Consider the following 57,671-nt stretch of genomic DNA (forward strand, 5'->3'; position numbering starts at 1 on the left):
TCGCGATCACGAGCATTCTTGGACGAATGATATGTAGCACCATCACATTCAATCGCCAAAACATAGTCGGAACTATTGCGCATCTTTAATCCAAGATCAATCCTGAATCCAGAGCATCCTACCTGCGTGTCTACAGAGAACCCATGATTTCTCAAGAATTCACAGACTTCATATTCAAAGTCTGAATCAAACTGATCCGTACTTCCAACACTTTCACTGCGCTGTAAAGCAATCTCACCATTTTCTGCAAAATCAAGATACTCCCTCAGAAGTCTGACACCTTCTGATTCAGTGCGGCTTAGATCTATATCCATCGCATGCATGGAAGAAACAACTTGAATATTATATTTTGCTCTTGTAACAGCAACATTCAAGCGTCTTTCGCCACCTTCTTTATTTAAAGGTCCAAAATTAAGCGAAAGTATACCTTTAGAATCATGACAATAGCCAATGCTGAATATGATAGTGTCGCGCTCATCTCCTTGGACAGTTTCAAGATTCTTTATGAAGAACGCATCCTCTTTGTTCTCATCAAAGAAAAACTCTCTTTCTGGAGTAGATTGACGCCTCCTGAACAACAATTTGTCAATAAGATTTTGCTGACTTTGACTAAATGCAATAACGCCCAAACTTCTATTAGGGTATTTATCAATGTTCTTATAAATCAAATCAACAACATACTCAGCTTCTTTTCTATTGTTATGAGAAGAACGATCAAATTCGCCATTTGCATAGTAATAATCAATACCTAAACCTTCAGAATCAGACTGAGCAGATGGGAAACTTATAAGCTTGTTATCATAAAAATTCTTATTAGAAAAAGCAATAAGTTGTTCACAGCGACTACGATAATGCCAGCTCAATCTGACCTGCGGCAAAACAACAGAAGCTAAATCCAATATAGAATCAAAGCTTCTTACATCATCATCTTCGTCATCATCTTCACCATTATTTATAACAGTAGTAAAGAAATTAGTAGGTGGCATTTGCTTAGAATCGCCAACAATAATAGCTTGCTTCGCGCGACTTATTGCGCAAATAGCATCCCATGGAAACATCTGCGAAGCTTCATCGAATATTACAATATCGAATTGCATAGAATCATAGTCAAGATACGTACTCACACTTAAAGGTGACATCATAAAACATGGCTTAACTTTCTGAACAAGCTCTCCAGCTTCTTTAATAAGTTCGCGTATATTCTTTTTGCTTCTTGATTTCTGATTTTCACGCTGTAGCATGATTAGAGGACTTCCATATGAAGCGCAATTAGACTCAGGGCATGCAGATGAAAGCTTCTCACGTAATTTTATTTGGTTTATTTTAAACTGCTCAATATCTTTTTCTGCAAATTCTTTCACTGCTCTATCTTGAGAAAGCCTACTAAATTGCAACAAAGAACTATTCTGTCTAATAATCAAATCAATCCACTGCAAATAGAACTGCTTCTTAAAGGTTCCAACAATGCTATCTTTATTAACATTATTCTTTATAATATCGTTAATAAACTTAAGCATTCCAAATTTCTTAATTTTATTAAGTAATTCTCTAAATCCACACCATTGACGCAATTGATTAAATGTTGAAAGACAATCGTTCAGTTTAGATTGAGCATCATCGAGCGTAATAGACTGAAAATCAACAATTTGCTTGTCGAAATTATCGAAAATATAATCGAAATTTTGAACATTACTTTCATTTAGTATATTGGCAATTTGATTAGAATATTCAATGAATGCTTTGCTCTCAGATAAAAAGTTAGAATACTTTTCTAACGGTTCAAATGAGTACTCATTAGAAAGAATATCTTTAAGCATATTCATTTGTTCGCTTACATAATCCCAGTTAGTTTCAATGCCGTTATACGCTGATCCAAACATTGATTTAACAGAAGCTTCAATAGAAGAATATTCACTAACTGCTTTCTGATAATTCGATAGAGTTTCCATTAGAAGCACTAGCTCATCGTATTTAGGCTTCTTTCCAACTTTTTTACATAGTCGTACATTAGAAACAATTTTTTTATAATCAGAGTTAAAAATTCTAGATATTGCACTCTTAAAATGTTTCAAATCATTGCAATTTTTTAAACCATCTAACTTATAAATGTCATCATTGTAATCAGACATCTTTTGCAACGAAATATGTATCTCATCACTTAGTGCCTTCAATTTTTGCAAAGAATCGTAGGCAATATTAAAATTCCGCTTATTTAAAAGAGCAGGAGTTATTAATGACGATTGACCGGCGAATTTAAAGAAATAACCCCAAAAAACAGAATCCTTCAAACTTTTACAGCTAATGTTATATCTTTCAGATATAACACCTGTTACAGTAATCAATTCTCGCAGAACGTCAACTGAAGAAGAAAGAGTATTTTTTATTCGCATCTCTTCTTGCAAAGAAATGTTCTGATTTATATATCCGCACCAAGGGTTATCACGATAGTCATACCCTATAGTAGGAAGATAATCCACATATTCTGTTAAAAGATTAGTAGCAGTATCTAAATAATCTGTTCCTAATTGTGATATATCTTGAACATCACATATGATATCAGAATCTTCATCAAATTTTGCAAGACGCTCATATAAATCATACAAGCTCTTATTAATTACAGGATTTACTTTGTGAAGATTGTAGTCATAAGAATCCAATTTCTCTTTTGCTTTTACTTTAACATTTATTTCCTCATCAACTTTTAGTTGATTAATTTCATTCTTTTGAATATCGAAGTTATTACATATATCTTTAATAACATCTTTCTTATTGGCTTTATTTGAATGAAGTTGAAGGCAGAAGTCAGCAATACCTACCTGCTGCATTTTGTTATATACGACTTTTAATGCAGCAAGTTTTTCTGAAACGAATAGTACTTTTTTACCATCATTAAGACATTCAGCGATGATATTTGTTATTGTTTGACTTTTACCAGTTCCTGGAGGGCCTTGCAAAACAAAACTTTTACCAGATTTAGCCATTTCTATAGCATCAATTTGGCTAGAATCAGCGTCAACGACATTGCATAAATCAATTATTGAATCCTTCTCAACCTCAGACCCATCTATATCTTCATCAGATTCATCATAAGAATCTGTAGAACCGCCTAAAAGCTTATTGACAATTAAATTATTAAGAATCTTATCTTTATTATTCTTAAGATCCATATACATATTTATTTTTGCGAAAGAAAAAAGTCCGATTTTACATTCTTTGCTTATTTCCCAACCTAATTTAGAAACTAAATCTTGAACACTTTCAAAATATTCTTCTAAAGTTGTTCCATTTTTATATTCCGGAAGAGTTATGCCATACTCGTTATTGAGTTTGAGCGAAAATGTTTCATTTATGAGAATTTCATCATCAAGTACAGATATTATGTACGGATCAGTAAGAGATTTATTTGTTATCTGTATAGGAATTAAAAGTATAGGAGCATAACGAACGGTATCAGCGTAATTAGTATCTTTCCAATGAATAAATCCAAATGCTATATACGCAACATTTATACCGGTTTCTTTCATAATTTCATTGGAAGTTTTCATAATCTTTCTTGCAGCAGCTACAGGCTTACCGAAAGTGCTATATGCAAGAACTTGTGAGGAATTTATCTTATTAGAAAATATATTAAGAAAATCGTTTTTGTTATAAATACGTTTATTTCTTTTACTATCTAAGCTTGTATTTTGTGCAGAAGAGTCATCATTACTATTATCAGCGTCAAAAATCTGCGGAGGATTAAATATTTCAAAAGGCTCTGGATTAGCTGAAGAGAACTTTTGGAAAATCTCTTTGGCACTTGGCTTCAATATTTCTATAGACAATTTACGATCTTTAAAACTTACAAGATTATTTCGCTTACCAGTATCCAATAATTGTTCTGCCCACTTATCTATACGCTTAGATAACTCAATTAATTGTTCGGCACCCATTACTCTTTACCTCACAAGCGATTCTAATAATAAATTCAATTGGAATAATTCTAACTCTAAATACTTTCTTTTTATCTGTAAAAGCAGAGTCTAAGAAAAAAATAATATATAAATAACCTTGATGGACAGTAGCAACCACTACTGTCCATCAATAGATAATTTAAAAAATAACTTATAAAAACTATCCTCTTCTCCAACGAGGTCTATCACCGTCACGGCTTATACATACCATTGGAGTTCCTTTAGTTGTTACACCAGTAGCACCTTCTTGTGTGCAGAAAGATCCAGGATGCACATAATTTTGAGATACCTGAGCTTGATTAGTCTGAGGCTGCTGAGGCTGCTGCTGCTGAGGCTGTGGATTAACGCTATTTGTAGGCTGCTTCCTTACGGTAGCTGGAAGACGCTTTTTCTGAGATTCTTTACGATCCTCTTCATCTTCCTTGTTTTTTGCCTCAATACTTTCATTAACAGCTTTTACAGCATCAGGAATTGCATCAATATCGTTGTTTCTTATTGCTTCATTAAGATTATCAATAACTTTAGGATCTTTAACTTTATCTACTGCATCATCCGCAATTTTTTTCGCTTCACTGAGAACATGCTTTCTATATGAAACCTGAACATCATCGGAAGCTTGTTGCAATTGTTTTGTTTTATCTTTATAGTTTTCTAAACGATTGTTAAGTTCCTTATTTGAGTTTTTAATATCATTAGCATTATCTGCTAAGCATGAAATTGTAGAAAAATCTTCATTCTTAACTTCATCAAATAGAGAATTTAAGTTATCAAGCACTGAAGAATCTTCTACATCCTCAACGGAAATTTGACTAATTTTATTTTTTGCATCATTTACAGCATCTTTTAGAGACTTACTCGCAGCATTCACTTTAACTTTCAAATTCTCACAAGTTTTCTGCAATGATTGTAATTCTGCATTTGAATCCGCACATCCACTAAAACAAACCATAGAAAAAGAAATTAATATTATGAATGCAAGTGAGCTTAAGCGATGAAACTTTCTATATTTAGAATGAAGAACATTACTGCACTTCCCTAGTGCACAATTATTATCACGAATCATTATAAATCCTAGTAAATATCAATGTATTATATGAATTTGCGCTAACAAATCACAGTGGAATTTTAACACAACCCAAGCATAGACTACCCAAAAACTCAGAAAAGCAAAAAGCGCCACACAGCTAAAAACTGTGCAGCGCTTTGTTTGTGCCTCCGGTGGGACTCGGACCCACAAGCCCGTAAGGGCGTCAGATTTTAAGTCTGATGCGTATGCCAATTCCGCCACAGAGGCAGCAATCACTTATTATGCCATACATTTAAGCAAAGAACAAGCTCAGCGTGTGGCAAGTAATTTCCTTCCCAAATCAAGCGTAATTCCGTCAAGCAAACCATGCTCACTTGCAACAAACGTATCCAAAACCCCACCGTGATCCTCATACGCAGCTTTTGCTAATCTCTCCAACACGCGACTCCAAATAACTGCTCCACCGCCAACAACATCCACACGCCCTGGGTGAATCGTCGCATACGTGCGCTTGCAGTCCTTAGGCATACGCAAAAATCGATTATTAACAGCATAAGCCTGCTCTAATCCAATACGCACACCATCGACAGCAGTATGATCATAATGCTGCAATCCCATAGTCAAAGCAGCCATAGTTGTCACAGTTCCAGAAACGCCAATAATAGTACGAGCTCGCCCTGCAGGGACAACTTTGAAAGCATCATCAATATGCTTGTCAATATCTTCAATCGCAGCTTGAATTTCCTCTTCAGTAGGAGGATCAGTATGCAAATGCCTTTCCGTCATTCTAACGGAACCAACATTCATGGAGTATGCTGCAGAAACCTTGTGCACTGGCAAGCAGTCCCCATCTCCTCCAAGTACTAACTCAGTAGAGCCTCCACCTAAATCAACTACGAGATACGGTGGCAACAACTCATCTCGAGACACAACACTTGTTGCCCCAAGGAAGCTAAGAGCCGCTTCTTCGGTACCACTAATAACTTCAGGACGAACACCAAGCTCATCAATCATCATTTGCTCAAAAATCTCACGATTTTCAGCATCTCGTGTAGCTGAAGTTGCCACAAAACGAATCGCATCAACTGGATGTTCTTTCAAAACTTGCGCAAATTCGTGCGCAGCCTCCTTCACTCGTTCCAAAGCGTCATCTGCGAAACGATGAGTTTCGTCAATTCCCTGACCGAGTCTAACGACGCGAAGCATACGAGGCACAATATCTTTCATTCCATGCTCAGAAACTTGCGCAATTTTTAGTCGAATAGAATTTGTACCGCAGTCAATTGCAGCAACCTGTACTGTTTTTTCTGCGCAAGTGGTCGTTTCACTTTTCACAGCTTCACCCTCTGCAATTTGATCTTTTGCATCCGTTTCGTCTTCCACAACAACTTCCGTTTCAGTAGCATATGCATCATCGCTCCACGGAGTAGTACAGCGGCACACGTCAGGATCAAACTCATCTTTAATGCGCTCTAACACCATGTCACCAATCGGATTTACACCTTTGCCCATTACCAATGTTTGCGCAAGCAAAGCATGCAAGCATTTAACACGTACTGGCATTCCACCAGCGCTCATCTGACTAATATGCTCTTCACTATCCCCCAAAGACACAGCTAATTCATGACGGAATTCCAAATAATACTTATGTGCACGCTCATATTGTTTCTTTAGATCTTCGTCCGATTGTAATAGCTCGTTATATTCTCGCATAATACCGTCTGCTTCGACGTGAGACACCGCTTTTACAGCTTCAGGACTGGTAAGATAGCATGTAGTCGGGAATGGAGTACCATCTTCTAAGCATGGTCTAGTAATAACAGCAAGAGGTCTACCACAAACGCAACGAGCACCAACAGCTACCATTCCTCTAGGGAATCTTCCAAGTTGCTTTTCAACGATTGCACGCTCAGCATCACTTGCAGGTGTAGTAAATAAACGTTTCACAGCTTCTTCTGGAATATAATTCTTATTACTGTTCTGCATTTTATCTGAACTTTCTTGGCTGTTAGCCATTCGTTTCTACTCCTGTTAAAGCTGTTTTACGAATAAATAATTTTTTACTTTATCAGTTTATATATTTTATCAGTTTATATGTTATAAGGATGGCACAGTATCTGGTTTGTCTGCTTTATGTATTGCATACATTAAGTCACTATACCAAGGCAAGACTGAATGAGTTTTAGTTTCGCTATTTTCTTGAGCAAATTCATTCGGAACTTTTCCAGTTACTGCTTCAGGATGCTCTACGCGAACAGCCTGCTCACCGGGAAAAATAAAGCCGAGACGATCTCTAGCTTGAGCAGTAACGTATGCTTTGTCTTTCCATCGGTCAATATTATTATTCAACGTACGCTTTTGTTCACGTAAATCACTTTCTTCACGCTGAAGTGCATGAAGCTCAGATAAGCTTAACGCATAATTTCTAACTGTTGAAATGCACTCAATTGAACCAACAGTAACTACAAAAACCATAAATAAAAACACAAGCGGTCCTGAAAGTAGTCGACGCTGTTGCAATGGTGATACTACATCTTCACCTAATGCCGTTTTACGACGCTTTTTCATAACCATACTCTCTAAATTACTTGATGTATTCGACGTGAAAACATCATGCATTCCGCTAGTATCTTACGCGCTTTTAGATGCAAAATACTGTTGTGCAGCATTTACAGTCACGCTACATTTACAGTAACTCACATTTATTCGTTATTAAAATTAAAAAAACTGACGAACAAAACTGCAAAAAATTATTCAAATTTTCCTACTTAAACCAGTAATTTCTATTAATAACATCAATCATTTCGACTAATTGCTTTGTTTCTGCAATATCATGAGCACGTATTACGCGTCCACCAGCCATAAACATCGCTGTTTCTGCAACTAAAGTAACTGGCAAACGATCTTCTTTATCTAAATTAAAAAGCTTCTTACCAAAACCTTTTCTAGAAATCGCAACCAATATTGGTCGACCAAAACGATGCAATTGATTAATATTGCGCATCATTGCATAATCTTGTTCACCATCAGCAACCTTTGCATAGCCAATTCCTTGATCAAGAATAATCCTATTTAAGTCAACTCCTCCATCAACAAGCATTTTTAAATTATCACTAAAGAATTGACACATAACCTTTGTTAAATTGTCATATTCTGTATCTCTATTACTATGCATTGTTACTAATCCAACGTTAGAATCTGCCATAAGCTTTACTTTTTCTGGAGAATCAAACGCACGAACATCATTTATAATATCTACGCCAGCTTCAATTGCAGCTTCCATTACAGGTAACTTGTAAGTATCTACTGCTACAGCAATTTGAGGATAATTTTTGTGAATATACTTAATAGCAGGTATAACGCGCCTTATTTCCTCTTCTGGAGTAATTTCTAAATAACCGCCAGGTTTTGTAGTTTGACCGCCTACTTCTATAACATCAGCACCAGCTTCAACTATTTCTTTAATATGACTATTTACTTCGTCCTCACTTTGGTACTTGCCGCCATCATAGAATGAGTCAGGAGTAATATTCAAAATCGCGTAAACTATAGGCTTGTCAAGTGTATCAAAGCAGAATCGCCCTGCATTCCACACAATTGCTTTTTGCTTTAATAGCGAGCGCAAACTTGAAAGTAATTCTTGATCTTCGTACCATGCTTTTTCGCACTCTTGCATAAAAGGTTTAAGAGCAATAAGCGGCAAAATGAAGTCAATAGAAGACTCGTAAACTTTGATAGCTGTATCAAAATGATCGAGAAAATCAGCTACTTTGCTTAAATCGTTTTCGCTAATATTTTCCCACGTGCATAAAATTTTTTGATTTACACAAAGATCCTGCAGTAACGCTATATCTGCAATACTTTTAGAAGACGCATTCTCCAAATTGCTTTCAATAATTCGCATTTGTATTCTTTCTTTCTAAAACCTCATATTTAAAAACTAAATTTATATTCCAAACTAATTAAAAACTTCGCTACTTTCAATAATATTAATCCAATTAGTGTCGCTAGTTTTATTAAGCTTATCTTGGATGAGCTCATGATAATTTGCATCGTCTGCGCTTATTTCAAGCAAAGGAACTAATACAAATCTGCGATTATCTCTTTCTTTGTGCGGAATCGTAAGATTTTCACTTTTTATAGTTTGACCACCAAAATCAATAATATCTAAATCGATTGTTCGAGGACCCCAACGAACTATGCGCTTTCTGTGAAGACGCTGTTCAATATCATGAATAAAATCAAGCAGTTCAAAAGCTGTTAAATCAGTGTCCAAACGTAAAGCAATGTTATAAAAACTGTCTTGCACTACGTCACCAACTGGTTCAGTTTCATACACTGAAGAAACGATAATATTGTTTATATGTGAATTTTGCTTCAATAGCGAAACAGCTTGGCGCAAATTAAGTAATCTATCACCTATATTGCTTCCAACACTTATATATGCACTAGAAATCATATTTTCACCCCCCAAAAAAATAATTCAATTTCTAGTTAAAAGTATATATCATAAACAGTTAGGACTAGCCAACTTTATAAATTCAAATAATAAATAAGCTAATATCAAAAATTCTTATAACAAAAATGTCGCTGTAAATTCAACACTCTTTATGAGCAATTAAACCTACAACGACATTTTTCAATACGCTTTTGCCTAAAATCTGTAAAAATATTTTAGATTCAAAAGTAGTATTTTTTTAGTTATTTTATTTTTGACTTATCTATTTTGCTTGAGCTTTACTCAAAATTGTATCTGCAGAATGCTGCAACTTTTGCAACTCTTCTTCAGTCAAGTCAAGTTGGCACTGCTTCACAATACCTTCACGACCAACGATAGCTGGGTAAGAAAGATAAGAATGGTATTCCTCGCGATAGTTCGAAACAGGCATTTGCTCCTTTGAATCCGAAAGAACAGCATGGACCAGACGAACTGCAGCAGCAGCAATACCGTAATTTGTATACTTCTTTCCGTAGAACACAGTGAAGCCGCCTTGACGAGTTTCTTCATCGACAGCATCTAAATCAATGTTCTTTTCTTTTGCAAACTCGACAATCGGCTGCTCAAGAACCTTAACTGTGGACCATGCGACGAACTGTGAATCACCATGTTCACCCAAGCTATAGCCCTTCACGGCTTTTGGATGCACTCCGAAGAATTTACCAACAGCGCGATGAAGACGTGCAGAATCAAGCAATGTTCCAGTGCCGATAACTTTTTCATAAGGGAGACCAGTGGTTTCTTTATAAAGCTGGCAAATAGCGTCGCAAGGATTCGTAATATCAATTAGAACACCATGGAAGCCAGAAGCTTTAATCTTTGCGCCAACTTCTTCAACTTGAACACGATTATGTTTAAGTTCTGCGAAACGATCAGGATTTGGGACGTCTAAAAGCTTAATATTGCCCATAGCGCTTACGATAACTTCAACATCTTTCAAAGCATCGTAATCATTGACAGTAATGTTTACATTAAAAGGCAAATTGTCCATTGAATCCTCAAAATCCAATGCATCAGCCTTAACCTTAGCTTCATTCTTGTCATATAGATACAGCTCGTCGGCGTAACCACCAACAACAAGCTGGTGAGCAACAGCTGCGCCAACATTTCCCATACCAATAACTGCTACTTTTCGCATAATGAAACATCTCCTTCTGTTTCGATTTTCTCACAAAAATATCACCATTATGATGAGAATGAAAGTAAATTTAAGAAAAATTTTTTGCGTGTTGTGATTTTTTCAAAAATATTTAATAAAAAACGGTCAGCCGTAAACACGACTGACCGTTAAAACTCAAAGACTTAAGAAGCCACTAAGTTACTTAAAACTAAAAGTTACTTCATATACTTCTTGCAAGCCTTGAATGCGCTGTAACCAGCATACTGAGCGGTAGAACCAAGCTCTTCCTCAATCTCAAGCAAGCGGTTGTACTTAGCAATACGCTCGCCACGAGCAGGAGCACCAGTCTTGATTTGGCCGGTGTTCTTAGCAACGGCAAGATCAGAAATGGTGGTATCTGGGGTTTCACCAGAACGATGTGAAACCATAGAAGTGAAGCCGTTCTTAGTTGCAAGCTCAATAGCGTCGAGGGTTTCGGTAACGGAACCAATCTGGTTCAACTTCACGAGCAAGGAGTTAGCTGCACCAAGCTCAATACCCTTAGCCAAACGCTTTGGATTGGTGACGAGCAAGTCATCGCCAACGAACTGCAAACGATCACCAAGACGCTTGGTGATTTCTGCCCAATCATCCCAGCCTTCTTCCTGGAATGGATCTTCGATGGAAACGATTGGATACTCGTTGATGAGCTTCTCGTAGTAATCGAGCATGTAAGCAGATTCGCGCTCTTCGCCATCGAAACGATACTTACCAGTTTCCTTGTTGTAGAACTCAGAAGAAGCAACGTCAAGAGAAATACCAATCTGCTTGCCTGGCTCATAGCCTGCAGCTGCGATTGCATCCATGATGTACTTCAAGGAATCCTCGTTGGACTTCATCTTTGGAGCGAAGCCACCTTCGTCACCAAGACCAGTTGCCAAACCTTCCTTCTTCAAAACATTCTTCAAGGTGTGATAAACCTCAACACCAGCGCGCAAAGCATCGCTGTAGGTTGCGAAACCGTAAGGAGAAATCATGTACTCCTGAATATCGGTTGCGAAATCAGCGTGAGCACCACCATTCATGATGTTCATGTTTGGAACTGGAAGAATGTGACCATTGGTGCCGCCAATGTAGCGGTACAACGGAAGCTGAGCAGACTCAGCAGCAGCGTAGAGAGCAGCGAGGGAAACGCCGAGAATTGCGTTAGCACCAAGCTTGCCCTTGTTTGGCGTGCCATCAAGCTCAATCATCGTCTCATCAAGAGCGCGCTGATCAGTGGCATCCATGCCAATAACCTTAGGTGCGATTACCTCGTTGACAGCCTTAACAGCTTCCAACGTGCCCTTGCCTTGATAACGGGACTTGTCGCCATCGCGACGTTCCCAAGCTTCAGCCTCACCAGTAGAAGCACCAGAAGGCACTAAACCAATACCCTGAGCGCCATCTTCGGTCTCCAAATAAACCTGAACAGTAGGATTTCCACGAGAATCCAAAATTTCGCGTGCATATACGCTTTCAATAGCTGCCACAACTACTCCTTTATACCTATGGGTTGTGATGACTCTTCCAAGATTAGTGCGTTTTATGGACGTTATATTGAGTACCAGCGTATTTATGCCGTGAACGTTCACAGCGTAGCGAGTTTGTATTTTATTTGTTACTTTTACAAAAATTAATTAGCTCACCAAGCGATGTCATCAAGAAGCTGACGCACCCAGGAGAGTATTTCATGCTCACTCATTGAACCAGACCCGAGTGAAGATTCAAAAGGAGCTGGAACAATAAGCATATGAGTAAGAGGACGATACTGTAAGCCTCTATAAATACGCTTCAAACGCATCATCACAGACTCTTTTGGATCGACGCCAACAACTCGTACTGATTTTCCTTGAGAGCTAATTTGCGTAATACCAATCTCGCGTGCTTTAAAGCGCAAACGAGCAACATCACACAAAGACTCAAACTCTTCAGGCGGATTACCAAAGCGATCAAGAAGCTCATCGTGAAGTTCTTGCAAATCACTATTATCCTTAGCAGCAGCAAGCTTCCGGTACGCTTCCAAACGAAGCTTGTCAGAAGCAATATAATCAACTGGAAGAGAAGCTTCAACAGGAAGATCAATAGTTACACAAACAGGCTCAACTCTTTCAGGTTCCTTATATTTTTCAACAGCTTCAGAAACCATACGAACATACAAATCAAATCCAACACCCTCAATGTGGCCACTTTGCTCATCCCCAAGCAAATTTCCAGTTCCGCGCAATTCCAAATCTTTCATCGCAACATCAAAACCAGAACCAAGTGCAGTATGCTGAGCAATTGTTGAGAGTCTATCGTGAGATTGTTGCGTCATAGGCTTAGATGGATCATACAAGAAGTAAGCGTAAGCACGCTCATGACCTCTACCTACTCGACCACGCAACTGATGCAACTGGCTTAAGCCGAATCTATCTGCGTGATCGACAATAAGTGTATTCGCATTAGAAATATCAAGACCTGTTTCAATAATCGTTGTACAAACAAGCACATCAATATCTCTATGCCAAAAATCACGAATAACAGCATCGAGCTGCTTCTCGCCCATTTTCCCATGAGCAATAGCAACACGGACATCTGGCACAAGCTCCTGAATCTTACTTGCAACAGAACTAATATCTTCAACACGATTATGGACGTAAAAAACTTGACCCCCACGTAACAATTCACGCTTAATGCACGCAGCAACTTGAGAATTATCATACGCACCAACGTATGTAAGCACTGGAAGCCTATCTTCTGGAGGAGTTGCAAGAGTAGACATTTCACGAATACCAGTTACAGCCATTTCAAGAGTTCTAGGAATTGGTGTTGCTGAAAGACTTAAAACGTCAACGTTTGTGCGCAAAGCTTTGAGAGTTTCCTTATGTTCCACACCAAAACGCTGCTCTTCGTCAATAATAACCAAACCTAAATCTTTGAACTTTATACTAGGATTCAAAAGCTTATGCGTTCCAATAACAACGTCAATGCTTCCATCTTGCAATCCAGCTAAAGTTTCTTCAATTTCTTTAGATGTTTGGAATCTACTCATTGCAGCAACTTTTACTGGGAATCCTTCAAATCGATTTGTAAAAGTCTCGTAATGCTGTTGAACAAGCAAGGTTGTTGGAACTAAAACAACAACTTGCTTAGAATCTTGCACAGCTTTGAAAGCTGCACGTAACGCAATTTCAGTTTTACCAAAACCAACATCTCCACAAATTAAGCGATCCATTGGGATTGGCTTTTCCATATCTGCTTTTACTTCGTCAATAGTTGTAAGCTGATCAGCAGTTTCTTGATAAGGAAATGCGTCTTCCAACTCTTTTTGCCAAGGAGTATCTTTACTAAATGCAAATCCGCGAGATTGCTGCCTTGCTGAATAAAGTTTAATAAGATTTTCAGCAATTTCATGAACATGCTTTTTAGCTTTTTCTTTAGTTTGAGCCCAGTCGGAACCGCCGAGCTTGTTAAGCTTTGGTATTTCGGCACCAATATATTTACTAACTAAATCAAGCTGATCTGTTGGAATAAACAGCTTATCGTTAGGAGCATTACGTTTGCTAGGAGCATATTCAATTACTAAATATTCGCGAGTTGCACTACCACCCGAAACAGCAATATTACGTTGTTTCATCCCAACAAAACGTCCAATACCATGCTGTTCGTGCACCACGAAATCACCAGGCTTTAGTTCCATTAGATCGATTGCTTTGCGCCTGCGTTTTGGAGTTTTTAGTTGAGCTGATGCAGAAGATTTACCTGTCAGATCACGCTCTGTAAGAATCGCAATACGCGCAGCATTATCAATGAAGCCATCCGAAATACTTGAGCGCACTGTAGTAAATTCATGTACACCAGTCGCATATATAGCGCGTCTCAAGCGTGCAAGAGTACCAGAAGCCGCAGCTGTAATAGTTACAGCAAAACCATTGTCGACAAGAGAAGTGATACCACCAGAAACTTTCGATTCATCTCCTCGAAACTCTTGTGGCGCCGATGCTGACAACGCAATATTTCCATAAATTTGATTGTCAACACCAAAAGATGTTAATTTCCATACGTCATGATTAGACAATTCTAACGATGAAATCGTTTCATCAAAATCCAAGAAATTAGCTTGATCGAATGTTATTGGAGCTCCAGAACCGTGTCCAGAAGCAGCAACATGCCAACTAGCTGCTAAGAATTCGTTAGCTGTAGCAGTTACGTCATCTGCAGCTCTACGGCATTTTTCGGGATCAGATAGAATAATGACAGATTCCTTCGGAAGCATATTTTGCACTGATTGCATGTGATCCACTAGTGCAGGCAACAAAGACTCCATACCTTCTACAGGTATAGAATTTGCGATTGATTCAAGCATATCGTCAGCATTTGGAATTGCACCAATAAGAGAACGCGCGCGCTTGCAAATTTTTTCTGTAATCTGAAGCTCACGGCAAGGCGTAGCCCAAATACTTGCAATATTATTGCCATAAGTACGCTGATCAGAAGCATGAAATTGCTTTATAGTATCAATTTCATCACCAAAAAATTCAATTCTCACAGGATGCGTCATTGTTGGCGCAAAAACGTCAATAATTCCACCACGAACAGCAAACTCTCCACGTTCCATCACCAAATCAACACGAGTATATGCGTTTTCTACCAAACGTTTCACAGCATATTCAAGAGTTAATTCTTTTCCGCACTCAAATAACAGAGGATCTATATCACCAATGCCTTCAACTACAGGCTGAATAAGCGATCGCACAGGCATAACCAACACGCGAATCGGACCAAAAAGTGATGTGTTATTTTCAGGATGACAAAGCCTACGAAACACTGCAATCCTGCTAGCAACAGTATCTGCCCTAGGCGAAAGCCTTTCATGAGGTAACGTTTCCCAAGCTTCTAATTTAGCGACGTCTTGAGAATCACCATCGTACCAATCACGCACAGACGCGATAAAATCTTCAGCATCTCTACTCGATGGAACAATAACAACAACTGGCTTTTTCTTAGCTAATGCAGCAACAATAGCAGAACGAATTCCAATAGGAGAAGAAATTGTTAAATCTTCACTTATTGAATCTAAATCTTTACGATTTTTATTTGCACTTTCGCAACAATAATCAGATATCTCATCAAGATCATATTCAGATAAAGCTTTAAAAAGTGAGTCCTTAGTTGATAAATCATTAAGAATATCTCTCAAGCTTATTACTGAAATATCATCAGTCTTATCATTCTTGTTGTTTTTGATATTAGACCTGCTATCAGCGGCCATTAAACTTCTCCTGCGTTGCTGCTAATCCATGGAAAATAATACTCTCTGCAGCATCAGCACCATCTGCTAAAAAGTTTGGAAGATCAGATTTTTGAGCTGCAGCAAAACCTCCAAGAACCCAATTGACTGTATTATCGTGCGCGTGAGCACCACGCTGCGCATGACCAACACCCATTCTCACTCGAGAATATTGAGGAGTACCAAGAGAGCGATCGATAGAACGAATACCGTTATGTCCTCCCGCAGAGCCTCCTGCTTTTACTTTAATACGCCCAAAATCTAAATCCATATCATCGTGAATTATCACAATATGATCTGGTTCTATTTGATAATAGGAACTTATAGAAGATACTGCAGCACCAGAATCATTCATAAAAGTCAACGGTTTAGCAAGGAAAAACTTTGCTACGCGACCATCAAGATTCATAACACCTTTGCCAAGTTTAGCTAAACCTTTGTGATCCGAAAGAGATACTGACCAACGTTGTGCCAAAACGTCTGCAACCATAAAACCCATGTTGTGTCGAGTACCCTCATATTTTGTACCAGGATTTCCCAAGCCAGCAATAAGCCAAAAATCCGATGCCATGGCAGACCACTCCCCATTCAAATATTTAGCAAAACAACAAAACGGGCGCATCGATTGTAGCTGAACGTAAAATTACAACTACTCGATACGCCCTTATATACTTCAGCCTATTCTATCAAGACTCAAGTCATTATGTTATTTATTTCAAAAATTCGTCAGTAGACAATTCTTTTGCTTGCGGAGTTTTATGAGTTACTTTGCCTTTAGAATCAGTGTAAGCACCTTCCTTACTTAAGAAGTTAAAGTAAGCTTGAGCGCCTTTAATATCAGTGGTTCCGAACACAAATTTTCCGCTCTTAATATCCGCGCGATTGCCCCAATATTGACCGTCAACAATCATCTTCATGCTACGCTTAACAAACTTTATGTCGAGATTAGCATCTTTTGCTTCTTTCACAAGAATTTCAGAAGCCTCATCAGGATGTTCATAAGCATATTCATATCCGCGCTTTGCAGCTTTAACGAATGCTCGAACAAGCTTAGGGTCTTTAGCTACAGTACGCTTATTTGCAATTATTCCAATAGTATCTGGCTGACCTGGCACACCGTAGTCGCCCTCCATGAAGCAGCGAAGCTTTGGTCCAAACATTTCAGATTGCACGCCTTCCCAAGTGCCGTAGAAGCCACCAAAATCAGCTTTGCCAGATTCAAGAGTTCTAAAAGTTGAAGTTCCAACAGTAACTTTGTCGAACTTACCTTGACCACCATCGTGTTGAATCATCCTACGAATTACAGCATCACCTTCAGCTGAACCAAAAGTTGCAAAAGTACGACCATCAAAATCTTTTGGAGAATGAATCTTATTGTTCGAAGCAAGTGAACACCAAATAGCACTTGGCTTTTGCTGAACTTGCATAACTTGCTCAAGATTCGCTCCCTTTGTTGAAAAATCAGCAGCATTTGTCAAAGTACTAAGAGCAAAATCAGCAACACCACTATCAACTGCGTGTTCCGAACCAGTCTGAGCAACAGCAAGTATATTGACATCTAATCCGGCATCTTTAAACCATCCCTTATGCTTAGCAACATAAATACCAATATGATTAGTATCCGGTGCCCAAAATAGCATAAACGACACTTTACGAAGATTTGCATTCTTACTACTACTTGCAGACCCACATGCCGAGAAAGAAAATACGCAGCATGCAGAAAGAATAAACGCAAGAGTACGCTTTAAAATACGCATATTCATGAGTTCCCTACTTTGTTTCTTGTACCGTTCTTCTGGGAAAGTGACACGAACTCGGCAGAAAACGGTAACAAAGGGCCTCGCCCGCGCCGTTCAATGCCCCTGAGCAGATTCAATCTGCTACAGTTTGCCACACATTGACTCACGAAACATTTAGATTATGCACGATTAAATAGACAAATAAAAAAATCTCGTACACTATTAAACTCACAGAAGTTGTGCGCTTCTAATAGAATGTACATGCTATTCGTAGTTTTAAATAATTCGATTGGGGCAGCAATCGAAGTCATTTAAAGAAAGGAATCGAGTTTTCATGACGCAATCGCGTTTTAAACGTATGCTAATTAAATATCTGCCAACTGTATTTTCTGTAATAGTTTTACTTGTTTTTTGGCAGTATGCATGCGAATATTATAAAATTTCGGAAAATTTGATTCCAACACCATCTTCAATTGCTCAATCAACAGCTGACGCTTTGCCAACTCTATTACCTGCAGCATTAATTACAACACAAGAAACAGTTATCGGTTTTTCTATTGCAATAGTAGTTGGAATTCTTTTAGGTGTTATTTTCCATGTTTGTAAGCTTGTTAAATCTGCTTTGTTCCCACTTTTATGCGCAGCGCAAACTATGCCATTAATTTCTATTGCGCCAATTTTTTTGATTTGGTTTGGTTTTGAAATATCTGGAAAAATTGTAATAGTAATGGTTTTCAGCATGTTCCCTATTGCTGTGCAAACTATACGAGGTCTTGACGCCGTTCCAAGTTTTTATACAGATGTTGCTTTAACTTGTGGAGCAAGTAGAACTTGGACTTTGTGGCATGTTAAATTAAGGGTTGCAGCTCGCCAAATTTTTGGTGGCATACGCATTAGTGCAGCTTATGTTTTTGGAACTGCTTCAACTGCAGAATATTTGGGAGCTAAAGATGGGCTAGGAATTTGGCTTCAATTCGCTTATAACTCATTTAGAACACCACTTATTTTTTCTGCAACAATAGTAATAATAATTCTTACTGCGCTTCTTATGTGCATTGTTAACGTTTGTGAAAGAATTATGATTGGTTCAGCAGACGAAGATGATGACCCAGATAGCCAATTGTGAAATTGCATTAAAACAGAGCGTGTGAGTTACAAAAGTAACAAAAACAACGTAACATTTGCTACTTTTGTAACTCACAAACTGAGATATTAATGAAAACTTACTACTTACCTGATTCTTCTTTCATTGCTTCATTAATAGCATCGCTAAGCTCTTTTTGTGCCTTTCCGTAAGCTTCCCAGTTTCCGGCTCGCATAGCAGAATCAGAATCTTTTAACGCTTGAGCTGCACGTTTAAGCGCTTCTTTAGCTTTTTTGCTCATAGAATTAGATTTTTCTGAATTCTTAGACTCATTTTCCTTAGAGACACCTTCTTTAGAAGTGCCTTCCTTAGAGCTACCTTCTTTAGAATCAGCATCCTTAGATTCATTACTTTCAGCAGCATTGTTTGAAGAAGAATTATTAGAAGCATCTCCAGCCAAAGCACCTGAGTTTCCGCCAAATACTTGATTAAGTGCTTCATCTAATGTATCTGCAAATCCAACTTGATCTCCAAAAGCAACTAACACCTTCTTAAGCAAAGGATAGCTAGTAGAACCGCTAGATTGCACATAAACAGGCTCTACATAAACCAGTCCTCCACCAAGAGGCAATGTAATCAAATTGCCACGTTTAACTTTAGTAGAACCAGATTCAAGCAAATTCAATTCTTTAGAAACATTTGCATTAGCATTGAAATTATTCTGAGCTTGGCCAGGTCCTGGAACATTAGATATCTTAGGTAATTCTTGCAAACGAATCTTACCGTAATTTGAACCAATCTTTCCAGGAGTATCCCCCGCATCTGAATCAACAGACAAGAAACCAGTCAATATTTCACGCGTACTTTTACCAGCTGGAATATAAGTAGAAACAAGCGAAAATACTGGTTTCTTTGCGTCTCCAGTTTGCAAAGTCAAATAGTATGGAGGTTGCAAAATATCTTCTTTTTGTGCTTTTTGAGATTCAGTTGGATCAACAGGAATCTGCCAGAAGTCTTCTCCAGAGAAGAATTGGCTTGCTGTATCGACGTGATACTTTGCTAATAAGTGACGTTGGACTTTAAACAAGCTTTCTGGGTAACGCAAATGCTTCATCAAATCACCAGAAATCTTAGAAATATCGTGATAGTGACCTGGGAAAATTGATCTCCAAGCCTTGATTACAGGGTCTTTCGTATCCCACACATACAAATCAACAGAACCATCATAAGCGTCAACTGTAGCTTTCACAGAATTACGGATGTAATTTGCTCGCTGATTAGTCAATCCTTTAATAGAATGAGAAGTTGTTGTTGTGGAATCTTGAGTTACCTTACCAAAATCAGTCATCTGAGAATAAGGGTAAGAATCAGAAGTAGTATAGCCATCAACAATCCACTTAACGCGACCATCTACTACTGCAGGATAAACTCGACCATCCAAAGTTAAGTAAGGAGCAACCTTAGACACGCGTGTCTTAGGATCACGATCATACAAAATTTGAGATTCAGAAGTCACACGATCAGAGAAAAGAATCTGATCAGATCCAAACCTAATTGCATGCAAAAGTTTAGAGAAGAAATTGCCTAAACTTGGACCACCATTGCCATTAAAAGTAGTTAATGCACCTTGAGAACCAGTCGGATAATCAAACTCCCATGGAGCTGTACCTTTTGGAGATCCAACGATAGAATACTCAGGAGCATTCGGAGAGAAGTAAATACGTGGTTCATACTTTTGTGACTTAGTAAGTTTGCCTTGAGCAGGAATACCGTACTCCATGAATTGCGGCTGACCATCTGTAGTTACTTTATTTCCGTAGGCTGCAACAATTCCGTAGCCATGCGTATAAACTGTATGATCATTAACCCAGTTTCGATTATCGTTGCCAGCTAAATCGAGTTCACGTGCAGCGATAACTGTATCTTGACTTACACCGTCAATATCGTATTTATCAACTGAAAGCGTATCTGCGAAAGTGTAGTATTGCTTCGATTGCTGCAATTGGCGGAAAGTTGGAGACGTAACTTGTGGATCTAACAAACGAATTTGCGCAGTTGACTCTGCTTCTTTTGATAATGCACCTGATTTACCTTTAGAAGTAGCGTTATACGATTCTTTCTTTACATTATTTAGCCCATAAGCAAACTTTGTAGCATCGATATTACGCTGAATATAAGTAGCTTCCAATTCTTGAGCATTAGGAGCAACTTTAAATCGCTGCACAAGTGCCGGCCAGGCAAAAGATATAACAATTGAGCAAACAATCATAAAAGCTAAAGCAATAGTCGGAGTTTTCCAAGCTTTTACAGCAGTTTTAAAACGAACTGAAATTGGTGCTTCTACAGATAAAGCGTGAGATTTCATAAACCAAAATGCAATAACAGACCCAGCTAACACTGTGATTACTGCCATTGCTATGCTTCCAGGAACACCAGCATTCATGTCAGTGTACGAACCGCCTGTAATTCTAGGGCCATCAAGCGTTACTAAAGCGAACATATCTAAAATCTGTTGAAGTGCCCACGTCAAAATCACAAGCATAAACCATATAGAGATTTGTCTACGTGCTCGTTTTGTAATGCTTAATATGCCTTTACCGTCGATAGGCATACTAAAACGAATTGCTCCCATAAGAAGATGCGTAATAATAGAGAAAACAAAGGATATTACCAATAAGAGCACAAATGCACTTATAAATAACCTTAATCCTGGTAGTACGAATACATAGAACCCATTGTCAATTCCAAATTGCGGATCTTTAATGCCAAAAGGTTGAGCGTTAAACATTAACAAAATTTGCGCCCAATGATTGTAGAATTTAAATCCAAATACCGCGCCTACAATCAATGAAAAAATTCCTGCAACATGCAAAGCAAGCTTTGAACTAATTCCCTGCTTTAAATCAATAACATTGCCTTTAATTCGAATATAAGTTCCATCTGCATTGCTTGGACGCGCTTTTATTGCTAAAGCTGCAGACAAGTATCCAAAAGCAGACATTAATATTGCATAAAGCACCCAAACGCCTACTTTTGCTGCAAGTTGAATCCAAATAACACTTTCAAAGCCAAGCTGTGAATACCACATGCAATCAGTTATGAACCTTGCGAGAGCAAATATTGCAGCTATAGCAAGCACAACGATTAACAATAATATTGCAAGAATCCACTGCCACTTTTTTGCAATATTAGTAAATTTTGCAAAATTTAAATCAATTTTCATATGAGAATTTCTTTCGTTCTTAAGTTTATTGTTGTTATCTTTCTCATCATCATTAAGAATATACGCTTGCACATTTTCGTTATTTTTATCGCTTGTAGCACTTTTGCTACTCTTGCTATTCTTGCCTCTCTTGCTATTCTTATTATTTTTAGCCATATACGCACCAGCGGCAGCCCATATAATGCCAATAACTATTTCTATGATGACTTTCAACATAAGGTTAATGATACTATACTAATTATTTCCAATCTACATATTATGTAATCAGAACTAATTACAAAAAGCGCGCCCGCAAATTAATGCAAGCGCGCTTATAGAAATAAGATTTTGCGATTAGGAAATCAAACTGTATTGTTAAGCAATATCTGGATCGTCTTTAGCAATCGTGCCAGTAAGCTTTCCAATAGCCTTCAATAAGTGGTATACAACCAGCACCACAACGGTTCCGATTGCAATTCCGTTGAACTGAATGCCAGAAAGTGCAAAATTGAAGTTAGCAATGCCAATAATCATAACGATTGCAGCAATCATAATATTCACTGGCTTATCGAAGTTCACTTTGTTTTCAACCCAAATTCTTATGCCGATCATACCAATCATGCCGTAAAGCAAAGTAGTTACGCCACCGAGAACACCAGCTGGAATTGAGTTTACAACAGCACCAAACTTTGGGCAGAGGCTCAAGATGAATGCGAAGAATGCAGCACACCAATAAGCTGCAGTAGAATAAACTTTCGTTGCAGCCATAACGCCAATATTTTCACCGTACGTAGTAGTACCGCAACCGCCGAACAAACCAGCAATAGCTGTACCAAAACCGTCTGCGAATAATGCAGTTCCAATCTTAGAGTCATAGTCGCGGCCGGTCATTTGAGCTACAGACTTTACGTGACCAACATTTTCTGCAATAAGAACAAGCACTACTGGCAAGAACATAAGTAGAACAGAGAAATCAACTTGTGGAGTGTGGAATTTAGGGAAACCAATCCAAGAAGCTTCTTCAATCTTTTTAAAATCGACTTGACCTTGGAAGCACGCGTAAGCATAACCAACAAGAACACCTAAAAGAATATTCAAACGACCAAGAAGACCTCGGAAAACTACAGCAATAAGCATTACAGCAACTAGTGTTACAAGTGCCGTATCTGGAGCTTTTTGGAAGTTGCCCCAAACGGCTGGACCTAAGTTAAAACCAATAATTGCAACGATTGCACCGTTTACAACAGGCGGCATAATAATGTCAATCCACTTAGCTCCTGCAAAATGCACAATCACACCGATAAGAGCAAGAAGCAAACCTGTGCACATAATTCCAAAGCTTGCAACAGCAATACCTTTATGAGCTGTTGTTACAGCTGTAACAGGTGCTATAAGACCAAAAGAGCTTCCCAGGTAACTAGGAAGCTTATTTGCGTTAATAAGTAAGAACAGTGCTGTAGAAATAGCAGTGAACATCAATGTTGTTGATGGATCAAAGCCCGTAAGAATAGGTACCAAGAAGGTAGCACCGAACATTGCAATAACATGCTGAGCGCCAATTCCAGCAGTACGAGTCCAAGTTAAACGCTCGTCTGGCTCTACAACTTCACCAGGCTTTAACGTTTTGCCATTACCGTGAAGCTGCCACGTGAATAATGAATTCATTTCTTCTCCTTGCAAAAACAAGCTATGAAAAATGTTATGTAAACAAGTGTCGCTAAAAAACAAGCACTCATTGAGCGCTGGGATGGCAGCTTCTGGGAGGTCTCCATTGCACCACCGACCCATATGCCAAATGGACATTCTAATGTTGCAAAACGCAAGTGTCGAGAATAAGAAAAAAATTACAGTTTTGTTTTTTATTTTTGTTGAAATATCAAGCAAAATCGGTGTGTCGAAAACGCAGCAAACACCACTAATCATTACTCATAAAAGTTTATAAACATAAACTTTTGTTTACATATTAAATCTGCTTATTACAATCTTAATTTTGCAAAATATTTTGGATGTAAGCTTTTAACACAATTGCATGATTTATACGAGGATCTTTCGCGCCATATAAAAACGTTACTTTTTTACTTTTTCTACATATATCTACGATTTGGTTTACACAATCTTGATTCTCGTCTAACTCTTCAACATAACGATTAGAAAATTCTTCGAAACGCTCAGACTTATGCCCAAACCATTTTCTCAAATCACTTGATGGAGCAATGTCTTTACACCACAAATCAAGATTTGCCTTTTCTTTACTTATGCCTCTAGGCCACAATCTATCTACTAATACTCGCAAGCCATCATGTTCATCAAATGATTCATAAATGCGTTTAATTTGAATATTAATATTGCACATAATTACCTCTTTAACACATACAATGATTACACAATTATGATTTTTTTCAACAAGATTTAATTAAGAACAATCAGAATGGAACCAATACAAAACTACGATAGATTTTTATCGAATATGTTTTATTATGTGATTTTTATGTCGGAGTGTCGCGTTTATTTGCAGCAAAATTATATAAAATTTGCTTAATTTTTTAATTTATGTTCGTTTTTGTCCGATTATGGGAGAATACTTGGCTAAATGGTTAATTTCTTTGATACATGGAAAAAGAAAATCTGCACCATCGATATGGCTCTTATTGCTGTATTGACACTTCTAGCTTCCTTTATTGGTAGCTGGCTTAAGAAGTACCCAGGTTTCCAATTACTTGGTGCTCTTATTATTGCGTTGCTTGTTGGCATGGCTCTGCAGCTGCCATTGCACGCATACAAAATGAATAATGATTCAAGACGAGCAGGCGTTAAAAGCGCTGCCGGTTTGATTGCAAACAAACTTCTTCGTCTTGGTATTATTCTCCTCGGCTTTAATCTGAATTTGCATGATTTGTTTACCAAGGGCATTAAATGCTTGCCTATTGCAGCTGTCTTAGTTGCAATAATGGTTTTCGTAACATACAGCATTGCCAAACTTCTAAAAGTAAATCCTCAACTTGCAATGCTTACAGCAGGCGGCACAAGTATTTGTGGCGCCGCTGCAGTCATGGGTCTTTCTGGCTCGATGCCAGTTCTTCCAGAAGAGGAAGATGAGAAAGAGCAGAACGAAGTTATGGCTGTTGCAACAGTTGCAATTATGGGCACTATTTACGCTCTTGCTGAAATCTTCATCCTACCTAACTTTGGCATGACAAAGCAGCAGCGTGGCATTACAGCAGGTGCATCACTTCACGAAATCGCACATGCTGTTGCAGCTGGCGGAGCATTCGATAGTATCGATGTTGCAACAATAATGAAGCTCTCGCGAGTTCTTATGCTCGTTCCAGCTTCCATCTTTATTGCAATTTGGTGGAATGCTCGTCATAGCAAAGTTGAAAATGGCGGAAAGCATAAGATTAGCTTCCCATGGTTTATGCTTGGCTTTATTGCAGCATCTGTTATTGGAACTTACGTGCCTTTCATAACAGCACACACAACAACTCTTGTAGCAGCAGGATACGTTTTCCTTGGCATGGCAATGGCCGCTCTTGGAATTAACGTAAACTTCCGAGCTATTTTTAAGCAAGGTCGCGCAGCATTCGCAGCAAGCTTCCTAGCGTCTATCGTGTTAGTTGCTTTAGCTTATGCAGCTGCAGTACTGTTCTTCTAAATAAAACATTACAGAATAGTTTTGCTTAATAAATGAGGGTCTTCGTTTGAAGATCCTCATTTTATATTCTCGATAATTTATTTTCGTGTATTCTTGAAAAATCTATCCAATATGCACAGCCGTTCCATCAGGAATATTTTTATAAAACCATTTGGCATCCGCAACGCTTAAACGCACACAACCATGCGATGCAGGCTTTCCAAGCTTCATGCCTTCTAACGGAATATATTCTCCAAAATTATAATTCGTCGGCACAGAATGGAATAAATATTGCGATCCAATAAAAGCAACCCAGTAATCCGCTCCAACTTTTTCATCTTGATTAAAGAAATGATCACCACGACCATTAATTTGATAATTACCATGAGGAGTCGAGTCTTTTATTCCAGAACTCATAACCATTGAATACACAGTTTTCCCATGAGCAATAATATAAACACGCTGTTTTTTCAAATTTACATTCACATGCAAATCAGAAACATTTATTCCTGTAAGATTAGGATATGCTCCACCAGTAGGATATTTCCAAAAATTAGGTTTAACTAAAGACTTATTTTTTAGATAATTTTTGCAATATTTTTTAATAAAAGATTTATCATTACCGTTCAGTTTGCTTATTTTGCAATCAATTTTTTTGCGCTCACTCAAATTAATTTTTTTTAACTGAGCACTATGCCTTAAAGAAGCAGAAACAACATTAGAAGTTTCAAGACCAACAAAGCAGAAGAACGGAATCAATAATGCAGCCAATAAAGCTGACGCAACACAACGAGCAAAATTAGAGCTACGCTTCCACCATTTGCAAAATCTTGCAACAATGCGAACACACTTGCGTATATCGCTCACAAAGTTACGAATAAATTGCATAACATCTCCATTGTAAAAGCAAAAACGTTGCTCCCTCTAGTTTAACAGCAAACTGAGGAGAGCAACGCTTAAACAAAAAATAAATCTTTTATTTATTATGATATTAAAATCACTCGTAACATAAAAATCATAAATTTTTTTGAACGAACATGAAAATAATCATACATTAAATTTGAATTCGACAATATCACCGTCTTGCATCACATAGTCGCGACCTTCAAGACGAAGCTTTCCTTCTTCCTTAATTTTTGCCATAGAACCGTCAGCAGCAACAAAATCATCATAAGATACGATTTCTGCTTTAATAAATCCACGCTCAAAATCAGTGTGAATTACGCCAGCAGCTTGTGGAGCAGTCCAACCTTTATGAATCTGCCAAGCGTGTACTTCCTTAACACCAGCAGTCAAATAAGTTTGAAGACCCAAAATATCGAATCCTACGCGTGCAAGCTGATCCAAACCAGATTCCTTCAAACCAGCATCTTCAAGCATTTCACGAGCATCTGCTTCGTCGAGCTCAGTAAGTTCGGACTCAAACTGAGCATTAAGGAATATTGCTTTAGCAGGTGCCACAGATGCAGAAAGTTTAGACTTCAAATCTTCATCAGCTAACTCCGAATCATCCACGTTAAACACGTAAATAAATGGCTTAGCAGTAAGCAAGTGCAAATCGTACACATCGTTTTTATCAATAAGCTTTTCGTTATGCGCTTGGTCAATCGTTTTACCAGAAGCAAGAATTTCCTTAGCTTTATTTACTGCATCAACATATTCCTGCGTAACTTTCTTACCGCGCAAATCCTTTTCCAACTTTGGAAGAGCATTGTCAATAGTTTGCATATCGGCAAGAATTAGCTCAGTGTTAATCGTGTCAATATCGTCAGCAGGATCTACTTTGCCGTTAACATGCACAATATCATCGTCATTAAACGCACGCACAACTTCGCAAATAGCGTCTGCTTCGCGAATATTAGCAAGGAACTTATTGCCCAAGCCTTCACCCTCGGAAGCACCCTTAACAATGCCTGCAATATCAACAAAAGTAACTGTTGCTGGAACAATCTTTTCAGTATTAACCAACTTTGCGAGCACTGGAAGACGATGATCCGGAAGCGGAACAATACCAGTATTAGGCTCAATAGTTGCAAACGGATAATTCTCCGCCAAAACGTTGTTGCGGGTTAAAGCATTAAACATAGTGGATTTACCAACGTTTGGCAATCCAACAATTCCAATAGTTAAAGACATATTCACCTAGTTTAGACCAGCGTCGGGAAAGCCGACACAACTTGATTATATTTACTATTTATTTTCAATAGCATCAACTGCAGCAATAACATCTCCCCTAAATCCGCGAGATTCTAGCTGCGCAACGCCACGAATAGTTGTTCCTCCAGGAGAGCACACTGCATCTTTCATAATCCCTGGATGAGTACGCTCGTTCATATATAACGCACCTACTCCTTCAATCATTTTTGCAGCTAAGCGGTAAGCGCAATCACGTTGCAAACCATATTTCACGCCAGCATCACCCAATGCTTCAATATACATTGCTGTAAAAGCTGGAGCGCAGCTAGAAATACACATTGCAATATTCATATGATCACTAGTCACTCGCTCTACCAAAGAAATTGGCTCAAATAAAGCATTAAACATTGAAAGTTGACTATCGCTAAGCGTATGAGTAGTTTCAGCTAAAGTCACACCTTGACCTACAGAAATAGGAGTATTAGGAATAATGCACTGAACATGAGCATTCTTGCCAAGCAGTTCCATGTAACGCTCAAGCGTCCAACCAGCTGCAACGGAAATAACAGCAATATCTCGTTCATTAATAATTTCACAAACTGGCTTAAGTACTTCAGCAACCTGATACGGCTTTACAGCAATAATAATCACATCACTTGCTTCACACACTTCTTGAGCAGTACGCATAGCACGAGCGCCAATTAGCGAAGTATTATGCTCGAGTTTTTCAAAATTATGCGCGCAAGCAACAATATTTTCACCTTGCAATACGCCTGCATTCAGCGCACCTTTAGCAATTGCTTGTGCCATATTGCCATAACCTATAAAACCAACAGTTCCAGATACGCAAGTACCCATACATGACCCCCTTTAGCGCATTGATAAAACAGTAGCGCACTCATTACTAAGCAAACAGATGTATAGCATAGCAAAGAGTGCACTATAATCATTGCGCATATTAAAATTATTACCTTTATATATGGCTTATCTCTTATAAATTCCCTCTAAATCGCCACGATTCAGCGCCTCATCAAAAAGATGACGGAAAACAACGTCTCCATGTAAGCCGTCATGCTCAAACTCGTTCGTCGTCCAATAGTGGGAGTTGGCAATACGAGAAAGAGTGTCAAGCTGAAGACCAGAATCAACATACATGTCATCAAAATACACTGCTGATTGCAATGGAACTTCGTTATTAGCAAGCTGATCTTGATCGTAAATCTTGCCAAACTGCTTATCTTTCATCAAGCAGTCAACTGCTGGAAGGAATGGTTGCAAAGCCTTCTCTTGATCATACATCCAAGGGAACATTGCTTCGCCAGTGAAAAGAAGAGGACGAGCAGAACCAGAAAACTCTGGCATAGTTTCTCTAACCTGTTGAGCAGCCCACAAAATTGGGTGTTCCAATTCGCCATCAGCATAAATAAATTCTTGCAGTGGCCAATAAAGTGGACTAGAAGCAGTAGAATCCATTACGCCGTACACAAATTCGTCACTTAAGCTACCTGCAGAAGCTCCTCCGCCGTGCTTAAATGCTTTCAAGGAACCATCACCATCTGCAAATGCAGAGTCAATTAACCAATGCACTCGTTCAAAACTTGGTTTCATTCCAAATGAAGAACCCAACATTTGGAATCGCTCAACCGTAAGCTTCTCGCCATTTGGAAGCACAACATCACCCTGCGCAATACGATCTGCAATAGCAGCAGCACGAGCGACATCCTGCGGATAGCGCTCATAGAATTGCTCAGTTTTACGCGCCATACGAGGAAAAGTATGCTCATAGACTTCACGCGCATTTGCTGGAACGTGAGGAATACCTCCTGTTGTAAAACTTGCAATTAATCCTTGAGGGAATAGCGACAGATATGTAAGAGTCAAGAAGCCACCATAGCTTTGACCAAGTGAAACCCACGGCTTAGCATCAAATTCAGTAAGTCGCAAATGTTCAAAATCGCGAATAATAGAGTCAGCCAAGAAACGCTTTAAATACCATGCTTGACGCTCAACACTTACGCCATCATCTGCCATACGCTTCATAGTTGAAGCATCCACTCTTGAAGAACGCCCAACACCACGCTGATCTGGCAAGACTACACGAAAATGCTTAATAGCTTCTTGAATCCAACCATCACTAGAAGGCGAAAGTGGTCGCGGACACTGCCCACCAGGTCCTCCTTGCAAGAACACAAGCAACGGCAAATCGTCATGCACATGCTCAGGAGCACAAACTACTCTGCAAAACAATCTAATTGTTTCACCTTTAATAGCACCACCCGGAGTGTTGCCTTCCCAATCAAGCGGCACGTCAATCGCGCGTTCTTCAACATGCAATCCCGGAACATAGTAGCTTGTGAGTAATGCCATCTTGCCATCCCTTTCTTTATTCGTGCTACATCGCAACTATTAATTACACACTCTATTTATAAATCATACTCAAGTTTGATTGTTCTATAAAGTACTATGCACTAGCCTAGTAATTATGAAAGTACCTAATATGTTTCAAAGTGTTATACAGCGCTTACGAAAAGAGCTCACATTAAACGACATATTATGGGGTATTATTCCACTTATTCTTTTTATACTTTCAAGCAATCGCTACGTTATAAGCAACGTTGATGGCTTTTTGACACAAAGTTCTCTAATTACAGTAACGCTTATCAATATTGTTATTGCATTACTACTTTCATTACGAAAACTATGGCCTGAACAATCGGCTACTATTTTTATTGTTATTTGCATTGTGCAAGTAATATTTGGCCCTACTCAACTTTTCGCTGATTTCTTTGGTTTCGTGCTACTTGTTAATGCTATTGCGCGCGGAAATCCGGAGCATTCAAAAGCTTTTGTTATTGCAGCTTACGTAACAACCGTATTATCTTGCGCAGTAATATCGTGGAATATTGTAATGGGGTCAATATATGGCATCAATCATTCAAAAGCTAGTTATACTTGTAGTGTACAAAATATAAATAGTAGTAGCATAAAAAATTGCGTTTCAAATATACTTAATTTTGCAATTCCTTCAATAATTTTTGCGATTATTATTACTACTATTACGGTTATTATTGGCTACTGGCAGCGCACTCACGTGCATACTATTCAACTTTTGCAAGATCACAATAATGCTATTCGCGCGTACCGCCGAAAAGCTCAACACATTGCTGTTACTGCAGAGCGCGCAAGAATTGCAAGAGATATGCACGATATTGTTGCCCACACGCTTTCTATTATTATTGTTCAAGCAGATGGTGGTCGTTATGCCGCAACCAAAGATATTTCGCTCGCTAAAAAGACAATGCATATTATTAAAAACGAAGCCGAGCGCGCCGTTCACGACATGCGCCGACTTCTAGAAGCTTTAACAGACGCTCCATCGTGTCAATTGGATTTCAACCACATACCTTCGCTTATTGAGCAAGCAAAGATTGCATCTCCTAAAAATATTTTTTGGCATACTGTTGATGGCATAAATTCTCAAAATAGGCTTAACACGGACGCACAAACCGTTGCATACCGCGTTGTTCAGGAATCTCTTACTAATATTCGAAAGCACGCAGGCGAATGCGTTAAAGTAAACATTCATGAAGAGTGGAACAACCAGGGTTTAATATTAAAAATTACAAATGAAATACACAAAATCGAAGATAGCAAAGCACAAAATAGCAATGCGCAACATAAAAACGGTTATGGCTTAATTGGTATGAAAGAGCGACTTGAAAATCTTCACGGAACGCTTGATTATGGAAAACTCAATGATGGAACGTTTAGTATTGTTGCTTTTATTCCATATTCCTACAGCACAGACCAATCAAACACTACTGCTTCTGTATTAAATAGTATTCCTAACGTTACTTATAAGAATACAAAAGTTAATAATCAATCGGCGGCGCAAACAAAACCGGCAAATGTGAAACCAGCAGATGTAAACGTTCCAACCTCATCAAAAGTTTTGCCAAAAGTTTTACCAGAAACAAATGCTTCACAAAATAGGATTGAGAAAGTATCTCAATGGTTTGAACAACATTGGCTTATTGGAGATATTATTTATGCATCACCTTGGGTTGTTATGATGCTTTTTATACCAACTTACGATTTTACTGTTGGAACTGGAATGACTTCACAATATTCAAGCTCGCTTTCATCACAAATACTTTATAAAGTATTTACTCTTACAACCATGATCCCATTCATGTTTCGCAGAAAAGCTCCAACCGCATGCGCAATTGTTGCAGCAGTATTTTCTGCAATACAGCTTATATTCCTGCCTGATATTTTATTCGCTAATTTTTTCATACCGAACATTATTTACGCTGCGGTTCTCTACGGTAAAAAACGCGCATGGCAATGGGTTAGCGCAGTAGTGCTTGCCGAATCTGCTATTTTCGCAGTAAAAATTGGTATTGCTACAAGAAATATTCCACAAACTGAAACTCCAATACGATTCTTTACATCAAATATTGTCACAACCAATTTTTATGACATTATGCAAATGGCGTCCGTTGGATTAGTTTTTGGTTTCATAGTTGCAATAATTTGTTTTACAGTTATTGCGTTTGCTTATTCCCGAAGAAATGATGACAATAATTTGCTGCTTCTAAAAGCGCGTAGAACGGAGCTTGAACAAGAGCAAAAACAGCTAGAAGTACTTGCAGCGAACGCAGAAAGACAGCGTCTTAGCTCAAATATTCAGCAAAAAGTTGCTATTACATTGCATAAAGTAATTGATGCCGCAAATAGTGGAATCGACATGCTTAATAAATACGAAAAAACAAATAGCAATGCAGAAAATCGAAAGTCATCAGAACCAAAGCAATCACAGGAACAAAGTGAAGAAATTAGTAAAGCTTTTAAAAATATTGGAAATGAAGGTCGTTCAGCACTAAAATATTTGCGAAAATTGCTTGGGATTTTGCGAGAAACGGGCTCAAGCGTTAATTTGGCAAATAATGGTGCAAATGTAACTGAGATTGCTATTCGCCCTGCTCCTTCGCTTGATGAGCAAATTCAACACAACGCATTAAATAAGCAAGAGTAAGTTGATACTATGGAAAATATGGAAAACAATGGAGTAATTCGCGTCGCAATAGCAGACGATCAGGAGCTTGTTCGTGCAGGATTTGCTATGGTAATTAATTCGCAACAAGATATGCAAGTTGTTGCGCAAGCTTCAAATGGCAATGAGATTGCAGAAGTTGCACTTAAAGAGCATCCAGACATTATTCTTATGGACGTGCGCATGCCTAAAATGGATGGCTTGGAAGCAACTCGCAAAATTTTGCAAGAAGATACTAATAGCAACACGCACATTATTATTTTAACGACTTTTGATTTAGACGAATATGTTATGGCTGCAATTCATGCGGGCGCTTCCGGGTTCCTTTTGAAAGATACTGAACCAGAAACTTTGCTTAATTCCATACGAACTGTGTATCAAGGAAACGCAATTATTGCTCCGACCGCTACTAAACGTTTGATTGAAAATATGATTCAGCAAGGCAAAGTAGCAGCAAATATTACAGCAAACAGCGTTGCGAGTTACGCTGCACAAGCAAATTCGGCTGCACCAGCAACGCAAAGATGCTCGTACGAAAATTCTGCTATTCCAGAGCTTACCGATAGAGAACGCGAAGTTCTTGTTGAAATTGCTCACGGACTTTCAAATCAGGAAATTGCTGACAAACTATTTATTAGCTTGCCAACAGTTAAAACTCATGTTGCGCATATTTTAGGAAAAATCGATGCTAGAGACCGCGTTCAAGCTGTAGTTTTTGCTTACGAAAATGGCTTAGTTAAGCCGTAAAATATACCTAAATATATAAAAATGCGGCTATTTATGCATAGACACAAATAGCCGCAAATTTAGCTTGTCAACGTACCTAGTAGCTTTTTAATTTATGCTTTCGGTAGGCGACGGTGACGCATAACAGTCACGCCGGCAGCAGCAGCTCCAGAAATAGTTAGCGCACCCAAAACACCCAACATTATAGTGCTAAGCATATTGCCAGAAGACTTGTTCTCGGCTGTAGCACTAGCTTGAGCAGTTGGCTTTTCGCTTACTGTATCCGAAATCTTTTCGTCAACTTCTTCAACATCACCCTTGTTATCTTCAGGCTTCTTAGAGTTTTCTTCTGAAACCTGAGATTCAGTTGACTTATCTGCTTGCGAAGTATTGTTCGACTGAGCCACAGCAGCTGTAGCATGAGCAGCAGCATTAGCAGCAGCTGGAGCCTGAGATGCGGCTGCAGAAGAAACCTTTTTAGCTGCTTCAGCAACTGGAGTTACTGCCTTCTGAGTATTTGCAACAGTAGGATTTGTTGCAGGTGCTGAAGACACTGAAGGTGCCGAAGGAGCTACAGAAACAGCAGGAGCTGAATTATCTTCAACTTGAACTGCTGGAACCGCAGGGGTTGCAGGAGCAACAGAAGCAGGTGGCATAGCTGGTGCTTTAACAGACGGAGCTGGGATCTTAGCTTCAGGTACTGCAGGAACTGGAGCAGCTACTTTCGGAACAGATGCTACTGGAGGTGCAGGTACTGGAGCAACATGCTCTTTAGATTCAGAATCAGAAGGTGCTGGAACACTAGGAGCAGTCTGTTTTTCAGATTCTTTTGCCTCATTATTACCAGCAGAACTGCTACCATTTTGCTGATTCTTTTGAGCTTTTTCCTGTTCCAATTGAGCTTTGAGAGTAGCAACTTTAACTTTAGCTTCCTGAAGATTCTTTTCTGCGTTCTTCAAAGAATCTTCAGCATCCTTCTTTAGTCTACTATTCCTAGTTCTTTCATCGGACTGATTGTTTTTAAATGTTTTAGCTCCCTCAATGCCAGTATTTAATGATTCAATTTTTTCGTTTAATTTCTCTTTGTTGTCAACTGACTTATAGTTCTCAATAATATTACCAAGAAGCTTTATTTCAGACTCTGCTTTCTTTACTTCAGAATCTTTACTGTTAGAAACTTCGAGCTTATTGGCTACATCTTTTTTAGACTTATCAATTTGATCTTTAATTTTTTGAAGATCTTCACTTGCTTTTTCAAATTCTTGCTGCGCTGTTTTGAAAAGAGATTCTAATTCTTTCACAGTTTTTTCTTTAGCAGCAACAGATTTCTTATTTTCTTCAACTTTATTGCTAAGTGCAACTTGATCATTAGAAATATTTTTAAACTGCTCCGCTAGAGAATAAATTTTACCTGCATCGTTTGGATCAGCTTTTTCTAACGCAGAATCTAATTCAGCGATTTTTGTATCATACTCTTTAACTTGAGCAGAATCACTTGCAATAGATTCCTTAAGAGAATCTACTTCTTTGTGAAGATTTGAAATCTGCGATTCATACTGCTTTATGCTAGATGCAGCTCTTTCTTTTGTTTGACTTTTTTCTTCTTCGTCATTTTGCAAACCATCAAGAGCTAATTTTGCATTATCATATTGCTTTTTTAAAAGTTCGTATGCTTCTTTTAATCCGGTAAGATCGCTCTCTTTTTCTCTTTTGGATTTTTCAAATTCCGCAACCTTTGCTTTTGCAGCTTCGGAATCCATTCTCAATGCATTTTGAGCTTCTGAAAGTTCTTTTTCCTTATCATTTGCAATGTTTTCGAATGTTTTTTCAGTCTCAGAAATTTTATTTAAAAGATCGTCAAATTCTACAACTTTTTTCTTATACGCTTCAATTTGATCTTCTAATTGCTGAACTTGCTCTTCAGCTTTTTCAATTGCTTCTTCAGTAGACGCTTTAACAGTCGCCTCTGTTTGAGCTGGTACATTCTGTACTTCTTCAGCAGCATCTTGCGCCCACGCTGGCATTGGGCTTTGCATTAACAATAAGATTCCTGCAATTGCTGCGGCAGATTTTTTCTTGACCGTTACCATATTTTCTACTCCTTGCTCGTAGCGGCCTTCATGTCTAACTTATGTCAGCAGTCATTCTTGAGCATAACAAAGGAATAAATACATTTTCAACGCCATTTATTCGGAATATTTCCGATATAACTTGTCATAATGAATAATAATCGTATTATTTTTGAATATTACTAATAAAAAATGCTCTTTTTTTGCATAATATTATGCTAGCCTCATAATTATACGCGCGTTTTAATAAAAAATAATGACGATAATACAAATTTTTTCTGCGTGTCGAAGACGCTTAAGAAAAAGATAATGCCGGCACGTAAAATTTACACACCGGCATTATCTTTATTTTCTGCAACTTAACTTGTACAGACTATCTTTCACATATAGTTTTTGTGAAATTTAGTCCTCCGCGAGCGCAACTACTGGCGAAGACTTCACTGCTCTACGAGCTGGAAGCACACTGGAAAGAAGCGCTGCAAGCAAAGCGATTAAAGCGAGAACCGCATAAATAGACCAATCAATTACAAACGGAACTTTGCCAATTACGCTAAACACCATGTAGGATCCAATCCAACCAAACATTGTTCCAACAATCAAGCCAGAAACAGTGCTTGTTAAGGAAATCAACGTTGCTTCCAACGCAAGAGATCTTCTAACCTGTCCTCTTGTCATACCTATTGCGCGCAAAGTTGCAGATTCTTTGGTTCGCTCAATAACAGACAAGCTTAATGTGTTTGCAACACCTATTAAGGCAATCACAACAGCTACAGCTATTAATCCAACGAACACCATCATAATCGTATTGATAGCACTCTCCCACATTGCACGCTGGAATATACTTCCAGTAGCCATGACCTCAGCATAATTAGATGTAGTTTTTTGAATGTTTTTAACAATATCTATAAGATTAGCTTTGCTAGAATCTACCGAAATAAGCAGCATATGCGTTGTAGGCTTAAGATAGTTATTGAAGTAGGATTTGCTCACAAAAGCGGTATTATTTGAATTCACACCAACATTTCTATACTTCTTAAACCGAACTTGCTTTACGGTAATGCTCTTATCATTATTACTAGAGTCCGTATTCATACCAGTGAATGGCGTAATATCATCACTGTCTGTTTCACCAGAACTGTTCTTTTCTACATAAGCTTGTAGATTAAGGTTTCCTTTTTTAAGTTCAAAAGGCTCTCCACCCTCACTGTCAAACTTAGGCAAAAGCACAGAATCTTTGTTTATTTCAACGCCATCAAGATCAGTATGCATTACATTTTTAAGTTGATTTACATTATCAACTCCAGCTACCATAGCGTACTCAGTTTTGCCTTTGGCATTCTTAAAAGTCATAGGAACTGCAGGAAGCAACTCAGTATGTTTTATTCCACTAATCTTTGAAATATCGGCAGCTAGAGACTCATCAACATTCTTGCCTTGAACAATAATGTCAACACTGTATCTATCATCAACAAAACCTTTAAGAGTTGCTTTACCACACGTTGCGCCCGTTACCACTGTTGAAACAAGCGTTACACCGATAAGCAAAGCAGTTCCAGTTGCTGCAACTCTTCTAGGATTTCTTTGCACGTTTGCGTTAGCAACCTTAGATGCAGGCCCGCAAAGCGCCATAATTGCTCCAGTTGCCTTCATAGCTAGCGGCATCCAGAATATGGCTGTCATAACAATACCAACGAATATAAGCGCGCATCCAAATACTGCTCCAAGCAAAGTCATCCAAGAGTCAGAACCAGCAGCAGGAGACTTACTCGCAATCATGCTTGCTAAAGAAGTAGCACTTAAAGCCGTAGCTAAAATACCTACAACAATAAATAGAACGCCAAAAACAGCGCGAATAATGCTTGCACGCTTATCTTTCATCAAATCCATTGGTCGTAACGCTTCCATAGGAGTTACTTTTGTAGCAGATCGAGCAGCACCCATAGATGAAAGAACTGTTACTATCATGCCGATTACTATTGGCCAAACAATCGCTGGAAGCGAAACAATCAAAGGAATCTTAGATAATACGCCAGAATTAATATTCACGTTGCTAATTGCGCCCATAAATCCGATTGCACAAAGCACGCCAACAGCCGCAGAAATAACTCCAAGTATTGCAGCTTCAAGCAAAACTGCTGCATAAAGCTGGTGCGATTGTGCGCCGATTACGCGCAAAAGTGCAAGAGTGCGTCTGCGTTGAGCAACCAAAACTTGGAATGTATTTGCTATAACAAGCGAAGAAACCAGCAACGCTAGAATACCAAATGACAACAGGAACATAACAACGAAATTAGTGCCGTTGGACACATTTCGAACAGCTCTTACACCAACTTCGTGCCTAGACATAAGAGAGAATTGCTCTGGAAGCAAAGCGTTAATCTTAGGAGATAAATCGTTTATTTTAGATTCATCAATACTCATATACACTTTGCTTTGCACAACTTGATTGTCAAAATTCTTAAGATTTTTGAGTTTTGCACAAAAATCATTCGTTACTCCGCCAAGATACGTGCCGCGATTTGAAACTGGTATTTGAGAATGTTCTCCATCGTCTACAAGACCAACCACACGAACATCGTACGATTTTTCTTTATCTCCGCCAGTGTCATCTACTTTAACCAATGTTATAGTATCGCCGACGTTTGCATGTATTGATTTAGCAATACTTTTAATAAGCGTAATTTCGCCTATTTTTTGTGGATCTCTACCTTCTGTTGATTTATACACAGGAAGATTTCCATACAAACCACTAGACCAAGCAATACTTGTAACTGATTTATCACCTTTTTCCACTCTTACAAGCGCAGTCGCATCGTCACTACGAATACCGTTGACGCCAGGCATTTTCGATATTTCGTCTAAATGAAGGTCTTTATAATGAATTTTACTACTCGGAGAGCTGTTAGGATTTTTAAATGATATTGCATAATTTGCGCTACTGAATTCTTCCGTTGCGTTGCGAACCATCAAGTCGTCAACACTATTTACAAAAAGCAAAGTAGCGCTCATAAACATGCTGCCTATAAGAATTGCAATTCCAGAGGCGATGAGCATGCGTACGCTTTTACGCATAAGTTTTAGCGCGATTTTCCACATTCTAACTTCACCACCTTTTATTGCAATTGTGCAGGCTGATTATTAATACCAGCTTCGCTACGCTCCATAAGCATCTTGCTCATGCCTTCTGCAGTAGGATTTTGCACGTCTTCAACAATTTGACCATCTGCAAACACAATTGCTCGATCCGCGTAAGAGGCCGCAACAGCATCATGCGTAACCATAATCACGGTTTGACCAAGTTCCGTTACAGACTTCTTCAAAAAATGCAAAACTTCTGAGCTGGAAGCAGAGTCAAGATTACCGGTAGGCTCGTCTGCAAAAACTACGGAAGGCTTAGAGATTAAAGCTCGAGCAATTGCAACACGTTGGCGCTGACCACCGGAAAGCTCGGCAGGCCTGTGCTTTAAGCGATTTTGCAAGCCAAGAGTATTAACCAAAGTATTAAACCATTGCTTATCTGGCTTTTTACCTGCCAAAGTAAGAGGCATAATAATATTTTGCTCAGCACTAAACATTGGAAGAAGATTAAAACTTTGGAAAATGAACCCAACCATTTCGCGTCGCATAAGCGTAAGCTGCTTATCACTCATTCCTGTAATATCTAAACCATCAACCAAAACTTTTCCAGAATTAACGCTGTCAAGACCAGCCAAAGAATGCATTAAAGTTGACTTTCCAGAGCCAGACGGGCCCATAATCGCAGTGAACTTGCCGCGCTCAAAACTTACGCTTACATCTCGCAGAGCGTGAACAATGCCTGCACCCTTGCCAAAATCTTTAACAACATGCAAAGCTGCAACCGCTGTTTCACCAATCAAGTTTTGGTTAAAATCTGCTCTAAAATCTAAAGCACTTTCTTGCTCGTATGAGCTTGTTTCGTACGGACTGTTCATAACTGCTCCTTTTCTTAAAAAGTAGTAATCGCATAGTTATCTACTGCTAATACTTAAATTTACGCGAAAAGACTGCTGGTTACCATCGTGCGTAAGGCGGAAATTATTTAGAAAAAATTAGCGTCTCATCCTAAAGTATGATGCACAAATTTACAGAATGTATAAAAAATCGGAGCGCATACAAATACGAATGCGCTCCGAATAAAATGGTAATGGATCTTCAGGAATATTTTTAATTAATAATTTTTTACTTTGCTTTCTCTTTTCTATTTAAGCAAGTCCTGCTTTACGAACAGCGTCAAAACCGCGCTGCAAATCAGCAAGAATATCGTCAATATGTTCAGTTCCAATAGACAAGCGAATAGTGCCTTCATGAATGCCTTGATCTTCCAACTCTTCAGGAGTTTCCTGAGAGTGCGTAGTAGATGCAGGATGGATAACCAATGACTTCACGTCAGCAACATTTGCAAGAAGCGAGAAAAGCTGTAAATTGTCAATAAATACGCGAGCTGCATCCCTTCCACCTTTAATATCAAACGTGAAAATAGAGCCTCCACCATTCGGGAAGTAGCGCTTATAAAGCTCGTGATCAGAACGGCCTTCAATAGAAGGATGACTTACAGATTCAACTTCTGGCACAGTTTGCAAATATTGAACAACCTTCAACGCATTCTCAACGTGACGCTCAACACGCAAGCTCAAGGTTTCCGTGCCTTGCAAAAGCAAGAATGCAGCAAACGGGCTAATGCAAGCGCCAGTATCGCGCAAAATAATCGCACGAATACGAGTCACAAAAGCCACAGATCCTAAAGCTTCATAGAAGTTCAAACCGTGGTAACTTGGATCAGCTTCAGTAAGAGTTGGGAATTTTCCTGGGACTTTAGCCCAATCAAAATTGCCGCCTTCAACAATAATGCCACCAAGAGTTGTGCCATGACCGCCAATAAATTTCGTAGCAGACTCAACTACAATATCTGCACCATGCTCAAGCGGACGGAACAAGTATGCAGTTGCGAAAGTATTGTCAACAAAAACAGGAAGATTGTGGCGATGAGCAATCTCGGAAATAGCCTCAAAATCAGGCAAATCAGCATTAGGATTACCGAAAGTTTCAAAGTACACAAGCTTCGTATTCGGCTGAATTGCATCCTCGAAGTTTTGAGGATTCTTAGGATCGACAAAAGTAGTTGTTACACCATCTCGAGGAAGAGTATGACGAAGAAGGTTATAAGTTCCACCATACACATTCTTTGAAGACACAATGTGATCGCCCTGCTGAGTGATGTTACGAATAGCATAGTCCACAGCTGCTGCACCAGAAGCAACAGCCAAAGCTGCAGTTCCGCCTTCAAGAGCTGCAATTCTACGCTCAAAAACATCCTGAGTAGAATTCGTCAAACGACCATAAATGTTTCCAGCGTCACGCAAATCAAAACGAGCAGCGGCATGATCAAAATCGTGGAATACGTAGCTCGTTGTTTGATAAATAGGAACTGCGCGAGAATCAGTTGCCGGATCCGCCTGCTCTTGACCAACGTGCAACTGCAAGGTTTCAAAATGATACTTTCCTTGCGTTTCTTCAATATCGCTCATAATACCCCTCCAGTTTTGCGACTTTTTAAACAGTAGATTAGTTTGCTTCAGCTTACTTTGCGCATCCACTTACTTTTCCGTTTTCTGTTTACATATTTATTTAAGTGATAACGACAATATGCCACTATGGTTCATTCGTACATACCTGTGGTTATCAAAATTAGCTATAACGAATTAACAGTTTGCAAGAAATAGCGAAATTTCTTCTAGAAAAATACAGAAAATATACTGAATTTCTAATACAACACGCCGCATGTAGCTTTTATCCACAATGCTTAAAAAATCTGGATTACTGCTCAATAAGCACAGAAAATAGCAGCATGATTACACAAAAACACATTATTGACGATGAAATTATCTCGCTTGACGAGATTGACGACGCTGAAACTGCTCAAGTATTTTTGCAAGAAAAACTTGAACAAGTTTCCAACGAGCTTCAAGATGATTCTCTTGAAAGTAAAGAGTTGGGAAAACTGGGAGAAACATACGCAGCTTTGCGACTTATGCAAAAAGGGTGGCACGTTATTGACCGAAACTGGCATTGCCGTAATGGAGAGCTAGATTTGGTGATGATTACTCCAGAACAAAAATTGGTATTCGTAGAAGTAAAAACTCGAAGAAGCGTACGTTGTGGCACTCCACTTGAAGCAATTACTCAAGAAAAACGTAGCAAATTACGTACAACCGGCATGAAATGGCTGGAAGAATTCGGAAGCGACATACCTCATTACCGTATTCGATTTGACGCTGTATCAATTCTAGTTATTAACAAATACACTTATCCAGATTCTGCATATGAATTGCAATCTTTGGAAGAAATTGAAGATAATTCATCAATCCAATTCAAGCATGTTCAAGGAGCATTCTAATGCATATTGGAAACGCAATATCAATAGGACTTATTGGTCTTAAAGCTTTTACTATTCAGCTGCAAGCTTTTATATCTGGAAATATGCCAAACTTTTCTATTATCGGCTTACCTGACACTTCATTAAGCGAAGCAAGAGAGCGCGTTAAATCAGCTCATTTTGCGTTGCATTGTAAATGGCCTGAAGGAAGAGTAACAGTAAACTTATCACCTGCTTCAATGCCAAAAAGCGGAGCATCATACGATTTAGCTATCGCAGCAAGCATACTAAGTGCAGAAAAGTATATTCCACTTGCAGAATTAGAAAATACAGTTATTCTAGGAGAACTAAATCTTGACGGGACAGTATTACCTATTCAAGGCATTCTTCCTATTGCACTTTACGCAAAAAAGATGCATTTTAAACGAATGATTATTCCGCAAGAAAATCTTGCCGAAGCACAACTTGTAGACGGAATTGAATCTATTGGAATACACCATATTTTAGATTTAGTGACGCAATTGCATGGCAGTTTGAGCGAAGAATCACTAAAGCTTATTGAAGAAGACCCTGCGTATAAACATATGCAAGTTCTTGAACGAAATGGAAATTATAACAATGGAGAAGAAGATTATAATTCGTCAATTCACGAAGAAAGCACTTCCCCACTACAAATTGAACCAAAATATGAAATTGGAGATATGTCTGAAGTAATAGGGCAAGAACATACAAAATGGGCTCTACAAGTTGCTGCAGCTGGAGGACATCACGTGATGATGATTGGACCTCCAGGATCTGGTAAAACTATGCTAGCTTCACGAATACCAAGCATTATGTGTCCACTTAACGAACAAGAACAGCTTGAGGTTGCTTCAATTCGTTCACTTTGTGGCACACTACCCTACTACGGAATTAGCAATATTCCACCATTTGAAGCACCTCACCATACTGCTTCAGCAGCTTCTCTTATTGGAGGAGGAACAGGAGTTGCAAAACCTGGGATTATTACTAGAGCACATTGCGGAGTGCTGTTTATGGATGAGGCTCCAGAGTTTTCTCCTAGAGTATTGCAAACCCTAAGAGAACCATTGGAATCAGGGCATATTGCTATTTCTCGCTCAAAAGGGACAACTCTTTATCCAGCTAAATTCCAGCTTGTTATTGCAGCAAATCCTTGTCCTTGCGGCTACGCATACGGAAATGGAGAAAGATGCACTTGCAAAGAGCGCGAAAGAGCACGATATTTTTCACGCCTTTCAGGTCCAATTCTTGACCGTATTGATATTCAAATGGATGTACCTCCAGTAGAACGAATTATTATTTCAAACCATCATCAAGACAATGCACAAAACTCAGTTAAAAACACGTATCTGAATAGCAAAACAATGCGAGATAACGTAATAGAAGCTCGTAAAATTGCTCGCGACCGTTTTATAAAACAAGGCTGGGATTGCAACGCACAAGCATCTGGAACATGGCTTAGAAAATACACTTCACAGCAAGCTGTAGGACTTATCAACCGTGCATTAGAAAAGCATCAATTGAGTTTGCGAGGAGCAGATAGAGCATTGAGACTCGCATGGACACTTGCTGATCTTTCTGGACACACTTCACCAGACATGACAGACATTGCACAAGCAATCAGTTTAAGGACACGAATATGAATACTAAGAACATAAACAACACGGATAACAATGAAGAAACCATTAGTGCACCTAGCGATTTTTCTTCACCAGACGAAGAAACAATATCTCGTGCAATACTTACATTCTGCCTTGAAGGAGCGGATGCAATTATGTACACGCTACTATTGGGATCTAAAAGCGCTAAAGAAATTGTTTCAATATTAAAAACAATTGTGAAAAATTATACGAAACAACAATCAACAGGCTCAGCTCAACAAATGCAACTTCCAATTATTAGTGAAGTAGCAGATCAAGAAAACGATGCCAATTCTAAAACTTTTAGCTCAAGAAAACGTAACAAAAATCAAGAATTAGTATCTACAATGTTAAGTTTCATAAAAAAACATAAAGAACTTGCTCTCTTAGAAAATTATTTCAAGAAGGGCTTAACAGCGTGGGGTTATCACAACGACAATGCGCCTAAGTCTTTAGAAGTGTTACACAATTCTATTTCAAAATGGTGTGTTCGATTATTGCATTTGCCGACATGGAATAATGAATCACTATGTCAATGGTTCACTTCTGGCGGAAAGCAATGGATTATTGCACCACACAGCAAATATTGGCCGAAACAATTGCAAGATTTGGCTTTCCAAAGTCATTTCTCACCACCTTTATGCTTATGGGGCGTAGGGAATCCACAAACATTAACACAATGTCATAATCCACTTGCTATTGTCGGTTCACGCTCTTGCACAGACTACGGAAGAGAACTTGCATATCAATTTGCTTATGATTGCGCTTCGAAAGGTCATACTGTTATTTCTGGTGGAGCGTACGGAATTGATGCAGCAGCACATTGGGGCGCATTAGATGCACAAGATGTAGATGAAAATAAGCCGACAGGAAAAACCATTGCTGTATTTGCAGGAGGATTAAATCATATGGGACCCAGATGCAATTATCAGCTTTTTGAACAAATTATTGCAAAAGGCGGAGCGTGTATTAGCGAACTATGCCCAGATACAACACCTGTAGGCCACAGATTTTTATTACGAAATAGAATTATTGCAGCTCTAGCATCAAAAATTATAGTTGCTCAAGCAAGATTACAATCCGGAGCACTAAATACTGCAACATGGGCAACTGATTTAAATCGCGAACTATACGCTATACCAGGAGATATAAATCAGCCTAATAATGCAGGATGCAACAAGCTAATACACGATTCACAAGCTATAATATTGTGTTCAAATCAAGATATAGATATTCTGTTTCCTCAATCTCATCATTACTTTGCTTATTCTCAACCTAAACCAGAAAAATTAAGTATAGACTATAAAAATTATGACAATACGCAAAAACTAATTATCGATGCAATTACAACATGTAAACGCAAACGTGAACTTGCAAATGTTGACAGAATATACGAAATAATAAAAGCTTCTTACAAAGAAAAACAATTAGATTACATACCATCTATTGCTGAAATTTCTGGGAAAATTGCATTGCTAGAATTGGAAGGAATTATTGTACAAAATAAAGAAAATTTAACACTATCACAGCAAAAAGTAGCGTAAAATAACGCGCCCAATACAAGATATGTGAGAAAATAAAAGTATGCAATCAAGCGAATACTACGATGTTATTATTGTTGGCGCTGGAGCTGCAGGATTATCTGCAGCACTAGGATTAATTAAATCCGAAGAATACACATGCATGAAAAAAGAAGGAAAAACACCATCAATTTTAGTGATTTCTAAAGTGCCAGCATTGCGTTCACACACGGGTTCTGCTGAAGGAGGTATAGCAGCAAGCCTTGGAAATGTTGAACAAGACAAATGGCAATGGCATTATTATGACACAGTTCATGGCGGAGATTGGCTAAGCGATCAAGATGCAGCAAAGCTACTTGCAAAAGAAGCGCCGAAAACAGTTATTCAGCTTGAACATGATGGCGTAGCATTTTCTCGAACACAAAATGGATATATTAATCAACGCCGTTTTGGTGGACATACTGCTAATTTTGGCAAGAATCCAATTGAACGTGCGGCTTTTGCTGCAGATCGCATTGGTCACCAAATTTTGCATAGCTTATGGCAACAATGTGTTTGTGAGAATATTGTATTTGCTGAAGATTGTTACGTAACAGATGTTGCTATAAACGATCAAACTATGAGCGTTGAAGGAATTGTTGCATTTGATTTATCTGCAGGAAACTTGCGAGCAATAAAGTCTAGATTCTTACTTTTAGCTACAGGAGGATCGGGAAGATTATTTGCAACAACATCTAATTCGTGGGATTTAACAGGCGATGGCATGGCTTTAGCTCTAAAAGCAGGATTACAACTTGAAGACTGCGAGTTCATTCAATTCCACCCTACTGGACTAGCTCACACTGGTATTCTGCTTTCAGAAGCAGCAAGAGCTGAAGGCGGCGTGCTTAGGAACTCAAATGGCGAAGCTTTTATGAAAAAGTACGATGAAGTACATGCAGATTTAGCTCCAAGAGATGTTGTTTCTCGTGCAATTGCCAAAGAAATTCGCGAAGGAAGAGGTGTAAACGATTCAACAACTACGCAACAAAGCAATTCGCATAACGATTGCGTTTGGCTAGATATGACACATATCAGCCGAGAAAATATGTTAGAATACTTGCCACAAGTTACAGAAACTATTGAAAAATATGCTCATCTTGATCCAACTTGCGATTTAGTCCCAATTCGCCCTACAGCTCACTACACAATGGGTGGAATACCGATAACTTTGGATGGGAAAGTATATAGATGGCAAAATAACAACCAAAATATTGTTTATGGTTTATACGCTGCCGGAGAATGCTCATGCGTAGGAGTGCACGGAGCTAATCGATTAGGAGGAAACTCCTTGCTTGACGCATGCCTTTTTGGAAATCGCGCAGGAGCAACAATAGCAAAGGAATTGAAAAACTTAAACAAGGATGATGAAACCAACAGTAACAAAATCAATGAAACGAACGAAACGAACGAAACCAATAAAAATATCTCAAGTAATATTGCACTACAAGTCTTATATAAACAAAGAAATAATGAACTTAATCAGCTTATGGAAACAAGTGCGAAGCAAGTTACAGATTTTACAGACAACAGCTATAACGACGAGTCTTCACAAATAGAAGAAGAATATAATCCTTATAAATTATTTGCATATTTAGGAAAAATCATGGAAAACGCTGTTGCAATATCATGTGACGAACAATCAATTAAGAAAGCACTCAATGACATACAAGAATTTATAGATCCTAAAATTCAATCATTACACATCCATAGCAATAATTTAGTTTTTAACCAAGAAATTACTGCAATATGGGAAATAAAGAACATGTCACTACTTGCAAAAGCTGTATTGCAATCTTCACTTGCTAGACATGAATCTAGAGGTGCTTTCTTTAGAAGAGACTATCCAAAACATGATATTTCTTCATTGCCACAACACTCGTTCATTGACTTTGATGGAAACTTGGCGAAAAAGCCAGTGAATATTATTGATTTTAAACAAGATAGTAAAGGAGATTTTTATACTGAAAATAGCATAATTTAAAACTATTATTACTGTTTTCATATATAAATGTCTTGAAAATTCGTAATTTTTTCAACACGCCGAAGCAAAGACTCAAAAAAGATGTTATAGTCTTATCTGTTGTCTAAAACACCTGTCCGGGTGGCGGAATGGTAGACGCGCTAGCTTGAGGTGCTAGTGCCTATTTGTACAGGCGTGCGGGTTCAAGTCCCGCTCCGGACACGAAAAAACCTTGCTGGTTTTCCAGCAAGGTTTTATTGTTTTTTAACACAAAATGGGCTAACTAAGAATATCTTAGCTAGCCCTAAAGTTTAATTAAGCAGCATTTGAATGCAAATGGAAACGAATTTCACCAGAATTTGGCGCATAAATAGCTGCTCCAAAGGCAATGATCACGCCAAACTTATCTTTTACAGTAGAATAAGCTGTAATTGCAGGAGTTCCAACTTCAAGGTTAAGTACTGTTGCAAGACTGTCACATAGATTTTCTATATGCACAGACACTTCATTTTCTACAAGTTGAACAGCGTACGCTTTAAGCAAAAAATCAGCTAACGACTCATCCGAAAAATCATGAGTCAAAATTTTAGGAAAACGAGAGGCAGGCAAATAAATCACACTATAACGCGATAAAACATCGTCAACATATCGCAAGCGTTTCAAACATATCAATTCATCTGATGGATTAAGACCTAAACGAGCAGCAGCATCTTCATCATGAATAACATCGTTTTCAATAACTTTTATTCTAATTTTTGCATCATTAGAATAAACCTGCTCATAAAATCCTTGCGCACGATCAGAAATTACATCTTGACTATAACTAGGAATAATTGAAGAAGCTCGGAATGTTCCTCTACCCTGCTCACGAACAAGTAATCCTTCAGCAATAAGGTTATCGACTGCATGCCTCAAAGTAATACGGCTAACATTGTATTGTTTGCACAATTCAATTTCAGGAGGTAATTGTTCGTTTGCTTCCATAGAATCAATGCGAGCGCGAAGATTATCTCGCACAGCAATGTATTTAGGCACACCTTCGACCATTATCACTCTCCCCTAACTAAACGCTAACATGAAAAGCCGTTGATACTAGTTTGTGTAAAACACAGCGTAGTAACAACGGCTCATGCAAAACTAATAACTCTGTTATCCTACCAGTCATACAATAAAATGTACAAATAAATAAGAAAATGAGTAAAAAATTTTTAATTTTTCTATGTCTACACAATTATTTAATTGTGTTTTTATTTTCTTTACTTATTTTATTTCTTCAACTTTTTCAAAATTATTAGAATCGCGTTTATTCATAAATATTGATACAGAGTAGAACAATATTAGTGCAATAAGTACTACAGAAATTAGAACAGTACGACCACCAACAATATTTACGTAACCAAGTATTACACCAAATACGCCATAATCCGCATCAGAATATGTAGAATTTGCACTTCCTAAATCGCCAAGCACTGGCAAAAGGAACAACGGAAGGAAAGTAATGAAAAGACCGTTAATAAATGATGCAGTCAAGCAACCACGTATTCCACCTTGACCATTACCGAATACTCCTGCAGCACCACCAGCCATGAAATGCGCAACAATTCCAGGAATAATAATTGTCGTTCCCAAAATCGCCATAAGCGTCATTCCAAGCAAACCGCCAAAGAAACTAGCTAAGAAACCAATAAGAACAGCATTAGGAGCAAAGCCAAAAGTCATTGGTGCATCTAAAGCAGGACGAGCATTTTTAACAAGCTTTTCCGATATTCCCTTAAAAGCTGGAACAATTTCGTCAAGAACAATCTGCACACCTGCAAGAATGACATAAACACCTGCAGCAAAAGTTGCAGCCTTCAACATAACGAAAACAATGGAGTTTTGACCATTAGATAAATGTGTTTCGACATACGAAGATCCAGCAAAAAGTGCCACTACGATATAAATAACAGCCATAGAAAGCGTGATAAGAACTGTTGTATCACGCAAGAATCCCAATGCTGCTGGGAATTTAATATCCTCAGTTGACTTAGAAGGACGCTTTTTTGAAGCAGTAAGCTTTGCAATTAACGCACCTAAAGCAACACCAGTACCAGCAGGATGACCTAAAGCAACATCATCTTTGCCTGAAGCTTTTTTCATAAACGGCTGCACCAGTGCTGGAGAAATTGTCGTAAACAATCCTTGAGCAATTGAGCCCCATAAAAGAACTTCCCACATGCTAAATCCTGCAACATTAAATATAACTGCAAGCATACTTGCCATATAGAAAGCTACGTGACCCGTTAAATAGATAAATTTAAAACGAGAAGTAATAGAAAGAATAATATTAACAATCATTCCAAAGAAGAAAATAAGCGCAGATTCAGAGCCATACTTCAATAAAACAGTTCCAATAATTGCTTCATTATTCGGAACTACGCCTTGCACATGAAATGCGTATTGAAACATTTTTCCAAATGGGTTCAACGCTTCAGTAATAACTCCAGAACCAGCTGCTAAAACAAGAAAACCAACAAGAGTACGGATTGATCCTTGTAAAATATCCGAGAATTTCTTTCTTTGTACAGCAAGTCCAATAAAAGAAATAAGCGCAACTATAACAGATGGCTGTCTGAAAATATCGAGCAGTACTGACAGAATTCCGTCCACGTAACTCTCCTTACCATATTAATCGATATAGTTTGAGCGGCTTACGCAATTATTGGCGGAAAAAATATCTTACAAACTTCGCAAACGATACCGTAGGCGAAACTATTCGAAATACACGATTAGTTTCGTAGCACAGTAAAACTACACATACAAAATTCACGGTTCCGCAATGAAGCAAAGTAGTAAGAGCTACTACGAGCAGTAGTTTTTTACACACAGCCAACAACTACTGTTACAGCTCATACTGTTGTTTCATGTCAAATTAATTATATCGTTTAAACATTATAAACAATTAAAACAACCTTATTTATTACTAAAATATTCATTAAATATCGATAAAATTCGAAAATTTACCTGTTTTTAGAAAATTCGACACACCGATATACAGAAAAAAGCACTCCATTTTCACGAAGTGCTTTATAAAATCAGTAATTATTACAGTTTTTAATGAAAATAAACGAATGTTTTACTGTTTAAACATATGTTTATATTTCAGTCAATAATTCTCGTCAAAAACTGTCACTCCCACTCAATCGTGGCAGGCGGCTTAGATGTTACATCAAGCACTACACGATTAATTTGACGGCATTCATTCGTGATTCTAGTAGAAATATTTGCCAATACATCGTAAGGCACACGAGACCAATCAGCTGTCATAGCATCCTCAGAGCTCACAGGACGCAAAACAATTGGAGAACCATATGTGCGCTCATCACCTTGAACACCAACAGAATGAACATCAGCAAGCAAAACGACTGGGCATTGCCAAATGTCGCGATCCAATCCAGCTTTAGAAAGCTCTTCGCGCGCAATAGCATCTGCTTCGCGAAGAACAGCTAAGCGTTCGCGTGTAATCTCACCCACGATACGAATACCTAAACCAGGTCCTGGGAATGGCTGACGCCAAACAATTTCATCTGGAAGTCCAAGCTCAGTTCCAATAGCACGAACTTCATCCTTAAACAAAGTACGCAAAGGTTCAATAAGCTTAAACTTCAAATCTTTTGGCAAACCTCCAACATTGTGATGAGATTTGATGTTTGCAGCACCATCACCGCCACCGGACTCAACTACATCCGGGTAAAGTGTGCCTTGCACAAGGAACTTAACTTCTGCTCCAGATTTTCCAGCTTCTTCGATAACTTGACGCTGAGCTTTTTCAAAAGTACGAATGAACTTTTCGCCAATAATCTTGCGCTTGCGCTCCGGCTCACTCACGCCTTTAAGTGCGTCCAAAAAGTCATCTTCTGCATCAACTGCAATAAGTTTAATGCCAGTTGCTTCAACAAAATCATGCTTAACCTGCTCAACTTCGCCTTTACGAAGCAAACCGTGGTCAACAAAAACGCAAGTAAGCTGATTGCCAATTGCTTTATGCACCAAAGCTGCAGCAACAGCAGAATCTACGCCGCCAGAAAGACCACAAATAACTTGCGCGTCGCCAACTTCTTCACGAATCTTAGCAACTTGATCCTCAATAATATTAGAAGGATTCCAATTATTATCCAATCCTGCACACTTATGTAAGAATGTAGATATAAGTTCCTGACCCAATGGAGTGTGTTTAACTTCTGGATGCCATTGCACACCGTAGAGTTTGCGATTTTCGTCTTGCATTGCTGCAACTGGAGCACCTTCTGTGTGAGCCAAAACCGTAAAACCTTCTGGAGCACGCTTAACAGCAACACCATGACTCATCCAAGTATTCTGCGCAGATGGGGATCCGGAAAGTAAACCTTCAGAATCATCAATAGTTGCAGCAGTCTTGCCATACTCACCAAGTGCAGCTTTATCTACATCGCCACCAAGCTCATGAGCCATTACCTGGAAGCCATAGCAAATACCAAGAACCGGCACACCTGCTTCAAAAATCTTTGGATCAATGTCAGGAGCACCTGGTTCATAAACAGAAGCAGGACCGCCTGAAAGAATAATAGCTTGAGGATCCTTAGCAAGCATTTCGTCAACTGGCATAGAGTGAGGAACAAGTTCTGAATACACATTTGCTTCGCGCACTCGACGAGCAATAAGCTGAGCATATTGAGCGCCAAAATCAACGACAAGCACTGGTCCTTTTGCCATGATTCTCCTTATATATATGTTCTAACACGATTCAATTTATAATAGTGAAACTTTGCGACGTTATGTAATTACAAAACGCCGAAAATTAAACACGAAAGTTGCACATATATTTTAACACTGCAAATAACGTTGATAGATTTTTGTGCGAAACACTTAGTTATAAAGTATAAAATGAACATTAAATATAACATAATCTATACAAATGTCTAATTTTTTGCGCACATAATCACACATTTTTTCAACACAAATGCACGAAGAAGTAACCAAACGAACAAAAGTCAGACGCTGGCACTATACTGAAACGGATGGAAAAAGAGCTGTAATACATTTGTTTTCCAGTCTCTATAACCAAATGGTAATGATCAAATTGCACTGAAAAGTGCTTGAGTACAGGAGTACACATGACGAGTCCTGTTATTGGCACACCTTGGAAGAAGCTTAACGCTCCAGTTTCCGAGGCTGCTATCGAAGGCGTAGACAAGTACTGGCGTGTTGCCAACTATCTTTCAATCGGCCAAATTTATCTTCGTAGCAACCCTCTAATGAAGGAGCCGTTTACTCGCGAAGACGTTAAGCATCGTCTAGTGGGCCACTGGGGCACCACTCCAGGTCTTAACTTCCTTATCGGCCACATTAACCGTTTCATTGCTGAGCATCAGCAGAACACTGTGATTATCATGGGTCCAGGCCACGGCGGCCCAGCTGGTACTGCTCAGTCCTACCTCGATGGCACTTACACTGAGTACTATCCAAAGATTACAAAGGACGAAGCTGGTTTGCAGAAGTTCTTCCGCCAGTTCTCTTACCCAGGTGGTATTCCTTCTCACTTCGCTCCTGAAACCCCAGGCTCTATCCACGAAGGTGGCGAGCTTGGTTATGCACTCTCCCACGCTTACGGCGCTGTTATGAACAACCCAAGCTTGTTCGTCCCAGCAATCGTTGGCGATGGCGAAGCTGAAACCGGTCCTTTGGCTACTGGTTGGCAGTCCAACAAGCTTGTGAACCCACGTACCGATGGTATCGTGCTTCCAATCTTGCACTTGAATGGTTACAAGATTGCTAACCCAACTATTCTTTCCCGCATTTCCGACGAAGAGCTTCATGAGTTCTTCCACGGCATGGGCTACGAACCATACGAGTTCGTTGCTGGCTTCGACGATGAGGATCACATGTCCATTCACCGTCGCTTCGCCGACATGTTCGAAACCATCTTCGACGAGATTTGCGATATCAAGGCTGAAGCTCAGACCAACGACGTAACACGTCCATTCTACCCAATGATCATCTTCCGCACCCCTAAGGGTTGGACTTGCCCTAAGTTCATCGACGGCAAGAAGACTGAAGGCTCTTGGCGCTCTCACCAGGTGCCACTGGCATCTGCTCGTGATACCGAAGCTCACTTCGAGGTTTTGAAGAACTGGATGAAGTCCTATAAGCCTGAAGAGCTCTTCGACGAAAAGGGTGCTGTGAAGGAAGACGTTCTCTCCTTCATGCCAAAGGGCGAACTCCGTATTGGCGAAAATCCAAACGCCAACGGTGGTCGTATTCGTGAAGATCTTAAGCTTCCAAAGCTTGAAGATTACGAAGTCAAGGAAGTTAAGGAATTCGGTCACGGCTGGGGTCAGCTCGAAGCTACACGTCGTCTTGGCGTTTACACTCGTGACATCATCAAGAACAACCCAGATTCCTTCCGTATCTTCGGCCCAGATGAGACTGCTTCCAACCGTTTGCAGGCTGCTTATGAAGTAACCAACAAGCAGTGGGACGCAGGCTACCTCTCCGAATTAGTCGATGAGCACATGGCAGTTACCGGTCAGGTAACCGAGCAGCTCTCCGAGCACCAGATGGAAGGCTTCCTCGAGGCTTACTTGCTCACCGGTCGTCACGGCATTTGGAGCTCCTACGAGTCCTTCGTACACGTTATCGACTCCATGTTGAACCAGCACGCAAAGTGGCTCGAAGCTACAGTTCGTGAGATTCCATGGCGTAAGCCAATCTCCTCCATGAACTTGTTGGTATCCTCTCACGTATGGCGTCAGGATCACAACGGATTCTCTCATCAGGATCCAGGTGTAACTTCTGTTCTTTTGAACAAGACCTTCAACAACGATCACGTTATCGGCATTTACTTCCCAGTAGATTCCAACATGTTGCTCGCTGTTGGTGAGAAGGTTTACAAGTCCACCAACATGATCAACGCAATCTTCGCTGGTAAGCAACCAGCTGCTACTTGGTTGACCCTCGACGAAGCTCGCGAAGAGCTCGAGAAGGGTGCTGCTGAGTGGAAGTGGGCATCTAACGCTAAGACCAATGACGAAGTTCAGGTTGTTCTCGCTGGTATCGGCGATGTTCCACAGCAGGAATTGATGGCCGCTGCCGACAAGTTGAACAAGCTTGGCGTTAAGTTCAAGGTCGTTAACATTGTTGACTTGCTCAAGTTGCAGTCCGCTAAGGAAAACAACGAGGCTTTGACTGACGAAGAGTTCACTGAGCTCTTCACCGCTGACAAGCCAGTCCTTCTCGCTTACCACTCCTATGCACATGACGTTCGCGGCTTGATCTTCGATCGTCCAAACCACGACAACTTCAACGTCCATGGCTACAAGGAGCAGGGCTCCACCACCACGCCATACGACATGGTTCGCGTTAACGACATGGATCGTTACGAGCTTACCGCTGAAGCTTTGCGCATGGTTGACGCCGATAAGTACGCAGACGAAATCAAGAAGCTCGAAGACTTCCGTCTCGAGGCCTTCCAGTTCGCTGTTGACAAGGGCTACGATCACCCAGACTACACCGATTGGGTATGGCCAGGCGTTAAGACCGACAAGCCAGGCGCTGTCACCGCTACCGCTGCAACCGCAGGCGATAACGAGTAGTTTTAAGCTGATAAAGCTAAAACTGGTTAGCTAAAACATTTCGGGAGTCAATCGAAAGATTGGCTCCCGTTTTGTATATTAAAACAAAAAACTTCATGTTATTAAAACAAACAATGCGATAAAACTGGTTATACTCAAAATAAATTACATTTATAATTACTATTTTGTGCGTGTACAACATAGATAAGCCGTACAATAGAAAAAGTTTGTTCATATTGCAAAATGCAAAACTTACATTAGCAGTATAAACCCTAGCAGTAACACGAAGTATCAAAGGAGAACGCATCGTGTCACATATTAATGTAACAATTATCGGCAACGAAGATATGTACGGCAGAAATGCTGTTGCATTCGGAATAACACATATTCTGTCTAATAACTACAGCACTACTGTTTTTCGTCCATGCGCTCAACCAAATGACACTTTTACTAAGCAACTTTTGGGTATCGCAAATACTTCAACAAAATTAGAACAAGTTATTGCAACAACTCCAGAAATAGTTAGAACAAATAAAGATACAGTGCGCGGAGATATCGTTGCGCGCTATAACGAATTATTGCAATCCACTTCTGCTCAAGCTTCTATTATTGTTTCTAGTGACGCAAACCCCGCATATGATCCAGAACTGTTTTCTTTCGACGCAACTGTTGCAGCTGACTTGGCATCGCCTATTTTTCTCACAGTTTCAGCTCAAGGCAGAAACTCACAACAAATTTTACAAACTATAGATTCTGCAAATGCTTGCGTTATTAAATCATGCACACAAGTTTTAGGAGTATTTGTTACAAACTGCGATCCAGAACTTGGAGCTGAGTTAATGCGTGACTATAGCTCTAGGAATTATGCAAACTCAAACGACGAAGCATCCCGAGTAAGCCAAACTCCATTATGGGTTTTGCCACCAATAGATGAAGAAACTAAAAATTCTTCATTAGAAACATTCGTAAATTGCGTTCGAGAAAATGATGTTCTTAATGCCCTCCACCAACCATTTAAAGCTCCAACTACACCTTATGCTTTCCAATACAGTTTATTAGGGAAAGCAAAAGAAAATAAGAAAACTATAGTTCTTCCAGAAGGAGAAGAAGATCGTATTCTTAAAGCAGCAAGCTATTTGCTAGAACGTGATATTGTAAATCTAATTATCATTGGAGAACGCGAATCTATTCTTGCTCGAGCAGAAGAACTAAATCTAAATTTTCTTTGCAAAGCTAGTTTCCAATCTATGCACGATGAAGCAATGCTAAGCCATATGATTACAAAACTTTGCGAATTAAGAGCAAAGAAAGGAATGACAGAAAAACAAGCACGTGAACAACTAACAGATGCAAGCTACTTCGGCACCATGCTAGTAGTACTAGGTCAAGCAGACGGTCTTGTTTCTGGTTCAGTTAATTCAACTGCAAATACTGTACGACCAGCACTTCAAGTAATTAAAACTAAACCAGGATCAAAACTTGTTTCTGGAGCATTCCTTATGTGCTTCAAAGATCACGTATCTGTATTTGCAGATTGTGCAATCAACCCAAATCCTAGTGCAGAACAGCTTGCTGATATTGCTATTCAGTCTGCACACACTGCTGAGACTTTCGGACTCAATCCTAAAGTTGGAATGCTATCCTATTCAACGCTTGGTTCAGGAAAAGGACCAGATGTTGATACTGTAGAAGAAGCAACACGCATTGCAAAAGAAAAAGCACCTGATTTAGCAATTGTTGGATCTATACAGTTTGATGCAGCATGGTCTCCTACAGTTGCTGCAGCAAAAGCAAAAAATAATAGTATTGCTGGTCATGTGAATGTATTTGTATTCCCTGATTTATGTGCAGGAAATATCGCTTATAAAGCCGTGCAACGCTCTAGCGGAGCTCTGGCTGTTGGTCCAATTTTGCAAGGATTAAATAAGCCTGTAAATGATCTGTCTAGAGGAGCTTTAGTACAAGATATTATTAATACTGTTGCTTTAACCGCGTTAGAAGCACAATCCGAATAAACATAATAAAGCTCCTAAAACAGCATCACAGTGCGTACGTAAACTTGAGGTATTGCATTGCACTCAATATCTTTAAGTTTGTAGGAACTTAACGCTAAACTAGAGCGTGGCAATTTACAAGCCTTATCAGTACTTATGGAGGATGCCCACATGGCAAAAACCGTTCTTGTTATCAATTCTGGTTCCAGTTCGATTAAGTATCAGCTCGTTGACTTGGAAAGCGGTGAAGGTATCGCTTCAGGCATCGTTGAGAAGATTGGCGAACCAGTTGACGGCCACTACAAGCACGTATTCAATGGCGAAAAGCATGAGTTCGATGAGCCAGTTCACGACCACGAGCAGGGCTTGAAGCGCGTACTTGGATTCTTCGAAGAATATGGTCCAAAGCTTTCAGAGTCTGGCATTGTTGCTGTCGGTCACCGCGTTGTTCAGGGTGGCTTAACATTCCCTAAGCCTGCATTAGTCAATGAAAAGACAATCAATAAGGTTAAGGATTTGGCAGTTTTGGCTCCACTTCACAACGGTCCAGAAGCTGTTGGCGCTGAAGTCATGACTGAACTTTTGCCAGATGTTCCACAAATTATGGTATTCGATTCTTCATTCTTCCATGCTTTGCCACAGGTTGCAGCAACTTATGCTTTGAACAAGGAAATCGCAGATCGCTATCATATTCGTCGTTATGGTGCTCACGGCACTTCTCACGAATACATTGGTTCTGTTGTTCCAAGCGTTGTCGGTAAGCCTGCAGAAGGTTTGAAGCAGATTGTTTTGCACATTGGTAACGGTGCTTCTGCTTCTGCTCAGATTTCTGGTAAGCCAGTTGAAACTTCTATGGGCTTAACCCCGCTCGAAGGCTTAATGATGGGCGGCCGCACTGGCGATATTGACCCAGCTGTAGTGTTCCACCTTATTCGCAATGCTCACATGAACGTGGACGAACTTGACACTCTCTTCAACAA

General features: G+C 39.1%; 36 protein-coding genes and 2 tRNA genes (2 of these 38 running past the window's edge). 12 read left to right on the top strand and 26 right to left on the bottom strand.

Going from position 1 to position 57,671, the window contains the following annotated elements:
* The 12 genes from AC1EK3_RS02185 to AC1EK3_RS02240 all read right to left on the bottom strand — a co-directional run.
* Nucleotides 1-3,932: the 5' portion of a DUF4011 domain-containing protein gene (locus tag AC1EK3_RS02185; protein ID WP_480033400.1), read on the bottom strand. Its footprint begins 871 nt before the window's first position; the window shows 3,932 of its 4,803 coding nt (coding positions 1-3,932); the start codon lies at nt 3,930-3,932; its stop codon lies off the left edge, out of view.
* Nucleotides 3,933-4,113: 181 nt separating this feature from the next.
* The gene (locus AC1EK3_RS02190; protein ID WP_480033399.1) at nt 4,114-5,016 is read right to left on the bottom strand and encodes a hypothetical protein; all 903 of its coding nucleotides are present in this window, start codon (nt 5,014-5,016) and stop codon (nt 4,114-4,116) included.
* A gap of 147 nt (nt 5,017-5,163) precedes the next feature.
* A tRNA-Leu gene (locus AC1EK3_RS02195) sits at nt 5,164-5,247 on the bottom strand.
* Between the two features lie 42 nt (nt 5,248-5,289).
* Complete coding sequence (locus AC1EK3_RS02200) at nt 5,290-6,966, bottom strand: DUF501 domain-containing protein (RefSeq protein WP_480033487.1); 1,677 nt, start codon at nt 6,964-6,966, stop codon at nt 5,290-5,292.
* A 111-nt stretch (nt 6,967-7,077) separates the two neighbouring features.
* A complete protein-coding gene (locus AC1EK3_RS02205; RefSeq protein WP_391495714.1) occupies nt 7,078-7,554 on the bottom strand; it encodes an FtsB family cell division protein in 477 nt (158 codons plus the stop codon).
* 190 nt (nt 7,555-7,744) lie between these two features.
* Complete coding sequence (gene folP, locus AC1EK3_RS02210) at nt 7,745-8,884, bottom strand: dihydropteroate synthase (RefSeq protein ID WP_480033398.1); 1,140 nt, start codon at nt 8,882-8,884, stop codon at nt 7,745-7,747.
* Between the two features lie 54 nt (nt 8,885-8,938).
* On the bottom strand, nt 8,939-9,439 hold the full coding sequence (gene folK, locus AC1EK3_RS02215; RefSeq protein ID WP_480033397.1) for a 2-amino-4-hydroxy-6-hydroxymethyldihydropteridine diphosphokinase: 501 nt from the start codon (nt 9,437-9,439) through the stop codon (nt 8,939-8,941).
* A gap of 262 nt (nt 9,440-9,701) precedes the next feature.
* On the bottom strand, nt 9,702-10,616 hold the full coding sequence (locus tag AC1EK3_RS02220) for an L-lactate dehydrogenase (protein ID WP_004106846.1): 915 nt from the start codon (nt 10,614-10,616) through the stop codon (nt 9,702-9,704).
* 197 nt (nt 10,617-10,813) lie between these two features.
* A complete protein-coding gene (gene eno, locus AC1EK3_RS02225) occupies nt 10,814-12,109 on the bottom strand; it encodes a phosphopyruvate hydratase (RefSeq protein WP_004111411.1) in 1,296 nt (431 codons plus the stop codon).
* Nucleotides 12,110-12,261: 152 nt separating this feature from the next.
* Nucleotides 12,262-15,870, bottom strand: coding sequence for a transcription-repair coupling factor (mfd, locus tag AC1EK3_RS02230; RefSeq protein WP_480033396.1), 3,609 nt, complete (start codon nt 15,868-15,870; stop codon nt 12,262-12,264).
* Nucleotides 15,860-16,459: an aminoacyl-tRNA hydrolase gene (pth, locus tag AC1EK3_RS02235; protein WP_004111397.1), complete on the bottom strand. Its 600-nt coding sequence runs from the start codon at nt 16,457-16,459 to the stop codon at nt 15,860-15,862. The genes mfd and pth overlap by 11 nt, the downstream gene beginning before the upstream one ends.
* A gap of 139 nt (nt 16,460-16,598) precedes the next feature.
* Nucleotides 16,599-17,651: an ABC transporter substrate-binding protein gene (locus tag AC1EK3_RS02240; protein WP_480033395.1), complete on the bottom strand. Its 1,053-nt coding sequence runs from the start codon at nt 17,649-17,651 to the stop codon at nt 16,599-16,601.
* 310 nt (nt 17,652-17,961) lie between these two features.
* On the opposite strand from AC1EK3_RS02240, the gene AC1EK3_RS02245 reads away from it, so the two are divergent.
* Nucleotides 17,962-18,753 carry an ABC transporter permease gene (locus AC1EK3_RS02245; protein WP_391496428.1) on the top strand — a complete coding sequence of 264 codons (792 nt, stop codon included), beginning with the start codon at nt 17,962-17,964 and terminating at the stop codon, nt 18,751-18,753.
* A gap of 100 nt (nt 18,754-18,853) precedes the next feature.
* Here AC1EK3_RS02245 and AC1EK3_RS02250 read toward each other — a convergent pair whose 3' ends face one another.
* The 3 genes from AC1EK3_RS02250 to AC1EK3_RS02260 form a co-directional block, all read right to left on the bottom strand.
* Complete coding sequence (locus tag AC1EK3_RS02250) at nt 18,854-22,150, bottom strand: UPF0182 family membrane protein (protein WP_480033394.1); 3,297 nt, start codon at nt 22,148-22,150, stop codon at nt 18,854-18,856.
* A 138-nt stretch (nt 22,151-22,288) separates the two neighbouring features.
* The gene (locus tag AC1EK3_RS02255; protein ID WP_480033393.1) at nt 22,289-23,578 is read right to left on the bottom strand and encodes a uracil-xanthine permease family protein; all 1,290 of its coding nucleotides are present in this window, start codon (nt 23,576-23,578) and stop codon (nt 22,289-22,291) included.
* Between the two features lie 319 nt (nt 23,579-23,897).
* Nucleotides 23,898-24,266: a DUF488 domain-containing protein gene (locus AC1EK3_RS02260; RefSeq protein ID WP_480033392.1), complete on the bottom strand. Its 369-nt coding sequence runs from the start codon at nt 24,264-24,266 to the stop codon at nt 23,898-23,900.
* A 237-nt stretch (nt 24,267-24,503) separates the two neighbouring features.
* Between AC1EK3_RS02260 and AC1EK3_RS02265 the strand changes: the two genes are divergently transcribed.
* A complete protein-coding gene (locus AC1EK3_RS02265) occupies nt 24,504-25,565 on the top strand; it encodes a YeiH family protein (RefSeq protein WP_480033391.1) in 1,062 nt (353 codons plus the stop codon).
* A 102-nt stretch (nt 25,566-25,667) separates the two neighbouring features.
* Here the strand turns inward: AC1EK3_RS02265 and AC1EK3_RS02270 are convergent, their stop codons facing one another.
* The 4 genes from AC1EK3_RS02270 to AC1EK3_RS02285 all read right to left on the bottom strand — a co-directional run bounded on the left by AC1EK3_RS02270 (nt 25,668) and on the right by AC1EK3_RS02285 (nt 30,047).
* Nucleotides 25,668-26,432: a L,D-transpeptidase gene (locus tag AC1EK3_RS02270; RefSeq protein WP_480033390.1), complete on the bottom strand. Its 765-nt coding sequence runs from the start codon at nt 26,430-26,432 to the stop codon at nt 25,668-25,670.
* 159 nt (nt 26,433-26,591) lie between these two features.
* Nucleotides 26,592-27,680: a redox-regulated ATPase YchF gene (gene ychF, locus AC1EK3_RS02275; protein WP_119527675.1), complete on the bottom strand. Its 1,089-nt coding sequence runs from the start codon at nt 27,678-27,680 to the stop codon at nt 26,592-26,594.
* Nucleotides 27,681-27,734: 54 nt separating this feature from the next.
* Nucleotides 27,735-28,538 carry a pyrroline-5-carboxylate reductase gene (gene proC / locus AC1EK3_RS02280; RefSeq protein ID WP_480033389.1) on the bottom strand — a complete coding sequence of 268 codons (804 nt, stop codon included), beginning with the start codon at nt 28,536-28,538 and terminating at the stop codon, nt 27,735-27,737.
* Nucleotides 28,539-28,664: 126 nt separating this feature from the next.
* Nucleotides 28,665-30,047 (bottom strand): alpha/beta fold hydrolase, encoded by a 1,383-nt coding sequence (locus AC1EK3_RS02285; protein ID WP_480033388.1) that lies wholly within the window; start codon nt 30,045-30,047, stop codon nt 28,665-28,667.
* A 115-nt stretch (nt 30,048-30,162) separates the two neighbouring features.
* Between AC1EK3_RS02285 and AC1EK3_RS02290 the strand changes: the two genes are divergently transcribed.
* Together AC1EK3_RS02290 and AC1EK3_RS02295 are read left to right on the top strand one after the other, a co-directional pair.
* Nucleotides 30,163-32,718, top strand: coding sequence for a sensor histidine kinase (locus tag AC1EK3_RS02290; RefSeq protein WP_480033387.1), 2,556 nt, complete (start codon nt 30,163-30,165; stop codon nt 32,716-32,718).
* A 9-nt stretch (nt 32,719-32,727) separates the two neighbouring features.
* Complete coding sequence (locus AC1EK3_RS02295; protein WP_480033386.1) at nt 32,728-33,483, top strand: response regulator; 756 nt, start codon at nt 32,728-32,730, stop codon at nt 33,481-33,483.
* Nucleotides 33,484-33,575: 92 nt separating this feature from the next.
* On the opposite strand, the gene AC1EK3_RS02300 is transcribed toward AC1EK3_RS02295, so the two are convergent.
* From AC1EK3_RS02300 to AC1EK3_RS02315, 4 genes are all read right to left on the bottom strand, one after another.
* Nucleotides 33,576-35,552 carry a chromosome partitioning protein ParA gene (locus tag AC1EK3_RS02300; protein WP_480033385.1) on the bottom strand — a complete coding sequence of 659 codons (1,977 nt, stop codon included), beginning with the start codon at nt 35,550-35,552 and terminating at the stop codon, nt 33,576-33,578.
* A gap of 381 nt (nt 35,553-35,933) precedes the next feature.
* The gene (locus tag AC1EK3_RS02305; RefSeq protein WP_480033384.1) at nt 35,934-38,627 is read right to left on the bottom strand and encodes an ABC transporter permease; all 2,694 of its coding nucleotides are present in this window, start codon (nt 38,625-38,627) and stop codon (nt 35,934-35,936) included.
* Between the two features lie 17 nt (nt 38,628-38,644).
* Complete coding sequence (locus AC1EK3_RS02310) at nt 38,645-39,484, bottom strand: ABC transporter ATP-binding protein (RefSeq protein ID WP_480033383.1); 840 nt, start codon at nt 39,482-39,484, stop codon at nt 38,645-38,647.
* Nucleotides 39,485-39,754: 270 nt separating this feature from the next.
* The gene (locus tag AC1EK3_RS02315; RefSeq protein WP_116442685.1) at nt 39,755-41,077 is read right to left on the bottom strand and encodes an O-acetylhomoserine aminocarboxypropyltransferase/cysteine synthase family protein; all 1,323 of its coding nucleotides are present in this window, start codon (nt 41,075-41,077) and stop codon (nt 39,755-39,757) included.
* 320 nt (nt 41,078-41,397) lie between these two features.
* Here AC1EK3_RS02315 and AC1EK3_RS02320 point away from each other — a divergent pair, with 320 nt between their 5' ends.
* The 5 genes from AC1EK3_RS02320 (at nt 41,398) to AC1EK3_RS02340 (ending at nt 47,330) form a co-directional block, all read left to right on the top strand.
* Nucleotides 41,398-41,946: a YraN family protein gene (locus AC1EK3_RS02320; protein WP_480033382.1), complete on the top strand. Its 549-nt coding sequence runs from the start codon at nt 41,398-41,400 to the stop codon at nt 41,944-41,946.
* Complete coding sequence (locus AC1EK3_RS02325) at nt 41,946-43,589, top strand: YifB family Mg chelatase-like AAA ATPase (protein ID WP_480033381.1); 1,644 nt, start codon at nt 41,946-41,948, stop codon at nt 43,587-43,589. Before AC1EK3_RS02320 ends, AC1EK3_RS02325 begins: the two co-directional genes overlap by 1 nt.
* Nucleotides 43,586-45,130, top strand: coding sequence for a DNA-processing protein DprA (gene dprA, locus AC1EK3_RS02330; protein WP_480033380.1), 1,545 nt, complete (start codon nt 43,586-43,588; stop codon nt 45,128-45,130). Before AC1EK3_RS02325 ends, dprA begins: the two co-directional genes overlap by 4 nt.
* Before the next feature lie 40 nt (nt 45,131-45,170).
* Nucleotides 45,171-47,129 carry an FAD-binding protein gene (locus AC1EK3_RS02335; RefSeq protein WP_480033379.1) on the top strand — a complete coding sequence of 653 codons (1,959 nt, stop codon included), beginning with the start codon at nt 45,171-45,173 and terminating at the stop codon, nt 47,127-47,129.
* A 114-nt stretch (nt 47,130-47,243) separates the two neighbouring features.
* Nucleotides 47,244-47,330: transfer RNA gene (locus AC1EK3_RS02340), tRNA-Leu, on the top strand.
* Nucleotides 47,331-47,423: 93 nt separating this feature from the next.
* Here the strand turns inward: AC1EK3_RS02340 and AC1EK3_RS02345 are convergent.
* The 3 genes from AC1EK3_RS02345 to guaA all read right to left on the bottom strand — a co-directional run bounded on the left by AC1EK3_RS02345 (nt 47,424) and on the right by guaA (nt 51,839).
* Nucleotides 47,424-48,155 (bottom strand): GntR family transcriptional regulator, encoded by a 732-nt coding sequence (locus tag AC1EK3_RS02345; protein ID WP_480033378.1) that lies wholly within the window; start codon nt 48,153-48,155, stop codon nt 47,424-47,426.
* A gap of 213 nt (nt 48,156-48,368) precedes the next feature.
* A complete protein-coding gene (locus AC1EK3_RS02350; protein WP_480033377.1) occupies nt 48,369-49,757 on the bottom strand; it encodes a PTS ascorbate transporter subunit IIC in 1,389 nt (462 codons plus the stop codon).
* A gap of 519 nt (nt 49,758-50,276) precedes the next feature.
* Nucleotides 50,277-51,839: a glutamine-hydrolyzing GMP synthase gene (gene guaA / locus AC1EK3_RS02355; RefSeq protein ID WP_415689873.1), complete on the bottom strand. Its 1,563-nt coding sequence runs from the start codon at nt 51,837-51,839 to the stop codon at nt 50,277-50,279.
* A 401-nt stretch (nt 51,840-52,240) separates the two neighbouring features.
* Here guaA and AC1EK3_RS02360 point away from each other — a divergent pair, with 401 nt between their 5' ends.
* The 3 genes from AC1EK3_RS02360 to AC1EK3_RS02370 all read left to right on the top strand — a co-directional run.
* Nucleotides 52,241-54,718 (top strand): phosphoketolase, encoded by a 2,478-nt coding sequence (locus AC1EK3_RS02360; RefSeq protein ID WP_415689872.1) that lies wholly within the window; start codon nt 52,241-52,243, stop codon nt 54,716-54,718.
* Nucleotides 54,719-55,005: 287 nt separating this feature from the next.
* The gene (gene pta / locus AC1EK3_RS02365) at nt 55,006-56,712 is read left to right on the top strand and encodes a phosphate acetyltransferase (protein ID WP_480033376.1); all 1,707 of its coding nucleotides are present in this window, start codon (nt 55,006-55,008) and stop codon (nt 56,710-56,712) included.
* Between the two features lie 150 nt (nt 56,713-56,862).
* On the top strand, nt 56,863-57,671 hold the 5' portion of the coding sequence (locus tag AC1EK3_RS02370) for an acetate/propionate family kinase (RefSeq protein ID WP_004134844.1). 421 nt of this gene lie beyond the right edge of the window; only the first 809 of its 1,230 coding nucleotides appear in the window; its start codon is at nt 56,863-56,865; its stop codon lies beyond the right edge, outside the window.

This window comes from Gardnerella sp. C0026F2, from assembly GCF_056590715.1.

Coding starts and splice junctions, on each gene's coding strand:
- AC1EK3_RS02190 (WP_480033399.1), bottom strand. CDS start 5,016: ATGATTCGTGATAATAATTGTGCACTAGGGAAGTGCAGTAATGTTCTT.
- AC1EK3_RS02200 (WP_480033487.1), bottom strand. CDS start 6,966: ATGCAGAACAGTAATAAGAATTATATTCCAGAAGAAGCTGTGAAACGT.
- AC1EK3_RS02205 (WP_391495714.1), bottom strand. CDS start 7,554: ATGGTTATGAAAAAGCGTCGTAAAACGGCATTAGGTGAAGATGTAGTA.
- folP (WP_480033398.1), bottom strand. CDS start 8,884: ATGCGAATTATTGAAAGCAATTTGGAGAATGCGTCTTCTAAAAGTATT.
- folK (WP_480033397.1), bottom strand. CDS start 9,439: ATGATTTCTAGTGCATATATAAGTGTTGGAAGCAATATAGGTGATAGA.
- AC1EK3_RS02220 (WP_004106846.1), bottom strand. CDS start 10,616: ATGCGAAAAGTAGCAGTTATTGGTATGGGAAATGTTGGCGCAGCTGTT.
- mfd (WP_480033396.1), bottom strand. CDS start 15,870: ATGGCCGCTGATAGCAGGTCTAATATCAAAAACAACAAGAATGATAAG.
- pth (WP_004111397.1), bottom strand. CDS start 16,459: ATGGCATCGGATTTTTGGCTTATTGCTGGCTTGGGAAATCCTGGTACA.
- AC1EK3_RS02240 (WP_480033395.1), bottom strand. CDS start 17,651: ATGAATATGCGTATTTTAAAGCGTACTCTTGCGTTTATTCTTTCTGCA.
- AC1EK3_RS02245 (WP_391496428.1), top strand. CDS start 17,962: ATGACGCAATCGCGTTTTAAACGTATGCTAATTAAATATCTGCCAACT.
- AC1EK3_RS02250 (WP_480033394.1), bottom strand. CDS start 22,150: ATGTTGAAAGTCATCATAGAAATAGTTATTGGCATTATATGGGCTGCC.
- AC1EK3_RS02255 (WP_480033393.1), bottom strand. CDS start 23,578: ATGAATTCATTATTCACGTGGCAGCTTCACGGTAATGGCAAAACGTTA.
- AC1EK3_RS02260 (WP_480033392.1), bottom strand. CDS start 24,266: ATGTGCAATATTAATATTCAAATTAAACGCATTTATGAATCATTTGAT.
- AC1EK3_RS02265 (WP_480033391.1), top strand. CDS start 24,504: ATGGTTAATTTCTTTGATACATGGAAAAAGAAAATCTGCACCATCGAT.
- AC1EK3_RS02270 (WP_480033390.1), bottom strand. CDS start 26,432: ATGCAATTTATTCGTAACTTTGTGAGCGATATACGCAAGTGTGTTCGC.
- ychF (WP_119527675.1), bottom strand. CDS start 27,680: ATGTCTTTAACTATTGGAATTGTTGGATTGCCAAACGTTGGTAAATCC.
- proC (WP_480033389.1), bottom strand. CDS start 28,538: ATGGGTACTTGCGTATCTGGAACTGTTGGTTTTATAGGTTATGGCAAT.
- AC1EK3_RS02285 (WP_480033388.1), bottom strand. CDS start 30,047: ATGGCATTACTCACAAGCTACTATGTTCCGGGATTGCATGTTGAAGAA.
- AC1EK3_RS02290 (WP_480033387.1), top strand. CDS start 30,163: ATGAAAGTACCTAATATGTTTCAAAGTGTTATACAGCGCTTACGAAAA.
- AC1EK3_RS02295 (WP_480033386.1), top strand. CDS start 32,728: ATGGAAAATATGGAAAACAATGGAGTAATTCGCGTCGCAATAGCAGAC.
- AC1EK3_RS02300 (WP_480033385.1), bottom strand. CDS start 35,552: ATGGTAACGGTCAAGAAAAAATCTGCCGCAGCAATTGCAGGAATCTTA.
- AC1EK3_RS02305 (WP_480033384.1), bottom strand. CDS start 38,627: ATGTGGAAAATCGCGCTAAAACTTATGCGTAAAAGCGTACGCATGCTC.
- AC1EK3_RS02310 (WP_480033383.1), bottom strand. CDS start 39,484: ATGAACAGTCCGTACGAAACAAGCTCATACGAGCAAGAAAGTGCTTTA.
- AC1EK3_RS02315 (WP_116442685.1), bottom strand. CDS start 41,077: ATGAGCGATATTGAAGAAACGCAAGGAAAGTATCATTTTGAAACCTTG.
- AC1EK3_RS02320 (WP_480033382.1), top strand. CDS start 41,398: ATGATTACACAAAAACACATTATTGACGATGAAATTATCTCGCTTGAC.
- AC1EK3_RS02325 (WP_480033381.1), top strand. CDS start 41,946: ATGCATATTGGAAACGCAATATCAATAGGACTTATTGGTCTTAAAGCT.
- dprA (WP_480033380.1), top strand. CDS start 43,586: ATGAATACTAAGAACATAAACAACACGGATAACAATGAAGAAACCATT.
- AC1EK3_RS02335 (WP_480033379.1), top strand. CDS start 45,171: ATGCAATCAAGCGAATACTACGATGTTATTATTGTTGGCGCTGGAGCT.
- AC1EK3_RS02345 (WP_480033378.1), bottom strand. CDS start 48,155: ATGGTCGAAGGTGTGCCTAAATACATTGCTGTGCGAGATAATCTTCGC.
- guaA (WP_415689873.1), bottom strand. CDS start 51,839: ATGGCAAAAGGACCAGTGCTTGTCGTTGATTTTGGCGCTCAATATGCT.
- AC1EK3_RS02360 (WP_415689872.1), top strand. CDS start 52,241: ATGACGAGTCCTGTTATTGGCACACCTTGGAAGAAGCTTAACGCTCCA.